At 37.0% G+C, this 57,671-nt stretch carries 57 protein-coding genes and 2 pseudogenes (2 of these 59 cut by a window edge); 47 read left to right on the top strand and 12 right to left on the bottom strand.

The window, feature by feature from the left end; genetic code table 11:
• The 3 genes from KQI94_RS02870 to KQI94_RS02880 form a co-directional block, all read left to right on the top strand.
• Positions 1-51: the 3' end of a cation-translocating P-type ATPase gene (locus KQI94_RS02870; protein WP_002390306.1), read on the top strand. 2,655 nt of this gene lie to the left of the window's left edge; the window shows 51 of its 2,706 coding nt (coding positions 2,656-2,706); its start codon lies beyond the left edge, outside the window; it ends in the stop codon at positions 49-51.
• A 69-nt stretch (positions 52-120) separates the two neighbouring features.
• Positions 121-657 carry a GNAT family N-acetyltransferase gene (locus KQI94_RS02875; protein ID WP_002369197.1) on the top strand — a complete coding sequence of 179 codons (537 nt, stop codon included), beginning with the start codon at positions 121-123 and terminating at the stop codon, positions 655-657.
• Positions 658-726: 69 nt separating this feature from the next.
• Complete coding sequence (locus tag KQI94_RS02880; RefSeq protein WP_002385841.1) at positions 727-1,167, top strand: hypothetical protein; 441 nt, start codon at positions 727-729, stop codon at positions 1,165-1,167.
• A 242-nt stretch (positions 1,168-1,409) separates the two neighbouring features.
• Here the strand turns inward: KQI94_RS02880 and KQI94_RS02885 are convergent, their stop codons facing one another.
• On the bottom strand, positions 1,410-1,571 hold the full coding sequence (locus KQI94_RS02885; protein WP_002357133.1) for a hypothetical protein: 162 nt from the start codon (positions 1,569-1,571) through the stop codon (positions 1,410-1,412).
• 33 nt (positions 1,572-1,604) lie between these two features.
• Positions 1,605-1,961 (bottom strand): hypothetical protein, encoded by a 357-nt coding sequence (locus tag KQI94_RS02890; RefSeq protein WP_002357135.1) that lies wholly within the window; start codon positions 1,959-1,961, stop codon positions 1,605-1,607.
• Positions 1,962-2,140: 179 nt separating this feature from the next.
• On the opposite strand from KQI94_RS02890, the gene KQI94_RS02895 reads away from it, so the two are divergent.
• The 7 genes from KQI94_RS02895 to KQI94_RS02925 all read left to right on the top strand — a co-directional run bounded on the left by KQI94_RS02895 (position 2,141) and on the right by KQI94_RS02925 (position 10,936).
• Positions 2,141-3,475: an FAD-dependent oxidoreductase gene (locus KQI94_RS02895; RefSeq protein WP_002369198.1), complete on the top strand. Its 1,335-nt coding sequence runs from the start codon at positions 2,141-2,143 to the stop codon at positions 3,473-3,475.
• Positions 3,465-4,931 carry a helix-turn-helix domain-containing protein gene (locus KQI94_RS02900; RefSeq protein WP_002390305.1) on the top strand — a complete coding sequence of 489 codons (1,467 nt, stop codon included), beginning with the start codon at positions 3,465-3,467 and terminating at the stop codon, positions 4,929-4,931. Before KQI94_RS02895 ends, KQI94_RS02900 begins: the two co-directional genes overlap by 11 nt.
• A 276-nt stretch (positions 4,932-5,207) precedes the next feature.
• On the top strand, positions 5,208-6,713 hold the full coding sequence (gene glpK / locus KQI94_RS02905) for a glycerol kinase GlpK (protein ID WP_002357138.1): 1,506 nt from the start codon (positions 5,208-5,210) through the stop codon (positions 6,711-6,713).
• A 20-nt stretch (positions 6,714-6,733) separates the two neighbouring features.
• Positions 6,734-8,563: a type 1 glycerol-3-phosphate oxidase gene (glpO, locus tag KQI94_RS02910; protein ID WP_002369200.1), complete on the top strand. Its 1,830-nt coding sequence runs from the start codon at positions 6,734-6,736 to the stop codon at positions 8,561-8,563.
• Positions 8,564-8,568: 5 nt separating this feature from the next.
• A complete protein-coding gene (locus KQI94_RS02915; RefSeq protein WP_002357140.1) occupies positions 8,569-9,288 on the top strand; it encodes an MIP/aquaporin family protein in 720 nt (239 codons plus the stop codon).
• Between the two features lie 282 nt (positions 9,289-9,570).
• Positions 9,571-10,098 carry a 5-bromo-4-chloroindolyl phosphate hydrolysis family protein gene (locus tag KQI94_RS02920; RefSeq protein ID WP_002390303.1) on the top strand — a complete coding sequence of 176 codons (528 nt, stop codon included), beginning with the start codon at positions 9,571-9,573 and terminating at the stop codon, positions 10,096-10,098.
• Complete coding sequence (locus KQI94_RS02925) at positions 10,091-10,936, top strand: hypothetical protein (protein WP_002369202.1); 846 nt, start codon at positions 10,091-10,093, stop codon at positions 10,934-10,936. The genes KQI94_RS02920 and KQI94_RS02925 overlap by 8 nt, the downstream gene beginning before the upstream one ends.
• Positions 10,937-11,252: 316 nt before the next feature.
• Here KQI94_RS02925 and KQI94_RS02930 read toward each other — a convergent pair whose 3' ends face one another.
• Both KQI94_RS02930 and KQI94_RS02935 read right to left on the bottom strand, forming a co-directional pair.
• Positions 11,253-12,761 carry a helix-turn-helix domain-containing protein gene (locus KQI94_RS02930; RefSeq protein WP_002369204.1) on the bottom strand — a complete coding sequence of 503 codons (1,509 nt, stop codon included), beginning with the start codon at positions 12,759-12,761 and terminating at the stop codon, positions 11,253-11,255.
• A 118-nt stretch (positions 12,762-12,879) separates the two neighbouring features.
• Positions 12,880-14,793 (bottom strand): PfkB family carbohydrate kinase, encoded by a 1,914-nt coding sequence (locus KQI94_RS02935; protein ID WP_002390302.1) that lies wholly within the window; start codon positions 14,791-14,793, stop codon positions 12,880-12,882.
• Positions 14,794-14,939: 146 nt separating this feature from the next.
• On the opposite strand from KQI94_RS02935, the gene rihC reads away from it, so the two are divergent.
• The 3 genes from rihC to KQI94_RS02950 are packed head-to-tail and all read left to right on the top strand — an operon-like array spanning position 14,940 to position 17,783.
• Positions 14,940-15,893 carry a ribonucleoside hydrolase RihC gene (rihC, locus tag KQI94_RS02940; RefSeq protein ID WP_216454314.1) on the top strand — a complete coding sequence of 318 codons (954 nt, stop codon included), beginning with the start codon at positions 14,940-14,942 and terminating at the stop codon, positions 15,891-15,893.
• 16 nt (positions 15,894-15,909) lie between these two features.
• Complete coding sequence (gene dcuC, locus KQI94_RS02945) at positions 15,910-17,283, top strand: C4-dicarboxylate transporter DcuC (protein WP_002369206.1); 1,374 nt, start codon at positions 15,910-15,912, stop codon at positions 17,281-17,283.
• Positions 17,284-17,294: 11 nt separating this feature from the next.
• Positions 17,295-17,783: a GNAT family N-acetyltransferase gene (locus tag KQI94_RS02950; RefSeq protein WP_002369207.1), complete on the top strand. Its 489-nt coding sequence runs from the start codon at positions 17,295-17,297 to the stop codon at positions 17,781-17,783.
• Positions 17,784-17,861: 78 nt separating this feature from the next.
• On the opposite strand, the gene KQI94_RS02955 is transcribed toward KQI94_RS02950, so the two are convergent.
• Positions 17,862-18,890: a lactonase family protein gene (locus KQI94_RS02955; RefSeq protein ID WP_002369208.1), complete on the bottom strand. Its 1,029-nt coding sequence runs from the start codon at positions 18,888-18,890 to the stop codon at positions 17,862-17,864.
• A gap of 191 nt (positions 18,891-19,081) precedes the next feature.
• Between KQI94_RS02955 and clpX the strand changes: the two genes are divergently transcribed.
• Both clpX and yihA read left to right on the top strand, forming a co-directional pair.
• Positions 19,082-20,335: an ATP-dependent Clp protease ATP-binding subunit ClpX gene (gene clpX, locus KQI94_RS02960; protein ID WP_002369209.1), complete on the top strand. Its 1,254-nt coding sequence runs from the start codon at positions 19,082-19,084 to the stop codon at positions 20,333-20,335.
• A 97-nt stretch (positions 20,336-20,432) separates the two neighbouring features.
• The gene (yihA, locus tag KQI94_RS02965) at positions 20,433-21,014 is read left to right on the top strand and encodes a ribosome biogenesis GTP-binding protein YihA/YsxC (protein WP_002357155.1); all 582 of its coding nucleotides are present in this window, start codon (positions 20,433-20,435) and stop codon (positions 21,012-21,014) included.
• A gap of 16 nt (positions 21,015-21,030) precedes the next feature.
• Here yihA and KQI94_RS02970 read toward each other — a convergent pair whose 3' ends face one another.
• A complete protein-coding gene (locus KQI94_RS02970) occupies positions 21,031-21,183 on the bottom strand; it encodes an SPJ_0845 family protein (protein WP_002357156.1) in 153 nt (50 codons plus the stop codon).
• Between the two features lie 177 nt (positions 21,184-21,360).
• Here KQI94_RS02970 and yidD point away from each other — a divergent pair, with 177 nt between their 5' ends.
• Complete coding sequence (yidD, locus tag KQI94_RS02975) at positions 21,361-21,663, top strand: membrane protein insertion efficiency factor YidD (protein WP_002357157.1); 303 nt, start codon at positions 21,361-21,363, stop codon at positions 21,661-21,663.
• A 2-nt stretch (positions 21,664-21,665) separates the two neighbouring features.
• Positions 21,666-22,547 carry an ROK family protein gene (locus KQI94_RS02980; protein ID WP_002360061.1) on the top strand — a complete coding sequence of 294 codons (882 nt, stop codon included), beginning with the start codon at positions 21,666-21,668 and terminating at the stop codon, positions 22,545-22,547.
• 40 nt (positions 22,548-22,587) lie between these two features.
• Here the strand turns inward: KQI94_RS02980 and KQI94_RS02985 are convergent, their stop codons facing one another.
• Positions 22,588-23,199 (bottom strand): aromatic acid exporter family protein, encoded by a 612-nt coding sequence (locus KQI94_RS02985; RefSeq protein WP_002365791.1) that lies wholly within the window; start codon positions 23,197-23,199, stop codon positions 22,588-22,590.
• A gap of 102 nt (positions 23,200-23,301) precedes the next feature.
• Between KQI94_RS02985 and KQI94_RS02990 the strand changes: the two genes are divergently transcribed.
• From KQI94_RS02990 to KQI94_RS03010, 5 genes are all read left to right on the top strand, one after another.
• Positions 23,302-24,261, top strand: coding sequence for an aromatic acid exporter family protein (locus tag KQI94_RS02990; protein ID WP_002360063.1), 960 nt, complete (start codon positions 23,302-23,304; stop codon positions 24,259-24,261).
• A gap of 117 nt (positions 24,262-24,378) precedes the next feature.
• On the top strand, positions 24,379-25,332 hold the full coding sequence (locus KQI94_RS02995) for a hypothetical protein (protein ID WP_002360064.1): 954 nt from the start codon (positions 24,379-24,381) through the stop codon (positions 25,330-25,332).
• A 154-nt stretch (positions 25,333-25,486) separates the two neighbouring features.
• Positions 25,487-26,824 carry a UDP-N-acetylmuramate--L-alanine ligase gene (murC, locus tag KQI94_RS03000; protein WP_002357163.1) on the top strand — a complete coding sequence of 446 codons (1,338 nt, stop codon included), beginning with the start codon at positions 25,487-25,489 and terminating at the stop codon, positions 26,822-26,824.
• A gap of 197 nt (positions 26,825-27,021) precedes the next feature.
• On the top strand, positions 27,022-27,507 hold the full coding sequence (locus tag KQI94_RS03005) for a MaoC/PaaZ C-terminal domain-containing protein (protein ID WP_002357164.1): 486 nt from the start codon (positions 27,022-27,024) through the stop codon (positions 27,505-27,507).
• Positions 27,500-28,186 carry a Bax inhibitor-1/YccA family protein gene (locus KQI94_RS03010; protein WP_002357165.1) on the top strand — a complete coding sequence of 229 codons (687 nt, stop codon included), beginning with the start codon at positions 27,500-27,502 and terminating at the stop codon, positions 28,184-28,186. Before KQI94_RS03005 ends, KQI94_RS03010 begins: the two co-directional genes overlap by 8 nt.
• Before the next feature lie 188 nt (positions 28,187-28,374).
• On the opposite strand, the gene KQI94_RS03015 is transcribed toward KQI94_RS03010, so the two are convergent.
• From KQI94_RS03015 to KQI94_RS03025, 3 genes are all read right to left on the bottom strand, one after another.
• A complete protein-coding gene (locus tag KQI94_RS03015; RefSeq protein WP_002369211.1) occupies positions 28,375-30,177 on the bottom strand; it encodes a glycerophosphodiester phosphodiesterase in 1,803 nt (600 codons plus the stop codon).
• 100 nt (positions 30,178-30,277) lie between these two features.
• Positions 30,278-30,877, bottom strand: a complete 600-nt coding sequence (locus KQI94_RS03020) for a VTT domain-containing protein (RefSeq protein WP_002357169.1) — start codon at positions 30,875-30,877, stop codon at positions 30,278-30,280.
• Between the two features lie 230 nt (positions 30,878-31,107).
• On the bottom strand, positions 31,108-31,482 hold the full coding sequence (locus KQI94_RS03025; RefSeq protein WP_002383105.1) for a VOC family protein: 375 nt from the start codon (positions 31,480-31,482) through the stop codon (positions 31,108-31,110).
• A gap of 196 nt (positions 31,483-31,678) precedes the next feature.
• Between KQI94_RS03025 and KQI94_RS03030 the strand changes: the two genes are divergently transcribed.
• The 17 genes and pseudogenes from KQI94_RS03030 to KQI94_RS03105 all read left to right on the top strand — a co-directional run bounded on the left by KQI94_RS03030 (position 31,679) and on the right by KQI94_RS03105 (position 46,998).
• Positions 31,679-33,040 carry an Nramp family divalent metal transporter gene (locus tag KQI94_RS03030; RefSeq protein ID WP_002369213.1) on the top strand — a complete coding sequence of 454 codons (1,362 nt, stop codon included), beginning with the start codon at positions 31,679-31,681 and terminating at the stop codon, positions 33,038-33,040.
• 107 nt (positions 33,041-33,147) lie between these two features.
• Positions 33,148-33,672, top strand: coding sequence for a ribosome maturation factor RimM (gene rimM, locus KQI94_RS03035; protein ID WP_002369214.1), 525 nt, complete (start codon positions 33,148-33,150; stop codon positions 33,670-33,672).
• Positions 33,662-34,402 carry a tRNA (guanosine(37)-N1)-methyltransferase TrmD gene (gene trmD, locus KQI94_RS03040; protein ID WP_002381776.1) on the top strand — a complete coding sequence of 247 codons (741 nt, stop codon included), beginning with the start codon at positions 33,662-33,664 and terminating at the stop codon, positions 34,400-34,402. The genes rimM and trmD overlap by 11 nt, the downstream gene beginning before the upstream one ends.
• A gap of 143 nt (positions 34,403-34,545) precedes the next feature.
• Entirely contained in the window at positions 34,546-34,893 is a 348-nt protein-coding gene (gene rplS / locus KQI94_RS03045) for a 50S ribosomal protein L19 (RefSeq protein ID WP_002357176.1), read from the top strand.
• A gap of 370 nt (positions 34,894-35,263) precedes the next feature.
• Positions 35,264-35,926: a hypothetical protein gene (locus KQI94_RS03050; protein WP_002298795.1), complete on the top strand. Its 663-nt coding sequence runs from the start codon at positions 35,264-35,266 to the stop codon at positions 35,924-35,926.
• 79 nt (positions 35,927-36,005) lie between these two features.
• Positions 36,006-39,233 (top strand): fibrinogen-binding MSCRAMM adhesin Fss3, encoded by a 3,228-nt coding sequence (gene fss3 / locus KQI94_RS03055; protein WP_002369215.1) that lies wholly within the window; start codon positions 36,006-36,008, stop codon positions 39,231-39,233.
• Between the two features lie 112 nt (positions 39,234-39,345).
• Positions 39,346-39,660: a YdcP family protein gene (locus KQI94_RS03060; RefSeq protein ID WP_002298798.1), complete on the top strand. Its 315-nt coding sequence runs from the start codon at positions 39,346-39,348 to the stop codon at positions 39,658-39,660.
• A 12-nt stretch (positions 39,661-39,672) separates the two neighbouring features.
• Positions 39,673-40,047: a YdcP family protein gene (locus KQI94_RS03065; protein ID WP_002298800.1), complete on the top strand. Its 375-nt coding sequence runs from the start codon at positions 39,673-39,675 to the stop codon at positions 40,045-40,047.
• Positions 40,048-40,056: 9 nt separating this feature from the next.
• Complete coding sequence (locus KQI94_RS03070; RefSeq protein ID WP_002369217.1) at positions 40,057-40,401, top strand: hypothetical protein; 345 nt, start codon at positions 40,057-40,059, stop codon at positions 40,399-40,401.
• Positions 40,402-40,470: 69 nt separating this feature from the next.
• Positions 40,471-41,487 (top strand): FtsK/SpoIIIE domain-containing protein, encoded by a 1,017-nt coding sequence (locus KQI94_RS03075; protein WP_002298803.1) that lies wholly within the window; start codon positions 40,471-40,473, stop codon positions 41,485-41,487.
• Positions 41,488-42,080: 593 nt separating this feature from the next.
• Positions 42,081-43,295 carry a reverse transcriptase domain-containing protein gene (locus KQI94_RS16475; protein ID WP_002330904.1) on the top strand — a complete coding sequence of 405 codons (1,215 nt, stop codon included), beginning with the start codon at positions 42,081-42,083 and terminating at the stop codon, positions 43,293-43,295.
• Positions 43,296-43,462: 167 nt separating this feature from the next.
• Entirely contained in the window at positions 43,463-43,954 is a 492-nt protein-coding gene (locus KQI94_RS16480; RefSeq protein ID WP_002384398.1) for an HNH endonuclease signature motif containing protein, read from the top strand.
• 71 nt (positions 43,955-44,025) lie between these two features.
• A pseudogene (locus tag KQI94_RS03085) lies at positions 44,026-44,412 on the top strand (ATP-binding protein); the annotation flags it as partial.
• Positions 44,413-44,498: 86 nt separating this feature from the next.
• A pseudogene (locus KQI94_RS03090) lies at positions 44,499-45,174 on the top strand (zeta toxin family protein).
• On the top strand, positions 45,167-45,334 hold the full coding sequence (locus tag KQI94_RS03095) for a hypothetical protein (protein ID WP_002298811.1): 168 nt from the start codon (positions 45,167-45,169) through the stop codon (positions 45,332-45,334). The pseudogene KQI94_RS03090 and the gene KQI94_RS03095 overlap by 8 nt, the downstream one beginning before the upstream one ends.
• Before the next feature lie 348 nt (positions 45,335-45,682).
• The gene (gene mobT / locus KQI94_RS03100) at positions 45,683-46,867 is read left to right on the top strand and encodes a MobT family relaxase (RefSeq protein WP_002360076.1); all 1,185 of its coding nucleotides are present in this window, start codon (positions 45,683-45,685) and stop codon (positions 46,865-46,867) included.
• Complete coding sequence (locus KQI94_RS03105; protein WP_002330905.1) at positions 46,864-46,998, top strand: DUF3789 domain-containing protein; 135 nt, start codon at positions 46,864-46,866, stop codon at positions 46,996-46,998. Before mobT ends, KQI94_RS03105 begins: the two co-directional genes overlap by 4 nt.
• 131 nt (positions 46,999-47,129) lie before the next feature.
• Here the strand turns inward: KQI94_RS03105 and KQI94_RS03110 are convergent, their stop codons facing one another.
• A complete protein-coding gene (locus KQI94_RS03110) occupies positions 47,130-48,380 on the bottom strand; it encodes an IS110 family transposase (protein ID WP_216454315.1) in 1,251 nt (416 codons plus the stop codon).
• 396 nt (positions 48,381-48,776) lie between these two features.
• Between KQI94_RS03110 and KQI94_RS03115 the strand changes: the two genes are divergently transcribed.
• The 3 genes from KQI94_RS03115 (at position 48,777) to KQI94_RS16755 (ending at position 50,415) form a co-directional block, all read left to right on the top strand.
• Positions 48,777-48,998, top strand: coding sequence for a hypothetical protein (locus KQI94_RS03115; RefSeq protein ID WP_002298822.1), 222 nt, complete (start codon positions 48,777-48,779; stop codon positions 48,996-48,998).
• A 12-nt stretch (positions 48,999-49,010) separates the two neighbouring features.
• Positions 49,011-49,514: an antirestriction protein ArdA gene (locus KQI94_RS03120; RefSeq protein ID WP_002369218.1), complete on the top strand. Its 504-nt coding sequence runs from the start codon at positions 49,011-49,013 to the stop codon at positions 49,512-49,514.
• 64 nt (positions 49,515-49,578) lie between these two features.
• Positions 49,579-50,415 (top strand): abortive infection family protein, encoded by an 837-nt coding sequence (locus tag KQI94_RS16755; RefSeq protein WP_002360078.1) that lies wholly within the window; start codon positions 49,579-49,581, stop codon positions 50,413-50,415.
• A 6-nt stretch (positions 50,416-50,421) separates the two neighbouring features.
• On the opposite strand, the gene KQI94_RS03130 is transcribed toward KQI94_RS16755, so the two are convergent.
• Entirely contained in the window at positions 50,422-51,162 is a 741-nt protein-coding gene (locus KQI94_RS03130; RefSeq protein WP_002383098.1) for a hypothetical protein, read from the bottom strand.
• 51 nt (positions 51,163-51,213) lie between these two features.
• On the opposite strand from KQI94_RS03130, the gene KQI94_RS03135 reads away from it, so the two are divergent.
• The 5 genes in view from KQI94_RS03135 to KQI94_RS03155 are tightly spaced (at most 18 nt apart) and all read left to right on the top strand, a layout consistent with a single transcriptional unit that may run on beyond the window.
• On the top strand, positions 51,214-51,603 hold the full coding sequence (locus tag KQI94_RS03135) for a conjugal transfer protein (RefSeq protein WP_002298826.1): 390 nt from the start codon (positions 51,214-51,216) through the stop codon (positions 51,601-51,603).
• On the top strand, positions 51,590-54,037 hold the full coding sequence (locus tag KQI94_RS03140) for an ATP-binding protein (RefSeq protein WP_002330910.1): 2,448 nt from the start codon (positions 51,590-51,592) through the stop codon (positions 54,035-54,037). The genes KQI94_RS03135 and KQI94_RS03140 overlap by 14 nt, the downstream gene beginning before the upstream one ends.
• Before the next feature lie 4 nt (positions 54,038-54,041).
• Positions 54,042-56,165 carry a transposase gene (locus KQI94_RS03145; RefSeq protein WP_002330911.1) on the top strand — a complete coding sequence of 708 codons (2,124 nt, stop codon included), beginning with the start codon at positions 54,042-54,044 and terminating at the stop codon, positions 56,163-56,165.
• The gene (locus KQI94_RS03150; protein ID WP_002298830.1) at positions 56,162-57,166 is read left to right on the top strand and encodes a bifunctional lysozyme/C40 family peptidase; all 1,005 of its coding nucleotides are present in this window, start codon (positions 56,162-56,164) and stop codon (positions 57,164-57,166) included. The genes KQI94_RS03145 and KQI94_RS03150 overlap by 4 nt, the downstream gene beginning before the upstream one ends.
• 18 nt (positions 57,167-57,184) lie before the next feature.
• On the top strand, positions 57,185-57,671 hold the 5' portion of the coding sequence (locus tag KQI94_RS03155) for a conjugal transfer protein (RefSeq protein WP_002298831.1). The gene runs 425 nt beyond the window's last position; the window shows 487 of its 912 coding nt (coding positions 1-487); the start codon lies at positions 57,185-57,187; the stop codon falls past the right edge of the window.

Here is a 57,671-nt window from a genome sequence, read left to right on the forward strand (position 1 = left end):
ATTGTGGAAATTGTGAAGTTCTTCCAACGTAAAGCAGGTAAAGGTGCTTAATAAATAAGAAAAGAAAATTGGCTGGTACTTAAACCAGTCAATTTTTCTTTATGTAAGGAGTGAAAGGGCTTGAAACGGAAAATTATTTTCGAAACAGAACGACTTATTGTCAGAGAATGGCAGTCGGAAGATAAAGTGGAATTGAAAAAATTTTTGCAAGATGAAAATGTGATGTATGCCTATGAACACGCTTTTTCTGATGAAGAGGTTGCAAACTGGCTAAAGTGGAACTTACAGTCCTATCAAGAATACGGCTACGGTTTATGGGCGTTAGAGAAGAAGCGAACAGGCGAAGTCATCGGCGAGTGTGGACTCACCAATCAATTAGTAAAAGGCGAGAGCTATACAGAAATTGGTTATCATTTATGTGTGAAAGAATGGCACAAAGGGTATGCGATTGAAGCTGCCGCAGCGACAAAACAGTACGCATTCGATGTATTAAATTTTCCAGAAGTTATTTCAACGATTCGTGATACGAACTTAGCCTCTATAAATGTCGCTATTCGAAACCAGATGCTTGTTAGGGATCGATACATTAAAACATACCGTGGCAAAACGATGCCTCACTATGTTTTCTCTGTTAAAAATCAAAAGAATAAAGACTGAAAAAGTGCCACTTGTCAGATGGAATAGAAAAAGTGTAAAATGGAGTGAAAGAGAAAAGGGAAAAGAGGGATGGTTATGAGACCAAATTTAGGATTTTACGTTCAAACAATTAATGATATCGTTAAAACAACAGAAGATATTGGCGAAGTCATGAATCCATATTACGAAGAAGTTCGTCAAGCGATTGATAAGAATAAAGTGAATGATTTAACAGCTGAACGAATTGCAGAAATTCAAGCAAAATTTAAAGAAGGTACTGAAAAATATGAATTAATGCTCAAAAAAGTCGGAACATTAAAACCAACGCCACAAGTACTTGGCATTCACAAAAAATTTCAACATGCTTATACAGAATATGTAGCAGGATGCAATGAAATGATTTTAGCAACAGATCCAGAAACAGGTATTGATGCAGATTTATTTAATGCTTCAGAGGAAAAGCAGGATCAAGCAACGGATGAATTAACCTTTGCCATTACGCGAATGAGCAACATTCTTTTGAAAAAATAAAAAACTAATAAAAATAACTAACGAATTTAATATTTTTTTCATGTCTTTTTTATGGACAAAAGAGAAAGTGTATTGTATTATTAATTCATACCAACAACAACCTTTTTATTTTTCATTTTACTCTTATTGAGTAAATACTCCTTTTCCATCGGCAAAACTGCCGGTGGTTTTTTTTGTTATTTTTTTTATTTAATAATAAAACAACCTTTGATTTTATTAAAATCAAAGGTTGTTTTAGCTTGTTAATTTTCAACATTTCGCACATAATCATCAAAGTATTGGATTAACTCTTTCTTGATTTGTTGATAATCTGCTTCAGAATAGTTCTTTTCTTCTAGCGTACCATTAAAAAATGGCAAATTTAATTCTTCTTTTAAACGTTCAATCACTTCTTCTTGCTTCATAAGGACCCCTTCTCAACGAATTGTTCTCTTCTATTATAGAACATTGTAGTCATCCGTCAATTGTTCAAAGGCAATTTTCATTTCCTCTAGACGTTCATTCAATTGATTGGTTTCATCTTCTTCATTGAAAAAATGTTGTTTTAATTCAAAATAAAAATTTTCGAAGGCTTGGAAAAAAGGCTCAGACTTGTTGTTTTCAAGAGCAGGAACACTTGTGTAGAGAACACGAGCGCTATGGTAGTAAGTGAAAACCTCGTTAATATTTAATAAAATACGCGCTTCTTCAGGGCGTGGTCGACTTGTAACTAAGTCATGTAAAGATAAACTTTTTGTATGGGTTTCAGATAAATAAAATAAAAATAGTTCCAATTGCTCTTTTGTTGCAGACATGAAAACTCCTCCTCAAACAGTAGTAACATTTATTATAAATGAAAATGAAAGTGCTTGAAAAGCAATGCGCTCAGCAAAAATAATTATTTTAAGGGAAAACTATAGTTGTTGCTTTAGCATTCTTTTTAATCATGATAAACTGAGAGAAGTATAATAGGTCCTGACAGAGGAGGAAACAAATGAAAATTGTGATTATTGGTGCATCATTCGCAGGTATTTCCGCAGCAATTGCTTCAAGGAAAAAATATCCCCAAGCAGAAATTTCTTTAATTGATAAACAAGCAACAGTGGGGTATTTATCTGGTGGCTTAAGTGCGTATTTTAATCATACCATCAATGAATTATACGAAGCACGTTACATAACGGAAGAGGAATTACGTCGTCAAAAGATTCAGTTGCTTTTAAATAGAGAAGTTGTGGCAATGGATGTTGAGAACCAATTGATTGCTTGGACACGAAAGGAAGAGCAACAGTGGTATTCTTATGATAAATTGATTTTAGCGACAGGCGCGAGCCAGTTTTCCACGCAAATTCGTGGTAGTCAAACAGAAAAACTACTCAAATATAAATTTTTATCAGGTGCTTTAGCGGCTGTTCCATTACTGGAAAATAGCCAGACAGTAGCCGTCATTGGTGCAGGACCCATTGGAATGGAAGCTATTGATTTTCTTGTGAAAATGAAGAAAACGGTCCATGTCTTTGAAAGCTTGGAAAATCTATTGCCTAAATATTTTGATAAAGAAATGGTCGCAGAAGTTCAAAAATCTTTGGAAAAACAAGCAGTAATTTTCCATTTTGAAGAAACGGTCCTAGGAATTGAAGAAACAGCAAATGGTATTGTTCTTGAAACAAGCGAGCAGGAAATTTCTTGTGACAGTGGGATTTTTGCTTTAAACTTACATCCTCAATTAGCCTATTTGGATAAAAAAATTCAACGGAATCTGGATCAGACAATCGCGGTGGATCCTTATTTACAAACTTCAGTGCCGAATGTTTTTGCCATCGGAGATTGCATTTCAGTTATGAATGAACCAGTCGCGGAAACTTTTTATGCTCCGTTAGTGAACAATGCGGTACGAACTGGCTTAGTAGTCGCCAACAATTTAGAAGAAAAAACACACCGATTCATTGGCTCTTTGCGAACAATGGGAACAAAAGTGGGGGACTATTACCTTGCTAGTACAGGTCTAACCGAAACGGAAGGTTTATTTTTTCCGCAAACACTTGCTTCCATAATTGTTAGACAGCCAGCGCCGCCTCTACAACATGGGACAGAAATTTTAGGCAAATTAATCTATGATAAAGTGACGCAACGGGTCCTTGGTGCACAGCTTTGTTCAAAAAACAATTGTTTAGAAAAAATAAATACGTTAGCATTAAGTATCCAAACAGGTCAGACACTGACAGACCTATTACAAAAAGATTATTTTTATCAACCTGCCTTAACCAATATTTATGATATTACAAATTTGATGGGTGCTTCAGCTTATTGGAGAGAGAACGATGAAAGTTGAGACGTTATTGGAAAAGAAAGCGATGCGACAATTATTAACGGTGCAACAAACCATCTTAGCAGGCGGTACCTGCTCAGTCTCTGATTTAACAGCATTTTTAGCGGTCACAAAAGCCTCCTTTGAAAAAGACTTAGAGGATTTACATTATTTTTTGAAACCTTTTGGACAGGATTGTCAGCTTACTTATGATGGCCAACAGCTATCAATCACCTTATCGGATTTTTTTTCGTTGAATCATTTAATTGAAGCATTTGTAAAAGAGTCTCTTAAATTTCAACTTTTAGATTATTTATATCGTAATAAAGAGTTTTCTATTGTTCAATTAACGACTAAATTTATGATCAGTGAGTCTTCTTTATTTCGAAAGATTAAGGAACTCAATCAATTGTTAGCCGCCTTTGATTTGCAAATAAAAAATGGACAACTACAGGGAGAAGAATTGCAGATTCGTTACTTTTACTTTCAGTTGTATTGGTATATTACTCCCTATGAAATACACCAGAAAAAAACGATGTCGCCGTTAAATAAACGGATAATTGAAGGGATTGAGACTGGCTTAGGTTTTACTTTTAATGAACATAATGCGTTAAAAGTTAGCCTTTGGTTGAGTATTACGAAAAAGCGCTTAGCGGTCACTTCAAAAAAATATCAACAATTGAGAAAGAAAATGATTGATTTTAAAGAAGATCCGTTATTTAAGCAAGTTCGACAATTGTTTTTCCGTTTTTCTAGTCGCTATTCATTAGAATTAGACGAAGGAGAAAGCATGATTCATTTTGTTTTTCTAATCACAATGTCGGTCTTACCAGAATCAGCTTTTGATGAATATTCCTTAATTCGGGGACGTCGTTCCGCTGTTTCTTTAGCTGATACGTTTATCTTGGAAAATGTGGTCTTGTATTATCGGCCCCATAAATTTGAACCTACTCTTGAGAAAACCATGGCTTACTATTTTTCACAAATTCATGGAAAACTGTATTTTTTTAAAGGAGAATTGGAAGTCTTTGATCGGGCCCATATCTGGGAAAAAGAACAGCAATTATCTAGTCGGGAATTAGCTTCTTTTTCAACAACGTTATTAGAAAAAGCTTTAGCTTGTTTTGATGAAACGTATCAACCAGGAGATAGTTTGCATGAACTTTCTCTGGTCAAATATTTAAGCGTGTTGGCATTAATTGAATTTAAAATGATTGGTGAAATAAAAATTGGAATTCATTTAGCAATGGATGCTCTTTATCAAGCGGCGTTAACACAAGTATTAATGCTTAGTCTTAAAAATATGAATGGCACGCTGGTGGAGAGGTATCAGCCTGAACAAACATATGATTTAATTGTGACCAATTATCAGCAAACGAGCTATCAAGGAACACCGGAAGTCTATGTTTTGTCAGAATTAAGTTCGACCTATGATGTGCAACAATTAAAAAAGAAAATACGCGCCTTGCGGGAGAAATAAACAAAAGGTTGGTGTGACGGAAATTGTCTGATCCTCGCACCAGCCTTTTTACAACTAAAAGTCGAAAATTAGGCTTTTTTAAACAAAAATGTTTCTTTTTATTGAAAAATTAGAGATAATAAAAGTATTATTGAAAGCGTTGTCTTTGTTGGTTTTAGTAGAAATCCTTTCAATTTTTTTAAAATAAAAAAAGTTTTTGACATGTTTAGTTATTCTTTTGTTTGTAAGATAGGGACATAAAGAAAACGATTTCAAAAACGTTTAGGAGGAATTATCATGGCAGAAGAAAAATACATTATGGCGATTGATCAAGGAACGACTAGTTCTCGTGCAATTATTTTTGATAAAAAAGGAAACAAAATTGGTAGTTCGCAAAAGGAATTTACTCAATATTTTCCTAATGCAGGCTGGGTGGAACATAATGCCAATGAAATTTGGAATTCTGTTCAATCCGTTATTGCAGGTTCTTTAATTGAGTCAGGAGTGAAACCAACGGATATTGCCGGAATTGGGATTACAAACCAACGGGAAACAACCGTTGTTTGGGACAAAGCAACTGGGTTACCCATTTATAACGCAATTGTTTGGCAATCACGCCAAACGACACCTATTGCTGATCAACTAAAAGAAGATGGCTACAGCGAAATGATTCATGAAAAAACTGGGTTAATCATTGATGCTTATTTCTCAGCAACGAAGGTTCGTTGGATCTTAGATCACGTAGAAGGTGCGCAAGAACGTGCAGAAAATGGAGAATTGATGTTTGGGACAATTGACACTTGGCTCGTTTGGAAATTAACGGGAGATACTCATGTCACTGATTATTCAAATGCAAGTCGGACGATGTTGTTTAATATCCATGATTTAGATTGGGATCAAGAAATTTTGGATCTTTTAAATATCCCACGAGTGATGTTACCGAAAGTCGTTTCGAACTCTGAAGTGTATGGATTAACAAAAAATTACCATTTTTACGGAAGTGAAGTACCTATCGCTGGGATGGCTGGTGACCAACAAGCCGCCTTATTTGGTCAAATGGCCTTTGAACCTGGGATGGTTAAAAATACCTATGGAACAGGCTCATTTATTGTCATGAACACTGGCGAAGAACCTCAACTTTCTAAAAATAATCTGCTTACCACTATTGGCTATGGCATTAACGGCAAAGTATATTATGCCTTGGAAGGAAGTATCTTCGTGGCTGGTTCAGCGATTCAATGGTTACGAGATGGCTTAAAAATGTTGCAAACGGCTGCGGAATCTGAAGCAGTAGCCAAAGCGTCAACAGGGCACAATGAAGTTTATGTGGTTCCTGCATTCACTGGTTTGGGCGCACCATATTGGGATTCACAAGCGCGTGGGGCTGTCTTTGGATTAACACGCGGTACCACGAGAGAAGATTTTGTCAAAGCGACACTTCAAGCAGTTGCGTATCAAGTTCGTGACATTATTGACACGATGAAAGAAGATACAGGCATAGACATTCCTGTCTTAAAAGTAGACGGTGGAGCAGCAAACAATGATTTCTTGATGCAATTCCAAGCAGATATTTTAAACACTGCTGTTCAAAGAGCCCATAACTTAGAAACAACGGCCTTAGGCGCAGCTTTCTTGGCGGGCTTAGCGGTTGGCTTCTGGAAAGACTTAGAAGAAATCAAAGCATTCCAAGAAGAAGGACAACAATTTGAACCAATTATGGCGGAAGAAGAACGAGAAGATTTATATGAAGGTTGGCAACAAGCAGTAGCAGCTACCCAACAATTCAAACGTAAAAATAAGTAAATGGAAAAGGGGAATTTTCTATGACTTTCTCAATAGAAACACGCCGACAATCAATCGACGCTTTAAAAACACAACACTTAGATGTCTTAATTATTGGTGGTGGCATTACTGGCGCAGGCGTTGCCCTGCAAGCCAGTGCCGCTAAAATGAAGACAGGGTTAATTGAAATGCAGGATTTCGCAGAGGGCACCTCTTCACGATCAACCAAATTAGTTCATGGTGGTATCCGCTATTTGAAAACGTTTGACGTGGAGGTGGTAGCAGATACAGTGAAAGAACGAGCCGTCGTTCAATCCATTGCGCCACACATCCCTAAAGCGGATCCCATGTTATTGCCGATTTATGATGAGCCAAATGCAACATTTAATCTATTTTCTGTCAAAATAGCAATGGATTTATATGATCAGTTAGCTGATGTAACAGGTACCAAGTACGCCAACTATTTGTTAACAAAAGAAGAGGTTTTGGCACGTGAGCCACAACTAAAAAGTGAAGGTTTACAAGGTGGCGGTGTTTATTTAGATTACCGAAATAATGATGCTCGTTTAGTTATTGAAAATATTAAACAAGCAGTAGCTGACGGGGCACATGCTGTGAGTCGGGTTCAAGCGGTTGGCTTTTTATACAATGATGAAGGGAAAATTACTGGCATTCAAGCAAAGGACCTACTAACTGACGAACAGTTTGAGATTCACGCAGATGTTGTGATTAATACTACTGGTCCTTGGTCAGATAAATTAAGAGGCTTAGACAAAAATGATTCATTTACACCACAAATGCGTCCAACCAAAGGGGTTCATTTAGTTGTCGACAAAAGCCGTTTAAATGTTCCTCAACCAACGTATTTTGATACAGGTAAACAAGATGGCCGCATGGTCTTCGTTGTTCCAAGAGAAGAAAAAACATATTTTGGGACGACGGATACAGATTACCATGGAGACTTTCAACATCCAACAGTAGAACAAAGTGATGTGGATTACCTATTGGAAGTAGTCAATAATCGTTATCCAGAGGTACAATTGACAATTGATGATATTGAAGCCAGCTGGGCTGGCTTACGACCTTTAATTTCTGCTAACGGTGGCTCAGATTATAACGGGGGAAACAATGGCAAACTTTCAGATAAAAGTATTGATGAAGTCATTGATGTCGTTGACAGATACCAAAAAAACCAAACAGATAAACGAGAAATTGAAGAAGTCCTAAACCATCTAGAAGACAGTTTGGTGGAAAATAAAGTCAATCCTTCAGCTGTCTCTCGAGGCAGCTCATTGGAAAGATCAGCGGATGGCTTGCTCACTTTGGCTGGTGGGAAATTAACAGATTATCGTAAAATGGCAGAAGGTGCGATGAAAATGATTCAAACCATCTTAGCAGAAGAATACCAGAAAGAATTCACCTTAATTGATTCTAAAAACTATCCAGTTTCAGGCGGGAAATTGAACCCTGCAACGGTAGACGAAGAATTAGAAGCGTTGGCAAAACATGGCGTATCTAAAGGGTTAAGTGAAAAGGATGCACTATACTTAGCTCATTTATATGGCTCCAACGTACCAACTGTTTTTGAAATGATTGATGATGCCAAAGTAATTCCTGGTTTAACCTTAACAGAAACTGTCTCTTTAAACTATGCGATGGAAGAAGAAATGGCTTTAACACCCGTCGACTTTTTATTGCGACGGACCAACCACTTATTATTTATGCGTGATCGTTTGGACCAAGTGAAAGCGGGAGTCATTGAAGAAATGGCACAGCATTATCAATGGACAGCGGAAGAAAGAGCACGACACATTGAAACATTAGAAAAAGTAATTGAAGAATCAGATTTAAAAAATTTGAAAGTAGGGTGAAAAAAATGGGAACTTCGATGATGACACAATTATTCGGTGAATTTTTCGGAACAATGATTTTAGTTTTACTAGGGGATGGCGTCTGTGCCGCAGTTAACTTGAAGAAAAGCAAAGCCTTTGCTTCTGGTTGGGTCGTTATTGCTTTAGGTTGGGGCGCTGCTGTTACATTAGCTGTTTACATGTCTGGGTATATGAGTCCAGCGCATTTAAATCCTGCTGTAACAGTTGCGATGGCAATTACTGGAAACTTTGAATGGGGCATGGTTTTACCTTATATCGTAGCTCAAGTCCTAGGCGGTTTTATTGGTGGTTTAGTTGTCTGGTTAGCTTATTTACCCCATTGGAACATTACAGAAGACAAAGGTGCTATTTTAGGAACCTTCGCTACTGGTCCAGCTGTCCGTAACTATCCAGCCAATGTTTTAACAGAAATTATCGGCACATTTGTCTTGGTTTTTGGCTTACTAGCCTTTTCTCAAAACGACTTAGCGGCTGGCATTAACCCAATGCTTGTTGGGATTTTGGTCTTAGGACTAGGTCTATCATTAGGCGGACCTACAGGTTATGCAATTAACCCTGCACGTGATTTAGGACCTCGTTTAGCGCACCAAATTATTCCTGTGAAAACAAAAGGTGATTCTGATTGGGCTTATTCTTGGGTGCCAATTGTGGGACCTATCTTAGGTGCTTCATTAGCTGCAGTAATTTATTTATTCACTATTTAATAAAATGAAATGTAAATAGTTGTTTTAGACAATAAAAAACGCTTGTGAGAAGTAATCAATTCTTGCAAGTGTTTTTTGCTACATATTAAACCAAAAAAGATTTCGTTAGACATTTAGACAATTTGTCCAAATGCGGAACAGAACAATTTTCCTATATGATACAATAAAAGTGCACAAGTAATTTGGGAGTAACATTTCATACTTATTTGTCAATTTTAAGCTGGACAATGTGTTCAGTAATATATACTAATTTAAAAAGGAGTACATGATTTGAATGGGATAATGGTTTTGTTAGTGGGCGCTGGGTACATCGGTTGGGTTATTTATAGAAATGGTCGTACGTATTTCCGTTATAAAAAAAATCTAAAAAAATATCAAACGACGCACCATCTAACGGACAGTGACCTAGAGATGTATCAAAGAATTATGGACGAATTAAAAAAACAAATTATTTATTTAAACGAACTAACGAATAAGTCACGAAATTTAAAAAAAATTGAACAAGTAGAACTGGGTGTTGCTTCCGCTAAGGGCATCTTTAAACACTTAGTGAAGTATCCAGAAGCAATTACTCATTTTAGTGATTTTTTATATCATAAGGTACCAGAGATTTTACGAGCATCAGAACGGTTTTTAAGCATTAAAGAAGATAAATTGTCAACAGAAGAAATAACCCTTGCAACCAATGGTATCTTAAGTACCATACGAGTGTTGTCGGAAAGTATCACAGATGATTACGAAAAATTAGTCTCCGAAGCATCTGAGGAAATTGCCTTATCAAAAAAATTAGTGGAGAGAAAAAATGGCTAAACAAAAGAATTTTTATGATACATATGATGCGCTTTTTCAAAAGCCAAAATGGTCGTTTTTTCCTGTCACAAGAACAGACACAGTAAAGCAACTTCCTAACCCAAATAAAAAAGTGGTAAAACCACAGACGAAAAAAAAGAAAAAACAAAAAAAGAACAAAAAAATTATTTGGATAGGCATTGCTGTAGCAATTGGCTTTATAGTATATATTGATCTTGCGGAGAAAGATGATTATTGGGATTACTCCGCTTCATCAGAAGATGTTTATCCTTTAAAAGAAGCTGGACTTACCACAACTGGACCTGTTGATTTAGAAAAACCACTAAAAGTCACAATAGAAGAAAATAAACTTTTATTTAATCAAGGCTACCAAATAGAAATTATCGGCGATGCCGATATTGAAACCAGTGGCGGAAAGAACTTTTTAATTTTACCTTCTACAGAGGAGTATCCAGATACAAAATATCTAGGCAATATCAGTTTTTATGAAAAAAGAGACTATTATACATCGGCAGGTATGTACCTTTCTGGCAATCTTGTCAACAGTCTTTCTGATTATTTGGATACAAGTAAAGAGTTTATCAAAGCATACCCAATTGATAAAATTGCTGATGTACAAACCGGCTATATTTTAAAACGGAATCAAGGATATACAGACATCTCAAAATATTATCTCTTTAAAGATGGAACAGGATTTGAATTAGAAGTCTCTGTTGACCAATTGGAAAAGGTCAAAGATCCCAAAGACTATTCTTCTTTTGTAAAAACATACGCAAAAGAAGTCGCTTTTATAGAAAAAAGTTTTAAATTTGAGTCTACTGATGAGGAATCTCGATAGAGAAAATAGTTTTCAGCTTCAAGTAGCGCCTAGCAATACCTTTGTTGAAAAAATGTAAGAGCCTGAGACAAAAATCACTTTGGATTTTTGTCTCAGGCTTATAAACTGATCAGCGGTGGAAGCGTAGCACTTTAAGGACTGAAGTACGACGTGTACCCACTTACTAGATTGTCTTTGAAGGTAACGTAGAAAAGAACAGCAATATACAAGCGACCTACAAACTATTTTCTGTCAGACTAAAACTGGCAGAAGTGGTTTGTAGGTCGCTTGTTTTCATTATGGTTGGTGAGACAAGTTAGCGCTTGTGGTGTTTGTTTTAATATTGCAAATCAAAAATGGCGATACTTATTTTACTGAAAATTAGTTCCCAATCTTCTCGGGTTAATTCTTCTTCTAAAATGTAAATTCGGTCTATTTCTTTTGGTAAATCAAATAAGGGATAGTCAGTAATCACAATATCACAACTAGAAAAATCGGTTCGTTCAAAAATAATATCCTCACTAAATGCTTGCTTGATTTTCATCATAATAAAGCTAGCAATGTAAAAATCGCGAGAATATGCAACACCAATTTTAATTTTTTTGCGGGGACTATAGTGCTTATAAATTCGTAACAACAATTCACATGTCCAAATTGGGTTCTCCTGATCCTTAAATCTTAACTGATAAGAGGAATGCGCTGAAAAATTTTGATAAAAAGCATAAATTTCTTTCTGTAAATCTTTTTGATAAGTACTATTTTTATTGACTAAAAAATCTAGAATTGCGGTATTTGGTTGCTGTGAAATAAATAATTGGTTATAGATAATATTTTTAAATAAAATAAGTAAGAAGTAATGACGATCAAATTCACGCATTTTTGGAATTTGAAAAACTTCGCAAAAATTGGTTAATAAAGAATCAACGTAGAAATATTCTGGGCAAGAAATTTCATTTAGAGCAGCCAGTAAATCTTTGGCTCGTTTTGCTGAATCAAAATTATCAATGGCAATGGGTGCAATGATATCTACAACCCGCTGTTGATCTTCTGAAAAATTTGATTGGGAACAAAAAATAGTTTGTTTTGAGTCTGAGAAAAGCCTTAAATAAGGATGTTCTTCAAATTCTTTTTGGAGATCATCTTCACAAGTATATGGAAAGCGATATTTTGCGATGTGTAAAAGTAAATTTAATTTTAGTAGAGAAGCGTGTTCCAAGCGTTCAAGAATTTCTGGTTTAATATGCTGCGTCAGTATATCTTCAAAATAAGTAGAGGTATAACGTGGTAAGGCTAAGGTATTTAAAAAGATGGTCCAGTAGACATCAAGAAAAGCATATAGGACTTGAAATTCAGAACCTGTAATCACTTTACTCGCCGAGGGGGAAAAATGGACGGAAATTCCATACAAACCAAATAGTTTATTAATGTTATTTAACCGTTTGTAAATGTAAGATGAGCTAAAATTAGTTTCTTGACTCACTTTCCAGACAGAATTGTTTTCTTTTTTGATAATTGCTTGAAAAAGAATGAAGTCAGTAGAATGGACACAGTAATAATTAAATAATAAAAAATAGTGGGAAAGAAAATCATTGGAAGTCGTATGTAATGAAATTTTTCCGTGATGTATCTGAATCTCTAAGGTATTTTCAGGAAGGGTTGCTAAGTCTTCTTGAATTTCACGAAGATAAATTGATAAATTTTTAGTAGAAAGATCGAATTTTCGGGCAACACTAGATAAATCAAGGTTTGTTTGTTTTGCTAAGTATAAAAAGACAGCCAATTTTTTTTGTGTTTTCTTTGAAAGTAAAAATGTTTTTATGGCATCTTGTGTTTTGATGAGACTCACTCCTTAGTAATAACTTCTCTTTTATTATAATAGTTCGCCTAATAAATTGTAATAAAAAAGAACAATTCTCATTGGTTTATGAGAAAATAACAAGATATTCAGCAGGAAAACACCTGTGTCAGTCGACACAGGTGTTACGATGAGCAAAAAGAGCGGGTTCTTTTTTTATCAAATAATTTTCCAAAGTGACGTGATCAACTAAAGAATCAATCACCCCTTCTTTAGAAACTGAAAATCCTGCAGCCTGAATTGCTATTTGAATGGCTGCTTCAGTCGGATAACCTTTCGAAAGATAGGAGGCGAGCGCGCTGATAAAGCTGTCACTGGCACCAGTGCTATCCACAGCTATATTTTCTGTTGCAGGAAAATAGTGGCACACTTGGTGTGTTTTTAATAACACGCCTTTTTTTCCTAAAGTAACAATGACATTTTTTACGCCCGTTTCTAAGAAGTACGCCGCTTTCTCTTCTAATGTACCAGTATCTGGTTGAAGTTCCAATAATTCATCTTCATTGGGAATGAAAAAATCAACCTTTTCTAGTATATTCACTGGAATATGATGAATAGCAGCTGGTTTTAAAATAATCGGTACCCCTGAATGTTGGGCGATTTCACAAGCCTTTTCTACAGCAGACAAAGGAATTTCTGTTTGAATGAGACAAAAACTGGCATCCATAAATAGGTGTTTTTGCTGTGCGATTTTTTTAGGTGTAAGCGCTGTGTTTGCACCAGGTAAGATTGAAATCATGGAGTCGCCGCTTGTCTCAACATAAATATAAGCTTGACCAGTCTCAGTATCTTGAATACGTGTGATACCATCTGTCGTAACGTGGTATTTTTCTAATTCTTTATATAAGTAATTCGCATCTGTGTCTGAGCCTAAACAACCAATTAAGGTGGCCTGATGCCCCAGTTTGGTTAAGCCAACAGCTTGATTTAATCCTTTTCCGCCGGGGAATTTAGCATAGCTAGACAGAAAATTTGTTTTGCCGTTATGTGGTAAATTTGTTGAATACAGATAATTATCAACGTTTAAACTACCCACTACAATCATTTTGCTATGTGGATTAACACTAGACATGCCTAATGTATTTTTGTGATCTAGCACCAATTTTTCAGCCTCATTAATCAAGGCTGTTTTTTCTTTGCGTTTGTTAAGCAATGATAAGGCTAACTGGCTGCCAAACGTCTCTGTATCTAATAAGACGGAAGAAATATGATCAGGTAAAAATGAACGATCAATTTTTCGCTTAATTGCGAGTAAAGAGTAATTATCGGGGGTTCGCAAACCGCTCTGCTTTAAAAGCTGTTCCAAAAAAACAGCCTGGGTATAGTCATCAGTAAGGATACCCGTAATCCCATCTGTGATAAGCTGATTACTGAAATCAGCAGGGATAGTAGTTAAAATATTTTCTTTACTAAAGGGTAAATTGACATCAAATAAGGCTTTTTTATAGCCTGCAATAATTGCTTCTTTATATTTTGGGTTAGTGACGAAATAACTAATTTTTTTATGGTTATTCTGTAATAATTCTTGGGTTAAAACATAACTAGCTTCTTCATAAAGCCCCGCTAGAGAAGGTAATTCGTTAGTTGAGTGATTGACGAAATAGTAAGGAATCGTTAATTCTTCTATAAATTTCGCGTATTGTTTACTGTTTTCATTGATTGGGTCCCAAATAATGCCACTGGCTTGTTTTAAAGTTGGCGAGGTAATATTTTTCAGTTCTTGTTCTAAACTACCGTGACTATTTAAAATCAAGCAGTTATAGCCATTTTCTTGAGCTTTATCAATAAAGCTCGTAACCCAAGCCTCAAAAGTTTCATGGCTATTTAATAATAACACGAAGGTTTTTGTAGTACTATTTGTGACGAGATTTGCTGAGTAAGGTGTGTAGTTGTAATCTCGAACGATTTTTAAGACACGCTCACGGGTTTCTTTACTAATAGTTTGATCTTTATTATTTATAATTTTGGATACAGTTGAAGCGGAAACGCCAGCTAATTTTGCAATATCTTTAATATTCATCATTTTCGTCCTTTCACTGAACTCTTTTTTATAGTAAGCATTCTAAAAGCAGAAAGTCAAGAAAAAGCCTAATTATTTATTATTTAGAAATTCTGCTTGACTTTTAATGAAAGCGCTGTTAATCTCGAATTAAGAAAACGTTTCCGGAAATGTTTTTCCTAAATGTGAATGGAGGAAGAAAAATGGATACAAAGAAAAGACCGATCATTATTGATACGGACCCAGGAATTGATGATGCTGTAGCTTTAGCGATTGCACTGAATCATCCTAACCTAGAAGTTCGCTTAATAACGACGGTTGCAGGGAATGTAGATGTAGAAAAAACAACAAATAATGCCTTGAAACTTGTCGATTTTTTTGGGAAAAAGGTTCCTGTAGCCAAGGGGTGTAATTGTCCGTTACTTATTCAATTGGAAGATTCTGCTGAGATTCATGGGGAGACTGGCATGGATGGCTTTGAGTTTCCGCAACCTATCTCTACGTGTTTAGATATTCATGCAGTGGAAGCTATGCGAAAAGAAATTCTGTCTAGTGATGTTCCTTTGACCATTGTTCCAATTGCTGCATTAACGAATATTGCTTTGTTACTGACCCTCTATCCAGAAGTCAAAGAAAATATTGCAGAAATCGTCATGATGGGTGGCTCATTAGCAAGGGGAAATACAAATACAAGTGCCGAATTTAATACGTATGTCGATCCACACGCTGCACAAATTGTTTTCCAATCAGGTGCCCCGCTAACAATGGTAGGATTAGATGTTACAAGTCAAGCTGTGTTAACGAATCATGAAGTAACAGCCATCAGAGCGCTTGGTAGAGTTGGGGAAATGTTTTATGGTCTTTTCCGTCATTATAGAGGCGGCAGTCTAACTACAGGTTTGAAAATGCATGATGTCTGTGCGATTGCCTATTTAACTTCACCAGAATTATTTGAGACAACTGAAACGTTCATTGAAGTTGCTTTGGAAGGTCCAGCTGCGGGAGCTACTGTTGCGGATTTAAAAATGAAGTATCATAAAAACACGAATGCCGTTGCCTGTATAGATGTAAATGTTGAAGCTTTTCAAAAATGGGTTGTCGAAAAAATGAAAGCGGTTAATTAACTGAAGGAGGATAAGTATGATTGAAAGTTTATTGGTGTTGGTCGTTTTAGTTGTTGTAGCCTATTTGATTGTAAAAAATTATCATCCCGCACTCAGTTTAATTATTGGTGCGCTTGTTCTACTTGCATGTGCATGGATGTTAGGACATCCCATTTATCCTGCAGGGGAAGGAACCGGTTTTGGATTATTTGATATTTTCTTGAAGTTTAAAGATACAATTATTGCACAAGTGAGTTCAGCAGGAATTGTAATTATGATTCTTTTTGGTTATTCAGGCTATATGAATGCAATCGGGGCCAATCAGATGGCTGTCAACTTTTTGGTGAAACCATTAATGAAGATTAAACGTAAATCGTTATTTGTCCCTGTGGTCTTTTTAATTGGAAATTTAATGTCACTAGTAGTTCCTAGTGCATCAAGCTTAGCGATTATTTTAATGTCTATATTATATCCGATGCTAGCCAGCATGGGGATTTCATCATTAACTGCTGCAGGTGTGATTGCAATGACGGCAACTATCATGCCAACACCTTTAGGCGCGGATAACGTAATCGCCGCAAATACCCTTGGTTATGATGTGTTAAATTATGTTGTATGGAATGCCAAAATTTCACTGCCATCGTTATTAATCATTGCGGTTGCACAGTACTTCTGGCAAAAATACTGCGATAAAAAAGAAGGTGAGGCTGCCTATGTCTCATTAAATGAAGAAGGCTTAAGCAAACAAAAAGAATTTGATGTTCCTAAATTTTATGCAATATTGCCAATATTACCGCTATTATTAATTGTTGGAGTGGGAATCGCAGGAATGTTTATTAAAGGAATAACGATGGATATTTTTGTTCTTACATTTATTTCTTTCTTCATTGCGGTATTGGTTGAGACGCTTCGCTTGAAATCTTTTAAAAAAGTTCAAGATACAGCTGTCGAGATGTTTAAAGGAATGGGGCAAGGGTTTAGTCAAGTTGTGATGCTTGTCGTAGGTGGTTCATTATTCACGTCTGCGATTCAAACGTTAGGAATTATTGATAGTATTATGGCCTCTGTCGAAGCGTCAAGTTCAGCAGGAATCGTTACGACCTTAATTTTCAGCGGTGCAACGACCTTTTTTGGAATTTTAAGCGGTGGTGGACTGGCAATGTTTTATGCGGTTATCGAACTAATCCCTGGGATTGCCGAAAAAGCTGGGATTGATGGTATTTTAATTTCCTTGCCAATGCAGATGATTGCGAATTTAACTAGAACGATTTCTCCTGTAGCAGCAGTTGTCATGATTGTCGCATCAACAGTAGGAGTTAGTCCCATCAGAATTTTAAAGCGGACGAGTGTACCGACCATCATTGGCATTATTAGTGTGATTGTCTTGTCGATTCTATTGTTACCTTATTAAGAGAATAAACAATGAAAATTAGAGTGGCTGATGAGAAAGAGTTACCGATGATTCTTCAATTTTTAACAGAAGTAAAGGCATACATGGACGTTGTGGACATTACGCAGTGGACAAAGGACTACCCTTCTCAAGAAGATATCCAAGAAGACATTACAAAAAAACGGTTGTATTTGCTAGTGCACGAAGAAATGATTTTTTCAATGGCAACGTTATGTATGGAGCAGGAACAAGACTTTGTTTGGCTAAAGCGCTTTGCAACTTCGCCTAATTATATTGCCAAGGGTTATGGCAGTTTGTTGTTCCATGAATTGGAGAAACGAGCAGTCTGGGAAGGAAGACGTAAAATGTATGCTCAAACTAATCATACAAACCATAGAATGATTCGATTTTTCGAAAGTAAAGGGTTCACAAAAATTCATGAATCTTTACAAATGAATCGCTTAGATTTTGGCTCTTTTTATTTATACGTTAAAGAATTAGAGAAGCAATCCATCGTTTAAAATAAGAAAACAGGAGTCAGATGCAAAAATTATTTAGCATCTGACTCCTGTCGTTTTCCAAGGAAATAGTCAACTTAATTATACAAATAAAACACAAACACATTCGGGAACAGCAACATCTTTTTGAATCATTTCTAATAAGCCTGTTTCTTGGTTCCGACGATAAAGTGTTAAATTATCAGAGTCTTGATTAGCAACAACGATGAAATCTTCAGAAGGATCTAAATCAAAATCTCTCGGAATATCGCCTTCTGTTGAAATTAATTGAATTCGTTCAATCGCTTCGCCGTTTTCTGAAACAGCATAGACAGCAATCGAGTTATGGCCACGGTTTGAAGCATAAAGGAAACGGCCATCAGAAGAAATACGAATTGCAGCACCACCATTAAACGCATCATAATCAGCAGGCAAAGTAGAAACTTTTTGTAATTCAGTAAAAGAACCATCTGTTTCATCATATGAAAGAACTGAAACAGTGCTATCTAACTCACCAAATAGATAAGCCAATGATTTTGTTGGGTGGAACACTAAATGACGTGGACCAGTCCCTGGCTCAGTCACGAATTGAGCGATTTCAGAAAGCTTTCCATCTAAGCTAACATTATACGTATACACACGATCGGTTCCTAGATCACAGACGACTAAGCGTTGATCAGGCGTCAAATCTGTGTAATGAACATGGGCATTGTTTTGATTTTCATGAGGACCAGTTGGCTCTGTATGAATCACTTTGTCAGCATCTTCCAAAGAACCATCTTCTAAGATACGATACACGTGAACGATACCTTGGTGATAATTTGCTGCATAGACAAGTTGTCGGTTTTCGTCAACAGCTACATAACATGGCGGCGCACCTTCCTCAGTTACTTTATTCAATAAGTTAAAATGGTCCATTTCTGATTGATAAGCGGCAGTGCCACCTTCACCGTCAACACTAGTGACGCTAAAAAGTTCGCCCTTTTGACTCAGAGCAAGATAGGTAGGACTCGTTTCTTCTAACAAAAGTGTCGCTTCTGTTAAACGACCTTGTGTCGTATCTAATGCAATTTTATAAATGCCTTGGCTGGCTCTTCGAGTATAGGTACCTAGTAAAATTTGTTCTAACATCACAATTCCTCCAATTTGTTTCAACACAATCACTTTTTATGAAAGTGCTTTTATATAATGTAGTATACCATAAGAAGTCTAAGAACAATAAAACTTTCTATCTGAGATGTTCGCATTTTAAAGTGGTTTGTGCTATTATGATGAGAGACTGTGATGACAGTCATTTTTTGATTTTTAGAGGGGTGACGAACATGTACGACAATACGGATAATAACGGGACCGTTCGTTGTTCATTTTGTGGGAAAACACAAGAAGAAGTAAAAAAAATTGTTGCTGGTCCGGGTGTCTATATTTGTAATGAATGTATTGATCTATGTAAAGAGATTATTGATGAAGAATTTTATGATGAAGCAGTCCGAGAATTAACGGATGTGCCAAAACCCCAAGAAATTTTAAATGTTTTAAATGAATATGTTATTGGACAAGAACGTGCAAAACGCACACTTTCTGTTGCTGTTTACAATCACTATAAACGTGTGAATCAATCAGAAACAGCTGCAACTCAAGATGACGTTGAATTGCAAAAAAGTAACATTTGTTTAATTGGACCAACAGGTTCAGGTAAAACTTTCTTGGCTCAAACGTTAGCAAAAACATTAAATGTACCTTTTGCAATCGCTGATGCGACCAGTTTAACAGAAGCAGGTTATGTAGGGGAAGATGTTGAAAATATCCTTTTAAAATTACTACAATCTGCTGACTATAATGTTGAACGCGCGGAAAAGGGCATTATCTATATTGATGAGATTGATAAAATTGCCCGTAAGAGTGAAAATGTTTCGATTACTCGAGATGTTTCAGGTGAGGGTGTTCAACAAGCCTTACTAAAAATTCTTGAAGGAACAGTTGCAAGTGTACCACCACAAGGGGGCCGCAAACATCCACATCAAGAATTTATCCAAATTGACACAACGAATGTTCTCTTCATCGTTGGTGGAGCATTTGATGGAATTGAAACCATTGTTAAAAACCGCTTAGGCAAAAAAACTATTGGTTTTGGTAAAACCAATTCTGCTTTAAATGAAGAAGAAAGCATCATGCAGCATATTATTCCAGAAGATTTATTGAAATTTGGTTTAATTCCAGAATTTATTGGACGCTTACCTGTAATGGCTGCGCTTGATAAATTAACGAATGATGATTTGGTTCGAATTTTAACAGAACCGAAGAATGCCTTGGTGAAACAATATCAAAAATTATTGTCTCTTGATGACACTAAATTAGAATTTGAACCAGAAGCATTAAAAGCCATCGCAGCCAAAGCCATTGAACGTAATACTGGCGCACGCGGACTTCGTTCAATCATTGAAGAAATTATGATGGACGTAATGTTTGATGTTCCTTCAGATGAAAGCATTGAAAAAGTTATCATTACTAAAATGGCAGCTGAAGGTACCGGTAAACCAACAATTATTTATAACAAAAAAGATAAAGAAGCTGTATAAGATTGAAGCTGAAAACAGCTCTTTCGGCGGATCTCCGAAAGAGCTGTTTTTGTTAAGCTTTTGAATGAAAGACTGAATAGAAGAACGGAGGAAAACAATGAACGTACATAATGCAGAAATCGTGATTAGTGCGGTATCCCCTAAACAATACCCTGAATCTCAGTTACCGGAGATTGCTTTAGCTGGACGTTCGAACGTTGGGAAATCATCTTTTATTAATACCTTGATTAATCGTAAAAATTTAGCAAGAACTTCAGGCAAACCTGGTAAAACGCAAACGCTAAATTTTTATTTAATTGAGGATGCCTTACACTTTGTGGATGTTCCTGGCTATGGTTATGCCAAAGTTTCTAAAACAGAACGTGCGAAGTGGGGAAAAATGATTGAAACGTATATCACGCAACGTGAGCAATTACGTGCAGTCGTTTCTTTAATTGATTTACGTCATCCGCCGACCCAAGATGATATCCAAATGTATGAATTTTTGAAATACTATGATTTGCCAGTTATTATTGTAGCAACTAAGGCAGACAAAATTCCGCGGGGCAAATGGAACAAACACGAGAGTGTCATCAAAAAAGCCTTGAATTTTGATAAACAAGATGACTTTATTATTTTCTCTTCTGAAACAAAAGAAGGAAAAGAAGCAGCTTGGACAGCAATTGAAAAATTTCTATAGAAAAAAACAAGCAAAATTACTCTTTTGCTTGTTTTTTTGCTTCTTCTTTTTTTACTTCTTGTCGTTGTTTTGCCAGTTCTTCAAGAGGTACTTCTTTCTTTAATGGATCAACGGCGAAAGAATCGAAGAGTTTATCTAAGTCATTGGAACGTTCAAATTTTAATCCCATTTACTAAGCCTCCATTCCTTTTTTTATAGTGTAGCACGTTTTTTTTCATTTGGATAGCAACAGAAATGTAAGAATTCGTCATAGGTGCACCTGGTGTAATTTCTCGTAACTAAGACTTGCCAAACATGAAAAAACAAGCTATTCTTTAGTAAGAATTAGTTAGAAAGAAGGCACTTTATGAAAAATCCGTTAATCGGCGGTGTTCGTTTTTATCAACGATTTATTTCTCCAGGATTGCCTGCACGTTGTCGCTATTACCCAACGTGTTCACAATATATGATTGATGCAATTCATACACATGGAAGTGTCAAAGGAACAACGATGGGGGTAGCACGGATTTTACGATGTCATCCTTTTGTTAAAGGCGGCATTGACTATGTTCCGTTGAAATTTCGCTTGACGAAAAATCCTGATGAGACCTATCATGGACCGTATACGTATCGAAGAAATAAGAAAACAGAAGTAGAAAAGGATGGATAAATATGGCAATTTTAGCATTTGATCTTGGCGGTTCTTCCGTGAAATACGGCGTTTGGACAGGCAAAGAATTAACAAATCAAGGGAGCTTTCCAACACCTGGCTCTTGGGAAGAAATGAAAGCGCATTTATATTCGGTTTATGCAGACAAAAGAAATGAGTCGATTAGTGGTGTTGCTTTTAGTTCACCTGGAGTAGTTGACGAAAAAAGTCAACAGATTTTAGGGATTTCCGCCATTCCATATATTCATCATTTTAACATTTATGAAGAATTAGAAGCGTTGTTTGGCTTACCAGTGACTATCGAAAATGATGCGAATTGTGCTGGTTTAGCTGAGATATATGAAGGCGCGGCGAAAGGGAAAAAAGAAGTGCTTTTTGTCGTTATTGGGACAGGAATTGGCGGAGCGATTTTTCGCAATGGTGAATTGTACAAAGGCGCTCATTTATATGGAGGCGAGTTTGGACTGAACTTTTTAAGTAATGGCCAAACATTCAGTGAAATTGGCACAGCTGTCAAAATGGCTCAGCGCTATTGTGAACGAATTGGAGTCGAAAAACAGGCGGTGACAGGAGAAGAAGTTTTTGAACTGGCACAACGAGGGGATGAGATTGCTCGCGAAGAAGTCAATAATTTTTATGATTATTTAACACAAGGATTATTCGGCTTACAGTTTTCTTATGATCCTGAAATGATTGTACTCGGAGGCGGTGTTTCTGCTAAAGAAGGCTTATTAGCAGAGATTAATCGCCGGATGCTAACGCATTTACAAACCTTTGAATTAAAAGATTTTGTTCCAGAAATCGTGACCTGCCATTATCAAAATGATGCCAACTTGATTGGCGCAGCCGCCAACTTTCAAGCAAAAACGAATTGGGAACTATAAAGAAACAGCCGATTGTTATTCTCTTCAATCGGCTGTTTCTTTATTTATTTGCCTTGTCATCAGTGTTTTCTTCTGCAGCAATCCGCGCTTGAACTTGTTGACGTAAAGCTTCTAGTTCTTTTTCTTTCTTTTCTAATTCAGCTAAATCTTCAGAAATTTCATGGGCTTCTTCTGCTGGCTTAGGTTGTAAAAAGACGTTTAAACCAATCGCTATAAAGGTCCCAATGAATGTATCCAACACACGTTCCATTGCATATTGAAAGGAATCGCTTTGCGGAATACTTAAAGAAATCATTAAAAGTGTCGCAGTTGCAGAAATGATCCCAGCATTGTTATTAATCCCATCAGAAACAACGATGACGATAATGACTAAAAGTGGTAGTAGCAGTAATTCTACTAAGTGTTGATTAGGAAAATAATCTTGTGCTAATACATAAAGCAAAGCTAAAAAGCCACCCAATGTGTTTCCAATAATGCGCGATTTTCCAAAAGACAAACTGGTATTTAAATCTTGTCTTAGCGAAAAAACAGCTGCTAAACAGGCAATCATAGGTGAGCCACGATGGAAAAATTGAAATAAAAGAATACACAGCATGACAGCAATTGCTGTTTTTAACGTTCGCATGCCTAAACGAAATCGACCCACTATCATAAATATTCGCTCCTAAATAACTTTTCTCTTTAATGATAACCGAAATAGAGGTAAAATTACTAGAGAAAAGTGAAGAATTATTATTTTTTAAGGGGAGTATGCATGAAAATTGGTTTACGAACAGTCAAGACAGCCATTAGCGCTGCATTAGCAATGATTATTGCGGAAAAACTGGGATTACTTTATGCCCCTTCGGCAGGGATTATTTCAGTTTTAAGTGTTACTAGCACGAAAAAAACATCTGTCATGACAGGAATTTATCGTTTGTTATCCTTAGCTTTAGCAACTATTTTAGCGTATATTTGTTTTACTTTTTTAGGTTTTACAGCGATTGCTTTTGGTATTTTTTTATTATTATTTATTCCAGCAGCCGTGTATTTTCAATTATCTGATGGGATTGTTGTGAGTTCCGTTTTGGTAACTCATTATTTAGTCGAAAAAAATCTTTCTTGGGCGATTATTGGAAATGAGTTTTTATTAATGAGTATTGGTGTGGGACTAGCGTTATTAGCTAATTCTTATATGCCTGATACAGAAAAACGTTTAAGAGAAGACCAAGAAGTCATTGAAACAATGTTTCGTAAAATTTTAAGGGAAATGGCGCTACATTTAAACAACGCTGCAGGAGAGCGAAATTTGGTCATGCATTGTGCAGATTTAAAAACCTTTATTCGTACAGGTGAGACGTGGGCCAAAAATCATGCCGAGAATCAATTGCTGTCTACCAATACGTACTATTTAGAGTACTTTGCGATGAGAAAAATGCAAAGTAATATTCTAAAAAACATGTTGGAATTATTAGAAGATATTACTGTTGATGCGCAACAAGTTCGCTATATTCAACAATTATTGGAATATACGGCAGAAACATTTGCAGAGAATAATGATGGACAAGAAATTATGAATCGAATTAAGACCGTTTATGAAACCTATCGCACAAAACCATTGCCGCAAACAAGAAGTGAATTTGAAAATCGGGCGCGACTCTTTCAGTTTTTACAATTGTTTCAGTCATTCATTCAAGTCAAAGCGGACTTTGCCAAATTACAACTAGATAAATAAACAGAAAAAGAAACCTTTTTAAACAGAGGTTTCTTTTTTGTTCTCTTAAAAATTCAGGCAAGTTCTTTAGTATTCATTGAGAATGTGTTAAACTAATGAGAAAGAAAAATAAAAGGAATGACCGCAATGGATAATGCTCAAGTGAAGAGAAAACATTTCCGTTTTCCAGCTTATGATGATGAACAGGGCGTAAAATTACCAACAGATAATGAACGTAACTTATTTCAAGATGATCTGATTGGTAAAGCAATGTCTGGTAGCAGAAGAACTGCAACATCTGCCGAAGATACTAGACAAAGCACACCATCCGTCCAACAACCAACAACGAATCAATCAACTACAAATAAACAAACACAACAATTAACGGCAGCACAACAAGAGCAATTAGCACGTCATCGTTCTAATTTGCCAGACTATACAAAACATGCTAGTAAAGCAACGAAAAATAAACAAGCAACGAAAAAAAATAATAGCCTTTTTGGGACACCAAAAGGAAATGGCTGGACACAAACGTATAAAAAAAAAGAAGTCGTAGCGAAACCAAGTAGACCTGCCGCATCACCATTAGTGCAAAAAACGACACCTTCTTATTTTGTTCCTAAATATATCCCGGCTTCTGTGATTCCTGAGGAACAGGAACCTAGTTTTACTGAAGAAGAGTTGCTAAAAGCAATGAAAAAAGATCGTCGTTCATATGTCATTCTTGATGATGAACCAACGGCTTTTCAAGTGAAAGATACGGAAGAAGATCCAACGGTGCGGAAATTTAATATTCCAACCTCAGAACCTGAGATTCCTTTAACTAGACGACAATATCAACAAATCAAACCAGACTTAGAACGTTTTGGCGAAGATGCGTTAGATTTACGTTCGCGTTCCCGTTTGAATGCCGCAAAGAAAAATGCTAAAAGTCAAACTGCTTATGGGAAAAAATTAGCTAAAGCGAATGCTCAAGTGGAGCCGGAAGCACCTGTGACAGAAGAGAAGAAAAAGGGCATCTTGGATAAACCATTAAGCGGGATGCTAGAAGATTCAAGTTCTGTATTAGAAAACAGTAAATATTTTAGTTAAGAGATGAAACTTGCATGTGGATTTGAAACATGTAAGTTTTTTATTCTGTTTTAATAGTTGATTATTTTTTTGTTTTATACGATAATGAATCTCGTATGATTGAAATTTTTTTAAAAAAGGTATGTTTTATATAGTGACAGAGAAGAGGATTATAATGGGAAATCAAGAGAACAAATTATACCATTTTGTCGGAATTAAAGGTTCTGGCATGAGCTCATTAGCGTTGGTCTTACACCAAAAAGGCTACAACGTTCAAGGATCAGACGTAGAAGAGTATTTCTTTACACAACGGGATCTTGAAAAATCAGGTGTCCCTATTTTACCATTTAATGCAGATAATATTGATAAAGACATGATTGTTATTGCTGGAAATGCTTTTCCAGATACCCATGAGGAAATCGCCCGCGCCATCGAATTAGGCGCAGAAGTAATTCGTTACCACGATTTCATTGCTCGTTTTATCGAACCGTACACAAGCATTGCTGTAACAGGGTCACATGGGAAAACAAGTACGACTGGTTTGCTAGCACATGTATTAAGTGGTATCAATCCAACTAGTTATTTAATAGGGGATGGCACTGGCCACGGCGAACCAGATGCTGATTTCTTTGCATTTGAAGCGTGTGAGTATCGCCGTCATTTCTTGGCTTATTCACCAGATTATGCGATTATGACGAATATCGATTTTGATCATCCAGATTACTACAAGAGCATTGAGGACGTTTTTTCAGCGTTCCAAACAATGGCTCATCAAGTCAAAAAAGGAATTTTTGCTTATGGTGATGATAAGTATCTTCGCCAGTTAGAATCAGAAGTGCCAGTTTATTATTATGGCGTCAGCGAAGAGGATGATATCCAAGCCCGAAATATTCAACGAACAACGGAAGGCTCATCTTTTGATGTTTATCACAAGGATGATTTTGTAGGTCATTTTGTCTTACCAGCATTTGGCCATCACAATATCATGAATGCGCTAGGTGTGATTGCTGTGGCTTATTTTGAAAAACTTGATATGCAAAAAGTCGCAGAAGAAATGCTAAGTTTTAAAGGTGTAAAACGTCGTTTTAGCGAGAAAAAAGTCAGTGACATGATTATTGTTGATGATTATGCGCACCATCCAGCTGAAATTAAAGCAACGATTGATGGCGCTCGCCAAAAATATCCTGACAAAGAAATTATTGCTGTCTTCCAGCCACATACATTTACACGAACAATTGCCTTAATGGATGAATTTGCTGAAGCACTGGATTTGGCAGATGAAGTATTCTTATGTAATATTTTTGGCTCTGCGCGTGAAACACAAGGCGAGGTACGCATTGAAGATTTAGGTGAAAAAATTCAAAAAGGTGGACAAGTAATTACCGAAGATAATGTGTCACCTTTACTAGATTTTGAAAATGCAGTGGTGGTCTTTATGGGTGCTGGCGACGTTCAGAAATTTGAACAAGCTTACGAAACATTACTAAGTAACACAACTAGAAACGTTTTATAAGAGAACATAAACAAAATCGGGACAGGGGTATCTGGCTTCAAAAAATAAGAAGCTGCTCCTGTTCCGTTGTTTTTTTTAGAATGCTAGCATGGTAGATAAGTTGGTTTTGTTTAAACATCCTTTAAAGACTACTTTTTAGCTTGCCTTTTAAGTACATTTTGGTACAATTATCTTATCAATAACGGAGGTGTACTAATTTGAATATCGGAAAACCGAGAAAATTAGGCAAAACCATCGAAGATATCGAAGAGGGAGATTCGTTGTCCTTGACAGAGTCAATTGAAGACAAGGACTTATTACTTTATTTGGGCTTGACCAATGATGCGAATCCTTTATATATCCAACATGATTATGCCCAAAAAACAGAATATGAAAAACCAATCGTACCATCAATTATGCTGATGGGAATTATCACTAGTGCGATTTCTAAACATTTACCAGGACCAGGTTCACATGTTGTGAATTTCTCTGTGAACTTTGTGGAACCCGTTTTTCATTACGAAACATTGACTTTCCAATTAGAAGTAATCAAAGTCGACAAAATGAAAGATGTGATTACCATTTCAGTTGAGGCTGTTAATGAGCAAGAAAATCGCGTGTTAGATGCAGTGGTGATGGTTCAACCACCCCAAGTGACGATTGATGAACTAACAGAGAAAGAAGGGACTTTAACTTATGAATAATCAAGAGTATATCCAAACTGGCACAGGTTTGAATAAATTTTATGCCAAAATTTACGGATTTTTAGCGTTAGGAATTGGTATTAGCGCAATCATGGCTTATGCAATGACAACTGTCTTTTTACCTGTTCTAGCTACTTTATTCCAATCAAGCTTAGCTTTTTGGATGATTTGGCTTGTTGAAATTGGCTTAGTTTTATATCTAGGCGCAAAAGCACAGAAAAATCCAACCATTGCGATTGCAGGATTTGTTGCGTATGCATTATTAAATGGTGTCACTTTATCCGTGACGTTATTAATGTATACTGGTGGAACAGTGGCCGGCGCATTTTTAAGTGCAGCAGCTACCTTTGGCGCGATGTCATTAGTAGGTGTCTTTACGAAGAAAGACCTATCAGCAGTTGGTCATGCCGCTTATAGTGCCTTAATCGGAATCATCATTGCGATGTTGCTAAATATGTTCCTTTTACACAGTAATGCTGTAGAATTCTTTATTTCCATTTTAATGGTCCTAATTTTCTCAGGGATTACTGCTTATGATAACCAACGTATACGCCAAGTCTATGCGCAAACAGGTGATCAAGCAGGTACTGGGATGGCCGTTTTCTTCGCATTACAATTATACCTTGACTTCATCAACTTATTCTTAGCTTTCTTAAGAATTTTTGGTAAAAACAACTAACATGAACGTAAAAGAGGTCGGGACAGAAGCGTTTAACTCCGAGAAATAAGAAGGAATTTCCGAAAATTGTTCTTTAATTTTTGGATAATTCCGGCTTATTTCCGAAGGAGTTGCTTCTGTTCCCGCCGTTTATCAGTTTTTGAGCGTGGAGCAAAAATCCAAAGTGATTTTTGTCCCACGCTCTTTTTTTAACCCATTCCAATAGCGAAATTCAACAGTTTATCGGAGTATGTTGGGTTTTCTAAATCGGTTTTCATTGTTTCGTTCAGTAGACTGAGCTGATCGGTAATGATGCCATCGACGCCATAAAAAATCATTCGTGTCATAACATCTTCATCATTTGCTGTCCAAGCATAAACCTTTTTCCCATCATGATGAGCGGCATTTACAAAGTTACGATTCATTGTACTGTATTCCATAGTAAAAAAGTCAACTGGCATTTTAGGCGGTCCCACAATGTTGAAAGGAATAACGTAGCCTACATAAAAGCGTGGTTCTTCTTTCTTTAAGGCCATCGCCGTATCATAGGTTAAGGTATGAAGGATATGGCCGTTTTCAAAAATATTTTCACGGTATTGTTTGACAAAGCGCTGTACTAAATCAGGGCTATCTTGAGGCGTGGTTTTGATTTCAATTAATAAACGTTGTTTTAATTGATTGGCTTTGGCTAAATAATCATCGAAAGAAACCATTTTAGCAGTTTGACCATTTTCTGTGACATTCATATTCGTTAATTCTTTAAGTGTTAATTGATTCGGTCGTTTATTAACGCCCGTTAACGCCCGTAAATTAAAATCGTGCATGACAATAAATTGATGGTCTTTGGTTTCTTGAATATCCATTTCAACATAATCAGGTTTTGCCTTATTGGTCTCGATTAAAGAGTCCAAGGTGTTTTGAACGCCATTGTTACCATTAACACCACGATGGGAGATGGTAACCGGTTTTCGGTCAGGTGTATGACTTAGGTAATTCGTATTATAGGTGCCTACACCAATTCCGAAGATGATTGCAATCAAACAAAAAAGAACGACTCTGAAGGTGGTCCATTCTACCCGAACCTCTGATTTCGGGGTGAACCATTCTGGCGTGTCAGGCAAAATCCCTTCATCTTCCATATCATCAACAATAATGTAAAAAATAGCAACACTAGACAACACCAAGTTTAAGAGCATCATAACCTGAAGGAGTGTCATAGCGATGACAGCGCTAGGTAAAGACCACTCAGGTTTAAACGTTTCGACTGCGGTTTGACCTAAAAATATCAAGAAATAGCCAGCCGTAAAAATCCCTAAAACAGTTCCTCCAATGATAATAAATTGCCCTAAAATCTGGAAAAAGCGCCGCTTTGTAATTTGCCAACTACGTTTTAAAGACTCACGAAAACCAACATCACGTAAAATCAACTCTGGAAGGGCAAAAGCAAGTCGAATCGCTAAATATAAGATAATCAGTTCTAACAATACGAAACCAATAATAATAATGACGCGATTTGCAAAAATAAAATCTAAGATAAAGGCTGGAATCTTAACTCTTGTTAATAAATAAGAGCGGAAGGTTAACCCACTTAATGGTAAAATCAAAAAGAAATATGCCAGGAAAAACAGAAAGGTAATTCCTCGAACTTTTTTGATCTGAAGCAAGGTGCCGTGCAATAATTGCGTTAGAGTAATTGGTTGCTTTTTCTTAATAAAATAGACACTAAGCAATAAAAAGGTAAATTCAAAAAAGAGCGCCAGTAAAATTAACAGCCCAATTAGTAGAAAAGTCAAAAGGACATAGGGATGTTGCGTAGCAATTGCCCCTAAGTTATCGTAGGAAATATAATCAATCCCACCTTCTTTGAGTACCAATTTGGACAAACTTGTCAATAAAGGCAATAGAACGAATAACATAAATCCGTGCATCAAGAGCACATCGCGAAAATACGCCGTTGTCCCTTTAAGAAAATCTAGCGTATTCACAATACTATTTTTAAAATAACTAAACATCAAAAGTCCCCCAGTTTCTACCAAAATTCCATAATAAAAGGACTAAATCAAACTGACACAGGCAGAGTTTTGATTTAGTCCGTTCGCTTTTTTATTTATTTTACATTCCCAGTAAGCTAGTTAAAAATGTACCGCCATAAATTAACGCAAGACTATATAAATAGATAGAAGCAGGTTTTGCTAATAAAATAATCAGAGTAAATTTTTTCACAGACATTTTTGTTAAACCGGCCATTAAACAAAGCGCATCATCCGGTGCAATCGGGAAGAAAATTGCTAAAGCAAACAATCGTTCAAAACGTTTTTCATTGTCTAACCAACCGATATACTTGTTATATGTTTTATCACTGACAAGGCTCATAATGAATGGTTTCCCATAATTACGACCTAATAAGAAAATGATAATAGAGCCAAGTGCAATACCAACGTAATTATAGACGAAGCCCATTGTTGGCCCGAAAATCAAGACCCCTGCAGCACAGCTAACACCACCAGGAATAATCGGAATAACCACTTGAATAATCTGAATTAACATGAAAATAATCGGACCGAGAATGACAGATTGCCCTACTAGTCCTCTTAGTGCATTGATGTCCTTGAAGACACCTAATCGGATAAAATAGATGGTTGCAATTATGGTTGCAACAATGCCCAAAATGGAAATAATATTAACAATTTTTCTAGATAGGGTAACACTCACATTTCTCATCTCCTTTAGTTATACTCATCGTACTTTTAGTATATAACTTTTTATCAATAAAAAACATCGTTTGTTCTTTCTGCAAACGAACAAAGTTGTAAGATACACATCATTTGATAAGTTTATTATACAAAAAAAGAGACAGAAAAGACATCCTACTTAAGACCCATTCTGCACTAATCTTTCGAAAGAGAGTAAAAGAAACGAAAGTGGCGCATTTTTTAGTAATATTATAGAGGGGCAAAGAGTGAAATTAAATTTGCATCCACGTCTTTAATGATTGCGTATCGTTGGCCCCAAGGTGCATTCCAAGGTTCTTTAAAAACAATGTAACCAGCTTGGCTCATTTTTTTCACGGTGTTATCAACTTCTGCGGCCGTTTCACAAAGAAAAGCAAGTTCGATTTTATCGCCTTGCTGGCTAGGCGCAAACCCATAGACACCAGTAATCATTTGTAGTGAATTTAAAGAAATCCTGACGCCATTGTTTTGTAATTCTGTGTAATCAGGCGAAGCTTCTTCCAGCACGTTAAAACCTAGCGTTTGGTAAAAAGAGAGTGCTTGTGTCATATCGTTGACGATAATACCGACCATATCTAACTTCATCCTCATAACCTCCGATCTATGATAAAATAAGTGTAAGGGATTTTTTGGTAAAAACCAAACGATTTATAGCGAAAGTGCTTAAAAAATTAGAATGTAACAGTTTACAACGAAGAATAAGAAGACTATAATTATGTTAACTATTTTTAGGTGTGCCTAAAAGTGAAATGTGTGAACAAGATAGATTGAGGGATGTTGGATGAAAGAAAAGAAAACGGAAAAAATGCTTAATTATGCAAATGGACCTAGTTTAGAAGAGATAAATAATACCGTCGAGGTACCTAAAAACGCAAGCTTTTGGCGAACTTTGTTAGCCTATAGCGGACCTGGCGCTTTAGTGGCTGTTGGTTATATGGATCCAGGAAATTGGATTACGTCAATTGCTGGCGGAGCGGAATATAAGTACACGTTACTTAGTGTGATTTTGCTTTCTAGTTTAGTTGCCATGTTACTACAAAGTATGGCTGCGCGCTTAGGAATCGTGACAGGAATGGATTTAGCTCAAGCGACTAGAGAGCATACAAGTAAACGAACGGGCGTTGCCTTGTGGGTGGTGACGGAGTTAGCCATAATGGCTACAGATATCGCTGAGGTAATTGGTGGTGCCGTTGCTTTGCAATTATTATTTGGTTTTCCATTATTAATTGGTGTGTTGATAACAACGTTTGATGTTTTATTACTGTTGCTACTGACAAAGTTAGGCTTTCGCAAAATCGAAGCAATTGTTTCTTGTTTAATTGCAGTCATCTTTTTTGTTTTTGCTTATGAAGTGGCATTAGCAGATCCAAATGTTGGTGAAGTATTACGAGGTTTTATTCCAGACACAAAAATAGCGACAGATAAATCCATGTTATTTTTAGCCTTGGGGATCGTTGGAGCGACAGTCATGCCCCATAACTTATATTTGCATTCTTCCATTGCGCAAGCACGGAAATTTGATCGTAACGATGATGTTGAGAAAGCCAAAGCAATTCGTTTCACTACTTGGGATTCAAATATTCAATTAACTGTTGCTTTCGTCGTAAATTGTTTGTTGTTAATTTTAGGAGGAGCATTATTTTATGGAACCAACAGTGAATTAGGTAAATTTGTTGATTTATTTGATGCTCTGAAAAATCCAGATATTGTTGGTAATATTGCTAGCCCAGTGTTAAGTATTCTTTTTGCAATTGCTTTACTGGCTTCGGGTCAAAATTCAACGATTACAGGTACGCTGTCAGGACAAATTGTAATGGAAGGCTTTATCCATTTAAAAATGCCGTTGTGGGCACGACGAGTGTTAACTCGTTTGTTAGCAATTGTGCCAGTCATTATCTGTGTCATTATTTATGGCGGTAGCGAAACGGCTGTTGAAGACTTGTTACTTTATACGCAAGTTTTCCTAAGTATTGCTTTGCCAGTGTCGATTATTCCTTTAACGATGTATACAAGTGATAAAAAATTAATGGGCCAATTTGCGAATCCAGCGTGGGTGAAATTTTTAGCTTGGATTATTGCTATTGCCTTGACGTTATTGAATTTATTTTTAATTTATGGCACATTAACTGGTTTAACGAATTAATAAAAACAAAGGCTGACTAGAAAAGTTAGCCTTTGTTTTTTCATAGAATTTGCGCGTAAGAAATGGTAGAATAGGAAAGATGAAATACAAGGAAGAGAGGCTTTCACGTGACAGATTATTTAAATGTAGGAAAAATTGTGAACACACAAGGAATCAAAGGAGAAGTTCGAGTCATTTCGAAAACGGATTTTCCAGAAGAACGTTATCAAAAAGGGGCTATGTTACTACTATTTCAAGAGAAAAAAGCACCAATTGAATTGGTCGTGAAGTCCCACCGCAAGCATAAGAATTTTGACATTTTAAGCTTTGAAGGACATCCAAATATCAATGATGTTGAAAAATATCGTGACGGTATTTTAAAAGTTGCAAAAGACAATCTCGCTGAATTGGCAGAGGACGAATTTTATTATCACCAAATCATTGGTGCTACTGTTTACGATGAAACCGGCAGTGAACTGGGAAAAATTAAAGAAATTTTATCTCCTGGTGCGAATGATGTGTGGGTCGTCCAACGACCAAAGAAAAAAGATTTACTTTTACCGTATATTGAAGGCGTTGTTACAAAAGTCGACGTCGAAAATCAACGGATTGATGTGGACATTCCAGAAGGATTGATTGACGATGAGAATTGATGTATTAACTCTTTTTCCTAGAATGTTTGAAGGACCAATGGGGGAATCAATTATTGGGAAAGCTCGGGAAAAGCAGTTATTAGAATTGAATGTCTCTAATTTTCGCGATTTTTCAGATAACAAACACCAAACGGTCGATGATTATCCGTATGGCGGTGGCGCGGGGATGCTTTTAAAAGTACAACCGATCTATGATAACCTAAAGGCAATTGAAGAAGAGACAAACCAGCAACCAAAACGGGTCATCTTATTAGATCCAGCAGGAAAACCGTTTAATCAGAAAATGGCCGAGGAATTTTCACAAGAAGAACATTTAGTTTTTATTTGTGGACATTATGAAGGCTATGATGAGCGAATTCGCACGATGGTCACAGATGAAGTTTCATTGGGGGATTACGTTTTAACAGGGGGCGAATTAGGCGCAATGGTCATGATTGATGCGACAGTCCGTTTATTACCTGATGTCTTAGGTAACAATCTTTCTGCACAAACGGATTCACATTCCACTGGCCTATTAGAGCATCCACAATATACCAGACCTGCTATTTTCAACGATATGGAAGTCCCTGCCGTGCTAACGAATGGTAACCATAAATTAATTGCAGAATGGCAACTAAAAGAATCATTACGACGGACCTTTTTACGTCGACCTGACATGTTGGAATCAGTAGAAATGACGCCTGAAATGTTGAAGTTATTAGAGGAAATTAAACAAGAAGAGCAAAAATAAGGGAACTTTCAAGAAAATTCTCTTTACAGCTTATTTTGTCTGTGGTAAACTAATTTGGTGAGTGCAATGCGCTCTAACTATTACAATATTCCGCTGTGGCAGAAGTGACCATAAGAATATTTGGGAATAAGGAGAAGGATAAAATGAATCCATTAATTCAAGAATTAACACAAGAACAATTACGTACGGATATTCCTGCGTTCCGCCCTGGTGACACTGTTCGCGTTCATGCGAAAGTAGTCGAAGGTACTCGTGAACGTATCCAGTTATTCGAAGGTGTTGTAATTAAACGCCGTGGTGCTGGAATCAGCGAAACTTACACAGTACGTAAAGTTTCAAATGGTGTTGGTGTGGAACGTACATTCCCATTACACACACCACGTGTTGCTCAAATTGAAGTGGTTCGCTACGGTAAAGTACGTCGTGCAAAACTTTACTACTTACGCGCATTACACGGAAAAGCAGCTCGTATCAAAGAAATCAGAAGATAAACACGGAAAACTTCCTTGGAAATCTGAAATCTGTGAAAAGTCCTTGTATATCAAGGGCTTTTTCTTTTTTCACTATCACAGTTTTAAGCCTCAATTGGCTATTTTGGATCATTTTTCATTCATATTCCATTAAATTGCCCTAGATTGTCCGATTTTGACTATCAGTGTCGTCAAAATAGGGCAAAATTTCGTAGTCAATTTGACGACAAATTTAATACGAAAAATACCAAAACATTTACCGAATTTAGCAACTTCTGAACCCGAGTTACTAAAAGGGTCGACTTTTTTCGAAAAAGCCAAAACATGTACTTTTCTACTAAAAAGTTGATGTGATAGGATTCTATCTAAATAATTTTTAGGAGTTTTTATCGTGAAACAAGATGATGGACGAATCGTATGGAAGAATCTAAGTGATCTAAAACTGATTTTGTTAATCAATCAATTTATCGAAAAACACGAAATAAAATCTAGCCGTCAATATCATAGGAAATTATTAGAAAATCCCAATTCTGCACCAAGTATGTGGTTTATCAATCAAAAATATGGTTCATGGAAAAACTTATTAGTTAGTCTTGGGTGTGATAATGGAGAATATGGGAAATGGGCAAAAATATCAGAAAAAGATTTATTGAAAATAGTAGAGTCTTTTATCACGGTTGAGAAAATAACTTCTCAGCGTATGTATGAAAAAAGATCAGTAGGAAAAGACGTTCCTTCATTGAGTACATTAAAAAAGAGATTTGGAGATATAAGGTATCTATTTAGAAAGAATACAGAGAAGTCTTCTTTTACTGATTTTGAACTAATGATTGAACTAAGAAATGAAATAGTCCGATTAAAATTACAGGATGATTTATCAATGACGAAATTTCGAAAACTAGTTCAATCACCAAAGTTACCATCAGTTGATACAATAATGAAAAGAACAAATAAAAATTGGGAAGAGTTGATGACAGAAATAGGGTTTGACTATCGAAAAATCAAAATCAATAAGCAGAGAAATAACTTATCTAAAAAGAAGAAAACTAAATAGTAAAACTCTAGACTAGACGTTCAAACTAAAAAGTTGAACGTCTTTTTTATTACCTAAAAACGAAAGGGGATTTTATTTTATGATAAAGCCGATATTTAAAAAATGGCGATTGTTTGCGGCTTTAGCTTTATTAGGTCAAACAATTGTAGGGGCGATTGATCCTATGATTGTCTTTGCTGATGAAATTGCTCATCCACAAACAGTGACGGTTGAATTAGATTTAGCGCATCAATATGTTGTTGAAGGAACTTTCAGTGACGGTCGTCCAATGTCAGAAGTCACTGTTCCACATTATGCTGTGTACAACGGCGTGAAACAAGATGTTTTCTGTATTGAGCCAGGAGTCCCAATTGACAATGAGTTCACGCCGGGTTATGAGAAAAATCCATTGCCTGATATGCCAGAGAAAGCGAAACTAGTTTCCGTTCTATGGAAAAAAGCCGGTACAGATGTAGATACTCATATTGTGGCACAGAAGATGATCTGGCAAGAAGTTAATGGGTATACCCTTCACTCAATCAAACGATTGAATGGTAGTGCCGTAAATATCGCAGCCATTGAGGCAAAAATCAATCAAGCCATTGCCGATTATCAGAAGAAACCAAGCTTCCATAATAGTACGGCTAAAATAGTATTAGGGCAATCGACTACTATGACGGATACGAATAATCTGAATTTGTCAGAGTTTGATGAAGTGGTGGAAAATACCGCAAACATTGATTATCGTGTGAATGGCAATCAGTTGATAATCACCCCAAATGCCAGTTCAAAAGAAAGTGGTGTGCTGACGCTTAAGAAATCTGCTGGCACCGGAACACCTGTCGCCTATAAAAAGGTTGGCCAACAAACCCTGATGGCTGGGGCGATTGATAAACCGAACACTTACACGGTCAAAATTGATGTAGAAACCGAGGGTTCTTTAAAAATCAAAAAAGTTGATAAAGAATCAGGTGCTATTGTACCAGGAACGGTTTTCCATTTAGACTTTGGAAAAACTTTACCTGCAAAAGACGTGACTACTGACAAAGAAGGCATTGCTACATTGGATGGGATTCCTCATGGTACAAAGGTAACCATTACCGAAAAATCGGTGCCGGCGCCTTATACGATTGATACCATACCCATGACTGCTACGATTAAAGCAGGCGAAACCATTTTTATGACTTCAAAAAATACGCGGGAAAAAGGTCAAATCATTCTGGATAAAACCGGGATTGAAACAGGAAGTGATCTTTGGAACGACAATTACTCTTTAGCTGGAAACACGTTTGCTATTCGCAAGGACAGTCCTACTGGTGAAATTGTTCAAGAAATGACCACGGATGAAAAAGGTCATGCAGAAACACCAAAAGAGATTGCTAATGCATTGGAATTGGGAACTTACTACGTGACCGAAACCAAAGCATCTAATGGCTTCGTGAATACCTTTAAAGCAGTAAAAGTCGAATTGAAGTATGCCAATCAAACCGTGGCCCTTGTGACCAGCAATATCAAAGGGCAAAACCAAGAAATTACTGGGGAAACAACTCTGATAAAAGAAGACAAGGATACTGGAGATAAAACACAAGGCAGGGCAGTCTTTGAGGGGACTGAATATACCTTGTTTACTGCTAAGGATGGAAAAGCGGTTAAATGGAGTGAAGCTTTTAAACCAGAATTGGTAAAGGGAACGAAAGCTTCTGATGAAACAGTGACTCTGGCTTTAGATGAAAAGAATCAAGCTGCCGTTAAACACTTAGCCATCAACGAGTACTACTGGCAAGAAACCAAAGCACCTGAAGGATATACCTTGGATGAAACGAAGTATCCTGTTTCTATCAAAAAGGTAGATGATAACGAAAAAAATGCCGTGATTACCCGAGATGTTACGGCAAAAGAACAGATTATTCGTTTTGGGTTTGATTTCTTCAAATTTGCCGGATCAGCCGCTGGCACTGCCGAAACTGGGTTTAATGACTTAACCTTTAAAGTGTCGCCATTAGAAGGGACCAATGAGATCACAGGTGCTGAAGATGAAGCAATCACAGCTTATAATGAGCAATTAGGCTTTGATGGCTACGGAAAGTTTGAAAATCTTCCTTATGGGGATTATTTACTTGAAGAAGTAGAAGCGCCAGAAGGATTTCAAAAAATTACGCCATTAGAAATCCGTTCTACTTTTAAGGAAAACAAAGAAGACTTTGTGAAGAGTGAGTATGTCTTTACCATTACCGAACAAGGCCAAAAGCAACCAATTAAAACGGTGACCGTTCCTTACGAAAAGCTGACGAACAAAGCATTTTCTGTTAGTTTGAACCGTTTGATGCTCTATGATTTGCCTGAGGAAGAAGATAGTTTGACTTCTCTTGCAACTTGGAAGGACGGAAATAAAAAATTGAATACCCTTGATTTTACCGAGCTAGTTGATAAATTGAGATATAACTTGCATGAAATCAAAGAAGACTGGTATGTCGTAGCTCAAGCCATTGATGTGGAAGCCACAAAAGCTGCCCAAGAAAAAGACGAAAAAGCCAAACCAGTGGTAATTGCCGAAACAACGACCACTTTGGCGAACAAAGAGAAAACAGGTACTTGGAAAATTCGGCATAAATTAACGACCGAACAAGTTTTGGATAAAACTATCGTCTTGTTTAACTATGTGTATGAAAACAAGGAAGCTTTTGAAGCAGGCGATGAGCCAGTAGCGAAGGATGCTAGCTTGAATAATCAAGCCCAAACTGTTAATTGTACGGTGGAACGTCATGTTTCCATCCAAACAAAAGCCCACCTAGAAGATGGTTCTCAGACCTTTACTCATGGTGATGTGGTGGATATGTTTGATGATGTATCGATTACCCATGATGTGCTGGATGGATCAAAAGAGGCTTTCGAAACAATTCTGTATGCACTACTACCGGATGGTACAAACAAAGAAATTTGGAAATCAGGCAAGATTGATTATGAAGTAAATGATAAAGAATTTACCAAAACTATGCTTGCGGAAAAAGTAGATACCGGAAAGTTTCCAGAAAGTACTAAGTTTACTTTTGCAGAAATCAATTATGATAAAGATGAGAATATCAATGGGAAACACAATGAGGATCTAAAAGAAAAAAATCAAACCTTAACGCCCAAAAAAGTTCCAACCACACCACGTACGCCGAAACAACCGGAAACACCAACTGTTCCAAGTGGCTATCAAGAATCTAGTCCCACAGTGAAGACATTCCCTCAAACTGGGGAGAAAAATTCCAATGTTTTACTGTTCATTGGTTTTACTTTGATTTTTGCGACGGCGGGCTATTATTTCTGGAATCGCCGTAACTAAGGTGATGAGATGATACAAGTAAATCCTAAGAACCAACGTGCGCGACCGCCTCCTAACAAAGTGGTCGCGCTATTTTTGTATCCAAAACTAACAATGAAAAGAGGAAAAGAAGATGGAATTGAAATTTGTTGTGCCAGATATGGCCGAAACGTTTGGAAAGTTAAGTTATGCCGGTGAAGGAGAAATTTTAACAGAAGGATATGGACGGAATACTACGGTGATTGGTCGCAGTTACCATCTATACTCCAGCAAACAACGGGCCGATGATATTGAGGTGGTAGTAGCTGCGGAAGCCGGTGAAAAGGATTTTGATCAAGACCAACCGCTAAAAGCCGTGAATCCCCATTTGGTTGCCAAAGGCTATGAGATTGAAAATCGTGGGTTTACTGATTACGTGTTGTATGTTGATGATTTAGTGAAAGAATAGGAGGAAAAGAAGATGAGATTAACAGAAGGTATTGTCGTAGATTCAGTATTAACATTTGGAAAGTTGCGTTTTTCCGCATTACGCCGAGAAGTACGGAAGCAAAATGAGGATGGAACGGTTAGTAATGAGGTAAAAGAACGAACATATAATTTGAAATCCTCTGCACAAGGGCGAATGATTCAAGTTAGTATCCCGGCTAATGTGCCCTTACGCGAGTTTGCTTATGATGCAGAGGTAGAGTTGGTCAATCCAATCGTGGATACAGTCGCCAATTATGTTTTTCGAGAAGGAACTACTGTCAATTGGTTTATTAAGGCAGACGATTTAGTCTTGAAACGACAACCAAATCAAGGAAATTCTACGAACCAAATTGAAGGAAAGAAATAGGTGAAGATTATGGAAATTAATGTTGAACATATTTTAGATTGTCTCGATCAATATGGAAAAGGTGAGTTAACTGAGGAACAACTCGTTAAAGCATTAACCTATGATGAAAAAATGTTTCTGATTATGCATCAAGGTTTACTTGGAGAAAATAGCGACAGTGAAGACGACTTTGATGTACAAGACTGGTTAGAAGAAGAAGAGTCCTTCTTTATGGTTGTCGAAGTAAATGAAAACTTATGTCGGCAGGCAGAATCCGTCTTGGAAGAAATCGGTGTGGAGATGCCAGATGCCATTGAAGGCTTTTTAAATCAATTGGTTGAAAAGAAACAATTCCCCGTAGTAATAAATAGCTAGCATAACTATATGAAAATGCCCAATGAAATCCTATCGGGCGTTTTTTGATCGGAGGTGGAAACCATCAAAATGTACAAAGAACATCGCATACGTGCAAGAGATCAGCATTTGGTTTATCACTTTATTCTTGGCTGGCTAATTGCTTTGTTAATCAGTTGGATGGGTGTCTTTTATTTTCAAGAGTTTAGACAATTTGATATTTCTAGGGTATCACTTTCTACTATTGAAACTGTTTGGTCCATGAAGGAGTTAATCTGCTTACTTGGAAGTCTCGGTTTTTCAGGAGCTATGCTGTTGCTTTATATTCACTTTTTTCCTGATCATTGGCGAAGCTTGTGGCATCGGCAAAAACTAGCTCGGATGATTCTAGAAAACCATTGGTATGAAGTGAAACAAACTCAAAGTGAGGGCTTTTTCAAAGATTTAAATAGTAGTCGAACCAGAGAGACTATCAGTTACTTCCCCAAAATCTATTATCGAATGAAGGAGGGTTTACTTTCTATTCGCGTTCAAATTTCACTAGGGAAATATCAGGAGCAGCTATTGAAGTTGGAAAAGAAGCTAGAAAGTGGATTGTATTGTGAGTTAGTAGAAAAGGAACTCAAAGACTCCTATGTGGAGTATACTTTACTGTATGATATGATCGCCAATCGAATTGGGATAGACGAAGTAGTGGCAGAAAATGGGACTCTGCGATTGATGAAAAATCAAGTATGGGCTTATGATTCTTTACCCCATATGTTAATCGCTGGTGGCACAGGTGGGGGGAAGACCTATTTCCTCCTCACCATTATCGAAGCACTATTGAAGTCAGATGCAGAATTGTTTATCCTCGATCCCAAAAATGCAGATTTAGCTGATTTAGGTACGGTGATGCCTCACGTATATTCTCAAAAGGAAGAAATTTCTGCTTGTGTGGAAGATTTTTATGAACGCATGATAGCTCGTAGTAAGGCAATGAAAGAAATGCCCAACTACAAACCAGGAGAAAATTATGCCTATCTTGGACTTCCACCAAACTTTTTAATCTTTGATGAATACGTGGCTTATATGGGTGCGAATCGTTTTCCTACAAGCATCGAATAGATGTGAAATGGAAGCCTATTGAGATTATCAATAGTGACAACTAATGTTTTGAGAGATGGAATGAAAGCCTTCAAGTTGAGCTGAAACATCTCCGCTAATACTCCTACATGCTCTAATCAATGAAGTAGATTGGTTTTGGTATGAAGCTAGGTGAAGTCGTCTGAAATCTGCCTAAGTGTTTGAGCATAAGGCTGACTATAGGGCGGGCGGCTGAAAAAGATAACTATGGTAAGAATGTCTGAAAATGACTGACGAATCTGCGAATGTACGGGTCTAAAAGGCTGATCTTGTCGAAAGATAGGAACATACGGACGTATGGTGAAATACCGACGAGTAAGGTTCCATGATATGAAAATCGGGATAGCTAACGAAGAAGCTATAATTTCACAGGCTCATAGTAGATACCTAAGGTTATACATGATAGCTAAAAACATTGGAACGATGTAAGCAGAAAACTATCAAATAAATGACTACTTCTAGATAGGTGCATATAAGTAATAACGAAATTGCTTTGTTTCTGTGAAAGTAAGGGCACAGTACCGATGAAGCGTCTAACAAACGTGGAGGGATAGCCCTAAGTCTATTTAATAACAATGAATGTTGAAACAGATGAAGTTCAAGGATCTGGTAAGAACGTGGGGAAATCCGTTATGGAGGTGCCACGCTTGAACACAAAAATACGTTACTGGGAATATTACGATCTACAAGAAACATTCGATCAGCTATTTACTCAAAGTAAAAACGGGAAAAAGTTTTATCAATTATACGAGTTAATCATTTCTGAAAATAATATTCTTTTAGCATACCGCACTATCAAGGCAAACAAGGGGTCTTCGACACCAGGAACGGACTCCTTCACAATTGATAACTATAAGGAAATGAACCAAGCAGAGTTTATACATCTTATTCTCAGTCAGTTAGAAAATTACAAACCAAAATCCATAAAGCGAGTAATGATACCTAAACCCAACGGCGAGAAACGCCCATTAGGAATTCCATGCATGATTGATCGAATTATCCAACAGATGTTCAAGCAGGTACTGGAGCCAATATGTGAAGCAAAGTTTTATGAACATAGTTACGGGTTCAGACCATTGAGAAGTGCAAAACATGCTCTAGGTCGCATTATGTATCTCATAAACATCAGTAAGATGCACTATGCAGTAGACATTGATATCAAGGGTTTCTTTGATAATGTAAATCACCGTTTACTGATAAAACAATTATGGAATATAGGAATTTGTGACAAACGAGTCTTAGCTATTCTTTCAAAATCTCTGAAATCACCCATTCAGGGAGAAGGTATTTCGAGCAAAGGAACGATCCAAGGAGGTATCATTTCTCCACTATTATCTAATGTTGTTCTAAACGACTTAGACCATTGGGTCTCAAAGCAGTGGCATACCTTTGAAACAAAGTATCCCTATACGAAAGGTTACAATAAATTTCGTGCTTTAAGAGATACAAATCTAAAGCAAGGCTATATTGTCAGGTACGCAGATGATTTTAAAATCATGACTAATGATTATCCGTCCGCATTAAAATGGTTCCACGCTGTCAAGCTCTACCTAAAAGACAGGCTTAAATTAGATATCTCCAATGAGAAGTCTAAAATCGTCAACTTGCGTAAACGCAAATCGGAATTTTTAGGATTCACCATTTGCGTGAAACAAAAGGGGAAAAATGGGTTTGTAATTCGCATATTTCTGACAAAAAGAAAAATCAAATTAAAAAAGAGATTAAACAAAGAATTAAAGATATTCAAAAGAGCCCTACAGCACAAAATGCTCTCCTATTTAATGCTCTAGTGCTTGGTGTTCATAATTATTTCAGGTATGCCACTCATATTAACTTAGATTTGAATAGGATGAACTACGTTCTTTCATTCACTACGTATAACCGATTATCAAATTGTAGTACAAGATGTTATCCCAACAAAGCTTCCCCTACTTACAAAAAGTTTTACTCGACAACGATGAAAACGTATAAAGTAGCCGGAGTCTATTTGTACCCTCTTTGCGACGTATCTACAAAAACAATTTACGGATTTAATACGGAAGATACACCGTTTACCCCGTTTGGTCGTCAAAGGTTGGAGCACAAAAGCTTACAGTCTCTTGTATACCAAGAATTAAGAAAATTGATGGAATCGAAAATACTGAATAGAATGGTTGAGTATTTAGATAATAGAATATCTCGTTACTCAATGAAATCAGGCAAGTGTGAGATTACAAAACAGTTTTTGCCAGCAAAAGCCGTTCACTGTCATCACTATTTACCAAAAAGTCTTGGTGGAGACGACAAATTTGATAACTTGAGAATTATTCATAAGGATATCCATCTTTTGATCCATACCACAAATAAAATGATAATCGATCACTACGTCAATGAACTGAAACTGCTGCCAGAGCAAATAGCAAAAATCAACCTTTATCGAAAAATGTGTAATCTGCAAAACATTCAATAGAAAATAAATAGATGGAACGCCGTATGAGGTGAAAGGCTCACGTACGGTGTGGAGCGGGGGAAAAGATGGAGATTATATCAAATTCTTACCTATCGTTATAAATGTTAACGACGAAAGAAAGTGCGGTGATTTTAAATAAGCTCAAACAAATCGTGATGTTGGGTCGTCAGTCTGGTTTCTTTCTAATTCTGGCTTGTCAAAGACCGGATGCAAAATATTTAGGAGACGGGATTCGCGATCAATTTAACTTCCGAGTGGCTTTGGGTCGTATGAGTGAACTCGGGTATTCCATGATGTTTGGAGAAGTTGATAAAAATTTCTTTATGAAACGCATCAAAGGTCGAGGCTATGTGGATACTGGAGGGAGTGTGATTAGTGAGTTTTATACGCCACTTGTGCCAAAAGGGTATGATTTCTTAGAATCCATCAAACAAGTAGCACAATCAAAAGAAAAATGACAGATACAGAAAAATTTAATCTACTAGTTCATCGGGTTAAAAGTATGATAAACTAGCTTTGAAGGTGTCAGGGAGGTGCAATAAAAATGACAGAGGATGATTCTTTACAATATGCCAAGGAGAACAAGAAGGAAATTATTTCTTCTGTTATTGATGGAAAAGAAAAAGAAGAGGAAAAAACTGCCATTTTTATGGCTGGAAGTCCTGGGGCTGGCAAGACTGAGGCTGCCCAAACTTTAACGGTATTAAATAGTAATCTTTGTGTGATTGATGCTGATAAGTTTCGTGTATTATTTCCAGGTTATGTTGGGAATAATTCAGATGAATTTCAACGAGGATCATCACTCTTGGTAGATGCAGCTCTCGATTTAGTTCTTAAAAAAGGCTATAGTTTTATTCTTGATGCTACTTTTGCGACCTCTAAGGTAAAACAAAATATTGAACGGGCACTGAAAAAGAATTACAATGTGCTTGTCTATTATGTTTATCAAGATCCATTTATTGCTTGGGATTTTACCAAAAAATGAGAAGTGGTTGAAGGGCGTTTTGTTTCTAAAGAGCGTTTTATCAATGCTTTTTTCCAATCACGAAAAAATTTGATGCGTGTGAAAGAGCAAATTTCAAGATCAAGTGACAATCAATATCTTAGTGAAGGACTTTCAAAATACGATTTCTGATTTTCTGATGGATATTGATAATGTTGAGTTGACATTGCCAATCAGTTATACAAAAGAAATATTGGAGGAAGAGCTACATGACTGAGAAAGAAAAAGTTGAGGAAATTATGGAAAAGTATAACCGTAACTTTTCCACATTACAAAAGAATGCTTCTGCGAAAGAGCTGAAGACAGTCTTTAAATTTGTAGCAGATGAATCCAACCGAAAACAACGTGAATTGATTGGTTTGGATAAAGAAAAATAAATATGAAATGAGAATAGTTGTAGAAGCCAAGAGCAAAAATGTTCTTGGTTTTTTTCTATGCAATGAAAGTAGATATGGAAGGAAAGGAAATCACAATCAGCAACTCAACTGATAGGCACTGACCGCGGAGGATTTGCGAAGCAGAAATCGTCCGTGGTCCTGTGCCTGTTCATGGACGGCGCTAGCCGGCCATGATGTCTCACCCCCCGCATCTAACAGGGGGGTACAAAAACACAAGAAATAAGCAAGCAACGATTAAGAATTGCTGGTGTAGCAAGGATATTAAGTAATTTGCATAGGTGTTAACTCATTTGAAAAAGTTAACACCTTGAATTTGGAGGTGAGAACTTGGTACAACGGAATTTAGATTATCGGTTATTAAAAGATCGTCGCAATGAATATGGTATTTCGCAAAATAAATTAGCTACCGCTTGTGGGCTTAGTCGACCCTATTTAAATCAGATAGAAAACGGTGGCGTAACTGCCTCTACAAAAACCATGAGAAAAATTTTTAACCAACTGGAAAGTTTTAATCCCGATTTACCTTTATCGTTACTGTTTGACTATGTAAGGATTCGTTTCCCCACAACGGATGCACGGAAAATCATTCAAGAGATTCTCCACCTGAAATTTGATTATATGCTCCACGAAGATTACGCCTTTTACTCCTATCAAGAACAATATGTCATGGGCGATATTGTGGTGATGTTGTCTCATGAAGAAGATAAAGGAGTTCTTTTGGAATTAAAGGGTCGTGGTTGTCGGCAGTTTGAAACTTTTTTACTCGCCCAAAAGCGTAGCTGGTACGACTTTTTCGAAGATTGTCTAAAAGCCGGTGGCGTAATGAAACGCTTAGATTTGGCAATCAATGATCTAGTAGGGCTATTGGATATTCCTGATTTAACGAAAAAATGTCAGAAGGAAGAATGTATTTCCTTGTTTCGTACCTTTAAAAGTTACCGTTCGGGGGAGCTGTTGAAAGCTGATGAAAAGGATGGTATGGGGAATACCTTATACATTGGCAGTCTCAAAAGTGAAGTTTATTTTTGTTTGTACGAAAAAGATTATGAACAATATATCAAGCTAGGGATTCCATTAGACAAAACTGAAACGAAAAATCGCTTTGAGATTCGACTAAAAAATGACCGTGCCTATCATGCAATTCAAGATTTGTTAAAGGGTCGTAGCATTGAAAGTACCACGTTTTCCATTATCAATCGTTACTTGCGATTTGCGGATAAAGTAGAAGGCAAAAGGCGAACTAACTGGCCATTAAATGAACAATGGGGGCGTTTTATTGGACGGAATCGGAAAGAGATACAACTGACTTCTGAGCCGAAACCGTATACCATTGAACGAACCTTAAATTGGCTAGGTAGACAAGTCGCCCCTACGTGGAAGATGGCCAAGGAGTTGGATCGGTTGAATCAGACAACCTATATCCAGGATATGGTACAGAATGCGCGCTTATCAGACCGGCATAAAAAGATTTTGGAACAACAAAGTATGGCAATCGAAAACTTGATTATATGAAAAGAGGAATTGTGGTAGGAAGTGTAAAAGATATGTTATTGGCATTTGGTGGCAGCATGCTTAGTGTTACCGTGATGTGCTTGATGCATGCAAGTGTAGCGGCGAACCAAGCAATGGAAAAGAAAGTCTAGTGGTAATAAGTCAAGATAATTTTTCAAAAGATTTTTAAAGGTAGTTAATTTTTGAAGCGCACTGAACTAAACCCGACCAAAATTAAAAATTTTTTCGGGTACTTCCAAGGATTAGCGTCAATAACATACTGTTATTTATCTATCACGCTCCTTGGTGGCATATAGAGTTGATGGTTACGTAGTAGCGTATCCACCAGACGCGTAAATTTTCTTGCGGTTAGTACGATGGCTCGTTTGTGTTTATGCTTGGGTGTTTCAGCGTATTTTTTCTTATAATACGCATGGTACTCAGGCTCGTATCTCCTTACGGAGTTGGTGGCTTCAACTAGATAATAACGGAGATAACGATTGCCTCGTTTGGCCATAGGAGTATTTTCATACTCAGAGTTACCTGATTGGTTCTGTCGCCAATATAAACCGGCATATTTAGCCAATTTGCTTTCATCTGAAAAGCGATTGATAGGGCCAATTTCAGCGAGTATACCCGCAGCATAAACAGGACCGATTCCTGGAATACTGGTTAAACATTGATATTCAGGTAGCACAACGACTAAATCGTCAATGGCTTTGTCTAAGTCTTTAATTAACTTTTCAAGACTACGAATTTCTTTGGCTAGAACACCCAAAACAATATCTACAGAGTCCTGATGGACTTTTCCTAACCGGTAGGAACTACGTATGGCTTTAGAAATTGCCTTTGCAATTCCTTCGGGATTTTTAAAACGATACTTCCCTAGTTTTTGAATTAGGTTCGCAAACTCTTCTAATGACAGTTCGGCAAGTTGGTCCATTGTGTAATCTTCCGTCATTAGAGTTACTAATGTGGCACTTAAAACGGATCCACCTTCTGCTTTTAGTTCTTTAGAAAGCGTGTTGCATTTATAATAAATGTTTTCGATAAAGTGTTGCTTTGTACGAACCAGCTGTTTAATTAGCTGATAACGCGTTCTAGTTAAGTGTTGGAGGGCAAGGTATTCTTCCTCTTTAATGATGGAGTTGACTTGCCTTTGGATGCGAAAATAGTCAGCGATATAAAAAGCATCAATTTGATCGTTTTTGTTTTCTTCAAAAATATCACGATACTTTTTAATTTTATTTGGTTGTTCAACTGAAACCATAAGGTTCAATTGATTTAACTCAAGATCTTCTTTAAAAAACATAGCTGGATGAAAGCTATATAAAGATGTGGCCTCCATTCCAATCACTAAGCTCTCTATCTCAAATTTTTGAGAAAATTCGATAATGTATTCTTTGATCTGGCTTGCGCCAAGTTGACTATTTCCATAAGATGCTTCTTTTAAAACAGAGCAAGTTGAATCGTCTGTCATAAAGCAAGCATCTAATTTTTCAGAACTAACGTCTAAACCGACAAATAGTTTCATGTGGAAGGACCTCCTTTCATTGATTATTCGGAAATTGCTTGGGTACTGTGGGATATCCCAGAATCACGTTGTCTAACGACAGCCTCGCATAATAGAGTTTCATTCATTAAACCTCTAAGCCACCCAATCTCTACTAGGATTGGTAGAGGTCAATGGACTCAGCTAGTGTGTTGGAGGTTATACCAACGGTTCGGGTCACAGACTTTCTGTCGCAGTAAAACTGCAGAAGGTGATAGCGTCTTCCCGTAAGTCCTTTCCAAGACTTATTATTCAGGAATATCCTACAGTATCCAAGTAGTAATCGTTATTTTATTTAAACATATTAGGAATAGCCCCTAAGGGCGATTGAAGGAATGAAAGTTTCTTCAAAATATATATTACGAGGAAAGTGACAAGATGAATTTCGGACAAAATTTGTATCAATGGTTTCTAACCAATGCCCAATCCTTAGTCTTACTGGCAATTGTGGTCATTGGTTTGTTTTTAGGATTTAAGCGGGAGTTTTCTAAATTGATTGGCTTCCTGGTGATTGCCTTGATTGCGGTAGGTCTGGTCTTTAATGCTTCTGGTGTAAAAGATGTCTTACTCAATTTATTCAATCGAATCGTCGGTGCGTAAGGAGGAGTCACGATGGAACAGATGCGTGTTTATATTGCGAACTTAGGTCGATATAACGAAGGCGAATTAGTTGGTGCTTGGTTTACACCACCTGTTGATTTTGATGAGATAAAAGAACGAATTGGATTAAATAATGAATATGAGGAATATGCGATTCATGATTATGAACTTCCTTTTGAGATTGATGAGTATACACCAATTGAAGAGATTAATCGGTTGTGTGGTTTAGCGGAAGAGCTTGAAGGAACGCCGATTGGTGAGGTTGCTTCAGAGATTCAACACGCTTTCTTCAATTCATTTGAAGAAATGGTGGAGCATCTGGATAATATTGTTTATTATCCAGATTGTAATGACATGAGTGATTTAGCGTATTACTTGATTGAGGAAGCAGGCGCTTTAGGTGAAGTTCCTACTCATTTACAAAATTATATTGACTATGAGGCTTATGGTCGAGATTTAGAAATTGAAGGGAATTATTTGGTTACGAGTCGTGGGGTCTTTGAGCTATGTGAGTGAGAGTATATTGAATACTGCCCTTAAAGATACTACAATAGAAAATATCGAGTAGTATTTCAAAGGAGTGGAAGTGGTGAATATTGATGAGGCAAAACAGCTTGCAAATTATTTTTCAGACGGATCTCCTGGATATATATTGGAATTCAATAATCTTGAATGGGACCTATATACTAAGAAAATAGTTGGATTTGGAATTCAAGAAAGATTTGGTGGCTCTAAAGGAAATTCCTTCAAAGAATTTCTTGTCTCAGAGGATATTAGTGATCACCTAAAGTTCAAATTAATATACTCATTAAATGAAACTATGAAGCAAATTGCTTCTATTCGCCAATTTGAAAATCCAAGTTCATATAAGTCACCTAAAATGAATCCACTTGTGACTCTATTGATTGAAGAGGCATATCATAAGAAAGATAGTGCAAGATTGCTTAATGGTACTAAGTTTTCGAAAGAAGTGAATTTAGAGTATATTCAACAACTTCCTACTCGTATAAGTAAGGATATTCAAAATAAAGATTTCGATTCTGTTTTAACAAAATCAAACACTATGATTGATGAAGTCTTGAAATATATCATTGAGAACACAAAAGGAAAAAGCATTGATAATAATACTGTAAGGTCTAAAGACTTAAGAAATCAAGCCTTTGAAAGACTAAATATAAAAATTGACAAAGATATGGATAAAAGAATAAAAGCTTTAGTTGGTGCTCTAAACACTTTGTCAGACAAAATTCTTGAGATGAGGAATAGTCAAGGTGATGCCCATGCTCAGGGCTCCAGGAGGATTGTAATTAATGAAGAAGAAGCTATCCTTACTGCGAACTCAGCAATGATTTTATGTGAGTATCTATTTCGAAAGTATGAAAAGAGAAAAAGGTTCAGTGATGCAAAAGAGAGTTGATTTTTATCAGCTCTCATTTTCTATCTTTTCAATTTTTGCGAATAGCTTCATAAGAATACTAGTTTGTTCTATAACAAATTCTACTTCTAGGTCAGTGAATGTTTGACTATGTTTAACATTTTCATTTTGATAGCTTATAAGTCCTTTAATAATTAAACGGACCAAATTGATTATTTCTTTTGGAATGCCCTTTTTTCTCAATAAGGGCAGGAGTTCTCCTTCGATAGGCTGGTTTTCTAAAGACTTTGAGTTTTTTAAAATATCCTGCATAAAAAACTCAAAGGCCAGCCTGATACTGTCTAAAGTATAACGGTTATAGATGCTGTTGTCGTAAGACTGTATGGCTTTTTCAAATTCTTCTTTTGCTCTTGAGGAAGCAGTCAACCAAGTGTTAGTTTCATTGATGATATTTCTATCTATTTTATCATTAGAATAAACTGAACCATAATTTTTTAGTAACAGTTTTAAAATCTTAGCAACGTCTTTATTTGCTGGATTTTGAGCAAGCACACTTTCACAAAGCTCTTTTATAATTTTAAATTGCTGTTCTTCTGTGAAAGATTGTAAATTATTTTGAATCGCGGTAGCCTTAGAAGTAAAGTTCGGAAAGGGAGTCGAAATAAAGGGAACAGAAGAGTTAAATTCTGCTCCATATTCAGCAAATAAAGTTGCAATCTCAGTTCCCGAGTAAACTTCGTTAAGTGTTCCACTTGCCATTGTTATTAAGTTTTGCATATATACCTCCATAAAAAATTAAGCATGATGTTTATATTATATTAGAAAGTGAGCCGATTGAATATGAAAAAAATAAAAAGCTACACCAGTATCTGGGCAGTTGAAAAGGTCATTTATGCAATCAATGACTTTCAGCTACCTTTTCCTGTGACCTTTAATCAGATGGCTTGGTTTGTTTTGTCCTTGCTGTTTGTCATCGTTTTTGCCCATGTGCCTCCGCTATCTATGATAGAGGGGGCCTTTTTAAAATACTTAGGCATACCGGTGGTGGTCACTTGGTTCATGTCGCAAAAAACCTTTGATGGTAAGAAACCACTGGGATTTTTACGATCCTTTCTCAGTTATCACTTACGGTTTAAGGTCACTTTTGCAGGAAAGAAGGTCAAAGAACAGAAGAAACGATGGGATGAACCCATCACTCTAGTAAGGAGTGTGAACTATGTACCCGATTAAGTATGTTGAAAATAATCTTGTCTTTAATCAAGAGGGAGAATGTTTTGCCTACTATGAACTTGTGCCTTATAACTATTCCTTCTTATCGCCTGAACAGAAGTATCAAGTGCACGATAACTTTCGTCAATTGATTGCTCAGAATCGTGAAGGCAAGATCCATGCCTTACAAATTGCCACAGAAAGTAGTATTCGTGCCACGCAAGAACGATCAAAAAAGGAAATTACAGGCAGACTCAAAGAAGTCGCGAAACAACGAATTGACCTTCAAACAGATGCATTAGTATCTATGATTGGCGATAGTCAGATTGATTATCGCTTTTTTATTGGCTTTAAACTAATTGCAACAGATGAAGAGGTCAATTTAAAGAGTCTCAAGAAATCTTTCCTTTCTGGGCTTCAAGAATTTGTCTATGGGGTGAACCATCATTTGATGGGTGATTTTGTTTCCTTATCCAATGAAGAAATTCGCCGATATACCAAGCTTGAAAAACTAATGGAAAGTAAATTGGCTAGAAGATTCAAAGTCAGACGGGTCACACCGAGTGATCTGACGTATTTAATTGAACATATTTATGGCGAAAAAGGCACACCGTTTGAAGAATATGAATTTCAGCTACCAAAGAAAAAGCTAAAATCAGAAACGCTGGTGAAACGTTATGATTTATTACATCCTAGTCGTTGCTTGATTGAAGAAAATCCTCGGTACTTACGCATGGAACATGAAAATCATGAATCGTATGTAGCCTATTTGACAATCAATACGATTGTAGGGGAGATGGAGTTTCCTTCTTCAGAACTTTTTTATTACCAGCAACAACAATTCACTTTTCCCATTGATACTTCAATGAATGTGGAGATTGTGACCAATAAAAAAGCTCTTGCCACTGTTCGCAATAAGAAAAAAGAACTGAAAGATTTAGACAACCATGCCTACCAATCCGATAATGAGACAAATTCCAATGTCTTAGATGCTTTGGATTCAGTAAATGAGTTGGAAACTACCTTGGATCAATCCAAGGAGTCGATGTACAAATTAAGTTATGTAGTTCGAGTGAGTGCGGAATCCGTGGATGAATTAAAACGCCGTTGTGATGAAGTGTTCGATTTTTATGATGATACTAATGTAAAACTAGTCCGACCCTTTGGCGATATGATGGGGCTACATGAAGAATTCTTGCCCTCAAGCAAACGCTATATGAACGATTATATCCAATATGTTACTTCTGACTTTTTAGCGGGACTTGGTTTTGGGGCTACTCAAAAGCTAGGGGAATTAGAAGGCATCTACTTTGGCTACAATGTAGATACGGGGCGGAATGTTTACCTGAAACCGGCATTAGCTTCACAAGGGGTCAAGGGTTCAGTTACCAATGCTTTGGCTGCTGCGTTCCTTGGTTCACTCGGTGGCGGAAAATCCTTTAGTAACAATCTCTTGGTCTACTATGCTGTTCTTTTTGGTGGCCAAGCTGTGATTGTCGATCCAAAAGGAGAACGAGGTGGTTGGAAAGAAAACTTGCCAGAAATTGCGGATGAAATCAATATTCTCAACTTGACTAGTAAACCAGAAAATCAAGGCTTACTTGATCCTTATGTGATTATGAAGAAAAAGAAAGATTCAGAAAGTTTAGCAATTGATATCCTGACTTTTTTAACAGGAATTTCCAGTCGGGATGGGGAGAAGTTTCCAGTATTGCGCAAAGCCATTCGGACGGTTACCCAAAGTGATCAACGAGGATTGCTGCAAGTCATTAATGAGCTTCGAAAGGAGAACTCTCCAGTCGCGGAAAATATCGCCGATCATATCGAGTCCTTTACCGATTATGATTTTGCCCATTTGCTTTTCTCAGATGGTTCGATTACCCAATCAATTAGTTTAGATAAGCAGTTGAATATCATTCAAGTAGCGGATTTGGTTTTACCAGATGCAGAAACCACTTTTGAAGAATATACCACGATGGAGTTGCTAAGTGTCTCTATGCTAATCGTCATTTCCACGTTTGCCTTGGATTTTATCCATAGTAATCGAGAAATCTTCAAGATTGTGGACCTGGATGAGGCTTGGAGTTTTCTTCAAGTGGCTCAAGGAAAGACCCTTTCAAATAAGCTCGTTCGTGCTGGTCGGGCCATGAATGCCGGTGTTTACTTTGTCACGCAAAATAGTGACGATTTACTGGATGAACGCTTGAAGAATAATATCGGATTGAAATTTGCTTTTCGTAGTACCGATATTCATGAAATCAAGAAGACTTTGGAATTTTTTGGGTTGGATCAAGAAGATGAAAGTAATCAAAAACGCCTACGAGATTTGGAAAACGGCCAATGCTTGATGCAGGATTTGTATGGTCGGGTAGGCGTGGTTCAGGTACATCCAGTCTTTGAAGAACTCTTCCATGCCTTTGATACCCGTCCACCTGTTCAAGAGAGAATGGAGTGAGGGGATGAAAAAGAAACTTTTTCGGATTGTGGGAATCGTTTTTATTAGCATACTCACTCTGATAGTTCTATTGAGTTTAGTTGGTACGGTAGCCGAGGCGACAGGGCTAGTTGATGATACAGTTGAATCAGGAAATCTATATTCCAAATATTCACTGAACAACTATCAACTAGATTTCTTTGTGGATAGCTCTTGGGATTGGTTGCCTTGGAATTGGGGTGATGGCTTAGGGAAAAGCGTGATGTATGGTCTTTATGCCATTACTAATTTCATTTGGACGGTGAGTTTGTATTTGTCGAACGCCACGGGTTATGTGGTTCAAGAAGCCTATAAATTAGATTTCATTTCGGATACGGCTGAAAGTATTGGAAAGAATATCCAAACATTGGCTGATATTACTGAAAATGGACTCCAGACCTCCGGATTTTATTTTGGGTTTCTATTATTGATGATTTTAGCTCTGGGGGTGTATGTGGCGTATACCGGATTATTAAAACGAGAAACCACGAAAGCAGTTCGAGCCGTGATTAATTTTGTGATGATTTTTCTACTATCGGGTTCGTTCATTGCTTATGCGCCTACCTATATCACAAAAATCAATGACTTTAGCTCAGATGTTAGTGAAGCGGCCCTTACCCTTGGAACCGAGATCGTTGTACCCAATTCAGAAAGCCAAGGAAAAGATAGTGTGGATTTGATTCGGGATAGTTTGTTTTCGATTCAAGTCCAACAACCTTGGTTACTACTGCAATTTGATGATTCCAACATAGAAGAAATTGGTGAAGACCGGGTCAACAAGATTCTATCTGTGAGTCCAGATGAAAACAAAGGCAAAGATCGGGAAGAAGCGGTCAAGGCAGAGATTGAAGACAATGACAATGCGAATCTCAGTATTACCAAGACCATGAACCGTTTAGGGATCGTGGTCTTTTTGGTATTGTTCAATATTGGCATTTCCTTCTTTGTTTTTCTTCTAACAGGGATTATGTTGTTCTCGCAAATTCTCTTCATTATCTTTGCGATGTTTCTGCCAATTAGTTTCTTATTGTCCATGTTGCCGACTTATGAGAGTTTGGGCAAGATGGCGATTATTCGTTTATTCAATACGATTATGATGCGAGCGGGTGTCACCTTGGTGATTACGACTGCATTCAGTATTTCTACGATGTTTTTCAATATTTCGGCTACCTATCCCTTCTTTATGGTAGCTTTTCTACAAATTGTGACCTTTGCCGGTATCTATTTCAAATTGGGTGACATTATGAGTATGTTCAACCTTCAGAGTAATGACAGTCAGTCAATGGGCAGACGGGTCATGCGAAGACCGCAAATGTTGATGAACCGTAAATTGCGGCAACTCAATCGAAATGTGGGCCGAACTCTGGCTTTTGGCGGTGCTGCAGCAGTTGGGAATAAGTTGGCAAAGGAACAATCAAAACCCAAATTTAAGCCAGCAGGTTCTTCTCTACGAAAGAATTCACGATTACCTAACGATCGCGAGGTATCCTCAGACTCGGCTAAGGAGAATCCAATTTCAAATAATAAGAAACAATCCCGAATGAATTTGACTGGGAGAAAAATAGGCAAAGTTCTGGATACCCAGGCTTTGGTGAAAGATAAGGCAAAACAAGTAAAGGATCAGGTACGGAATACGCCGACCAACTTGAAATACATCCTCCATAAAGGTCTGGAAAAGACGAAAAAAGCACCGAAAGAATTTAAGCGAGGGCTTGTTCAAGAAAAAGCAGATCGAGAGAAGCTGCGAGACAAACAACGACAACGCAGAGATGAGAAAATGGATGAAAAGCGAAAAAACTTGGGCGAAGTAACAGACCGTCATGGAAAAAGAAGAAGTAATGTTTCGATAAAAGAGGATCCAAAACCTCAGAAGGATAGGATACTGAAAAATGAACTTCCAAAACGGATTGTGATGGTAAAACCGAATTCTGAGGTAAGGAGAAGACTTGTTAAACAGAATTTGGTTGCGAGAGAGAATAACCAACTATTAAGTAAGAAAAATTCTTTCCAGCAAGTTAAGCAACGATCTACTCTTCCGAAGAGAGCCAATCAAAAAGTACAAAGAATAATGAAGGCTCGTCCAAAACCAAAGTCGGGTGATAAAAAATGAATTTAAAAGAATTGAGTGTCATTTCGTTAACCATGTTGATGCTCTCTTTTATGGGCATCTTGATGTGTGTAAGCTTATTGTTTGGGGAAGATAGTGAGGGGAGTGGTACTTCTGGTATTTCTCCTGGTGGCAATAGTGTCTCAGAAGAAGTCTTGAAACATCGCTCAATGGTTGAAAAATATGCTAAAGAATCGGACATATTAGACTATGTACCAATTCTTTTGGCAATCATCCAAGTTGAATCTGGTGGCACAATGGAGGACGTCATGCAAAGTTCTGAGTCTGCGGGTTTACCACCAAATTCATTAAGTACCGAAGCATCTATCAAGCAGGGATGTATTTATTTTGCTTCCTTGGTTAAGAGCTCCAAAGAACTAGGGTGTGATCAAGATAGTATTATTCAAGCCTATAACTATGGTGGCGGCTATTTGAATTATGTCGCAAAAAACGGGAAGAAGCATAGTTTTACTTTAGCCGAATCATTTTCAAAGGAAAAATCGGGTGGTCAAAAAGTAGACTACCCCAACCCAATAGCGATTAAAGAAAATGGCGGGTGGCGCTATAACTATGGCAATATGTTTTATTGCCTATTAGTGAAGCAATACCTGACCACGACACAGTTTGATGATAAAACAGTCCAAGGGATTTTTGACGAGGCTTTTAAGTATGAAGGTACTGCCTACGTATTTGGCGGTTCGAGTCCCGCAACGGGTTTTGATTGTAGTGGATTGACCCAGTGGTGTTATGCCAAAGTTGGTCTGAAACTTCCCCGGGTGGCTCAAGATCAGTATGATGTCATGACTCATATTGACTTAAAAGATGCCAAACCTGGTGATTTAATTTTCTTTCACTCAACCTATGATGCCGGTACTTATGTGACTCATGTAGGTATTTATGCAGGAGAGAATCGCATGTTTCACGCAGGAAATCCAGTGGGTTGGACGAATCTTACAGAAAGCTATTGGCAGCAGCATCTGATTGGAGCCGGCCGATACAATTAAGAGAAAAGAGGAAAAATAATGAAGATAAAAATTGAACGGATTCAAAAGGAAAAGATGTCAAAAAAGAAAAAAGAGCGGACAATTTCAGTGGGCAAGCATCGAAAAATGGTGCTTGCCCTTTGGCTTTTACTGTCATGTAGTCTTGCTTTTGGTATCTACAAAAATTTCACCGCCATTGATCAGCATACAACTCACGTAAAAATGGTTGTAAAAGAAAAAGTAATAAATACTTCTGGAGTTGAAAGTTTTACAAAGAATTTTGTGAAAGAATACTTTTCATGGAAGAATAACAAGGAAGTAATTGAAAAGAGAATGAGTAATCTTGGACAGTACCTTACAGAAGAAGGCCTTGCTTTGAGTCAAGATATGGTTCGAGTAGATATTCCCACTAGTTCAGAAGTAAACTCAGTAAAAATTCTAGATGTTGAAAAACGTTCGAAAGATTTTGTCGTTTCATTTTTAGTAGACCAAAAGATTACAGAAGGGAAAAAGTCAGAACAAATTT

This window comes from Enterococcus sp. S183_ASV_20 (assembly GCF_018919685.1).
Taxonomy (GTDB): Bacteria; Bacillota; Bacilli; order Lactobacillales; family Enterococcaceae; genus Enterococcus; species Enterococcus faecalis.

Coding starts and splice junctions, on each gene's coding strand:
- KQI94_RS02880 (WP_002385841.1), top strand. CDS start 727: ATGGTTATGAGACCAAATTTAGGATTTTACGTTCAAACAATTAATGAT.
- KQI94_RS02885 (WP_002357133.1), bottom strand. CDS start 1,571: ATGAAGCAAGAAGAAGTGATTGAACGTTTAAAAGAAGAATTAAATTTG.
- KQI94_RS02890 (WP_002357135.1), bottom strand. CDS start 1,961: ATGTCTGCAACAAAAGAGCAATTGGAACTATTTTTATTTTATTTATCT.
- KQI94_RS02895 (WP_002369198.1), top strand. CDS start 2,141: ATGAAAATTGTGATTATTGGTGCATCATTCGCAGGTATTTCCGCAGCA.
- KQI94_RS02900 (WP_002390305.1), top strand. CDS start 3,465: ATGAAAGTTGAGACGTTATTGGAAAAGAAAGCGATGCGACAATTATTA.
- glpK (WP_002357138.1), top strand. CDS start 5,208: ATGGCAGAAGAAAAATACATTATGGCGATTGATCAAGGAACGACTAGT.
- glpO (WP_002369200.1), top strand. CDS start 6,734: ATGACTTTCTCAATAGAAACACGCCGACAATCAATCGACGCTTTAAAA.
- KQI94_RS02915 (WP_002357140.1), top strand. CDS start 8,569: ATGGGAACTTCGATGATGACACAATTATTCGGTGAATTTTTCGGAACA.
- KQI94_RS02920 (WP_002390303.1), top strand. CDS start 9,571: ATGGTTTTGTTAGTGGGCGCTGGGTACATCGGTTGGGTTATTTATAGA.
- KQI94_RS02925 (WP_002369202.1), top strand. CDS start 10,091: ATGGCTAAACAAAAGAATTTTTATGATACATATGATGCGCTTTTTCAA.
- KQI94_RS02935 (WP_002390302.1), bottom strand. CDS start 14,793: ATGATGAATATTAAAGATATTGCAAAATTAGCTGGCGTTTCCGCTTCA.
- rihC (WP_216454314.1), top strand. CDS start 14,940: ATGTTTTTCCTAAATGTGAATGGAGGAAGAAAAATGGATACAAAGAAA.
- dcuC (WP_002369206.1), top strand. CDS start 15,910: ATGATTGAAAGTTTATTGGTGTTGGTCGTTTTAGTTGTTGTAGCCTAT.
- KQI94_RS02950 (WP_002369207.1), top strand. CDS start 17,295: ATGAAAATTAGAGTGGCTGATGAGAAAGAGTTACCGATGATTCTTCAA.
- KQI94_RS02955 (WP_002369208.1), bottom strand. CDS start 18,890: ATGTTAGAACAAATTTTACTAGGTACCTATACTCGAAGAGCCAGCCAA.
- clpX (WP_002369209.1), top strand. CDS start 19,082: ATGTACGACAATACGGATAATAACGGGACCGTTCGTTGTTCATTTTGT.
- yihA (WP_002357155.1), top strand. CDS start 20,433: ATGAACGTACATAATGCAGAAATCGTGATTAGTGCGGTATCCCCTAAA.
- KQI94_RS02970 (WP_002357156.1), bottom strand. CDS start 21,183: ATGGGATTAAAATTTGAACGTTCCAATGACTTAGATAAACTCTTCGAT.
- yidD (WP_002357157.1), top strand. CDS start 21,361: ATGAAAAATCCGTTAATCGGCGGTGTTCGTTTTTATCAACGATTTATT.
- KQI94_RS02980 (WP_002360061.1), top strand. CDS start 21,666: ATGGCAATTTTAGCATTTGATCTTGGCGGTTCTTCCGTGAAATACGGC.
- KQI94_RS02985 (WP_002365791.1), bottom strand. CDS start 23,199: ATGATAGTGGGTCGATTTCGTTTAGGCATGCGAACGTTAAAAACAGCA.
- KQI94_RS02990 (WP_002360063.1), top strand. CDS start 23,302: ATGAAAATTGGTTTACGAACAGTCAAGACAGCCATTAGCGCTGCATTA.
- KQI94_RS02995 (WP_002360064.1), top strand. CDS start 24,379: ATGACCGCAATGGATAATGCTCAAGTGAAGAGAAAACATTTCCGTTTT.
- murC (WP_002357163.1), top strand. CDS start 25,487: ATGGGAAATCAAGAGAACAAATTATACCATTTTGTCGGAATTAAAGGT.
- KQI94_RS03010 (WP_002357165.1), top strand. CDS start 27,500: ATGAATAATCAAGAGTATATCCAAACTGGCACAGGTTTGAATAAATTT.
- KQI94_RS03015 (WP_002369211.1), bottom strand. CDS start 30,177: ATGTTTAGTTATTTTAAAAATAGTATTGTGAATACGCTAGATTTTCTT.
- KQI94_RS03025 (WP_002383105.1), bottom strand. CDS start 31,482: ATGAAGTTAGATATGGTCGGTATTATCGTCAACGATATGACACAAGCA.
- KQI94_RS03030 (WP_002369213.1), top strand. CDS start 31,679: ATGAAAGAAAAGAAAACGGAAAAAATGCTTAATTATGCAAATGGACCT.
- trmD (WP_002381776.1), top strand. CDS start 33,662: ATGAGAATTGATGTATTAACTCTTTTTCCTAGAATGTTTGAAGGACCA.
- rplS (WP_002357176.1), top strand. CDS start 34,546: ATGAATCCATTAATTCAAGAATTAACACAAGAACAATTACGTACGGAT.
- fss3 (WP_002369215.1), top strand. CDS start 36,006: ATGATAAAGCCGATATTTAAAAAATGGCGATTGTTTGCGGCTTTAGCT.
- KQI94_RS03060 (WP_002298798.1), top strand. CDS start 39,346: ATGGAATTGAAATTTGTTGTGCCAGATATGGCCGAAACGTTTGGAAAG.
- KQI94_RS03065 (WP_002298800.1), top strand. CDS start 39,673: ATGAGATTAACAGAAGGTATTGTCGTAGATTCAGTATTAACATTTGGA.
- KQI94_RS03070 (WP_002369217.1), top strand. CDS start 40,057: ATGGAAATTAATGTTGAACATATTTTAGATTGTCTCGATCAATATGGA.
- KQI94_RS03075 (WP_002298803.1), top strand. CDS start 40,471: ATGTACAAAGAACATCGCATACGTGCAAGAGATCAGCATTTGGTTTAT.
- KQI94_RS16475 (WP_002330904.1), top strand. CDS start 42,081: ATGAATGTTGAAACAGATGAAGTTCAAGGATCTGGTAAGAACGTGGGG.
- KQI94_RS16480 (WP_002384398.1), top strand. CDS start 43,463: ATGAAAACGTATAAAGTAGCCGGAGTCTATTTGTACCCTCTTTGCGAC.
- KQI94_RS03095 (WP_002298811.1), top strand. CDS start 45,167: ATGACTGAGAAAGAAAAAGTTGAGGAAATTATGGAAAAGTATAACCGT.
- KQI94_RS03105 (WP_002330905.1), top strand. CDS start 46,864: ATGAAAAGAGGAATTGTGGTAGGAAGTGTAAAAGATATGTTATTGGCA.
- KQI94_RS03110 (WP_216454315.1), bottom strand. CDS start 48,380: ATGAAACTATTTGTCGGTTTAGACGTTAGTTCTGAAAAATTAGATGCT.
- KQI94_RS03115 (WP_002298822.1), top strand. CDS start 48,777: ATGAATTTCGGACAAAATTTGTATCAATGGTTTCTAACCAATGCCCAA.
- KQI94_RS03120 (WP_002369218.1), top strand. CDS start 49,011: ATGGAACAGATGCGTGTTTATATTGCGAACTTAGGTCGATATAACGAA.
- KQI94_RS03130 (WP_002383098.1), bottom strand. CDS start 51,162: ATGGAGGTATATATGCAAAACTTAATAACAATGGCAAGTGGAACACTT.
- KQI94_RS03135 (WP_002298826.1), top strand. CDS start 51,214: ATGAAAAAAATAAAAAGCTACACCAGTATCTGGGCAGTTGAAAAGGTC.
- KQI94_RS03140 (WP_002330910.1), top strand. CDS start 51,590: ATGTACCCGATTAAGTATGTTGAAAATAATCTTGTCTTTAATCAAGAG.
- KQI94_RS03145 (WP_002330911.1), top strand. CDS start 54,042: ATGAAAAAGAAACTTTTTCGGATTGTGGGAATCGTTTTTATTAGCATA.
- KQI94_RS03150 (WP_002298830.1), top strand. CDS start 56,162: ATGAATTTAAAAGAATTGAGTGTCATTTCGTTAACCATGTTGATGCTC.